The organism is Sphingobium aquiterrae (assembly GCF_037154135.1).
GTDB classification, from domain to species: domain Bacteria; phylum Pseudomonadota; class Alphaproteobacteria; order Sphingomonadales; family Sphingomonadaceae; genus Sphingobium; species Sphingobium aquiterrae.
In genome coordinates this window covers 1-44,424 of sequence record NZ_JBANFL010000031.1, presented here as the reverse complement: position 1 = coordinate 44,424, position 44,424 = coordinate 1, and the positions used below count along the sequence as shown (strand labels likewise).

Here is a 44,424-nt window from a genome sequence, read left to right as displayed (position 1 = left end):
AATCAGACCATGCCCAAGAGTCCAGAAAGACTCACCTTTCCCCGCCGCCCAGACTCCACTTCAAGGGAAAGCGACAGCCATGATCGTCGCGTTACTCAACCAGAAGGGCGGCGTCGGCAAGACGACGCTGGCGCTCCATCTCGCCGGCGAATGGGCTCGGCAGGGCGCGCGCGTAACGCTGGTCGATGCCGATCCGCAAGGCTCGGCGCTCGACTGGTCGCAGGTGCGTGAAGCGGAAGGCGCACCGCGTCTGTTCGGCGTACTGGGCCTTGCTCGCGACACACTTCACCGCGAGGTGCCCGAGCTGGCGCGCGCCGGTGACATGACCGTGATCGACGGGCCGCCGCGCATCGCCTCGCTCATGCGCTCGGCGTTGCTCGCGGCTGACGTGGTGCTGATCCCGGTGCAACCGTCGCCGCTCGACGGCTGGGCATCGGCCGAGATGCTGGCGCTGCTCACCGAGGCCCGCATCTATCGGCCGCAACTCGTGGCTCGCTTCATTCTCAATCGCTGCGCCGCGCGCACGATCATCGCGCGCGAGACCGGCGCGGCGCTGGCCGATCACGATCCGCCGCTGCTCGGGCCGCGCGTCGGCCAGCGCGTGATCTTTGCCGAAGCGGTGCAGCGTGGCCGGCTCGCGTTCGAGATCGACCCAGAATGTGCAGCCGCGCACGAGATCGCAGCGCTGGCCGCCGCGATCGGGATGATCGCGTGATGGCGGCCAATTCGCGCAAACCCGGTTTCGCGACCCGGCCCATCGGTGCCGAGCGGTGGATCAAGGCAAAACCCGCGTCACCCCCGGATATGCCGGATGCGTTCTCCGCCCGGCTGACGATCGACGTCACGCCCGCCATGCGGCGGCGGCTCAAACTCACCGCCGTGGCCCAGGGCACGAGCGTCGCCGACATGCTTCGCGCTCTTTTCGCGCGCGAATTTCCCGACCCATCAGGAGAAAACCCATGAACGACAACATGGCCGTAGGCGTGCCTGGCGGCGCTGTGCCGACCGCTCTGCGCGCTCCACTGACCGAGGTGGAAGTCACCTGGATCGAAAAGAAGATCGAACACTGGATACGCTTCGGCCGCGTCGCGCAGGACCGCATCGTGACACGGCGGACCCGCGTCATGAGCTTCCGACCGGGTACGGTCTTCGCGTTCATCCGCTGGGTTGCCAACGATTTCGGCACGATCGTCTCGCGCATCGACATCGTGCGTGCAGTGGCGCCGGGCGAACCTTACACCACGCTGCCGTTCGTCCGTCCCGGTGGCGAAATCCTTCTGCACATCGAGGGATGGCCGAAGGTCGAACAGGTGTTGCGCGCGATCGACGCGGTGGAAGCCACTGGCGTCGATCCGTGCGACGCCGCGCCCGATCACTGGCAGCATGTCCACAACCGCATCGCGGCCGGCCATCAGCCCCGCGACTACACGATCGAGCGTCATCAGGCGTGGCTTTTGCGTCGCGAGGTGCAGCCATGACGCGGTTCGGTTATGTGCTCGTGACGGTGCTCGCGGCCGAGTTGTTCGCGGGCCTGTTCATTGCCGTGGCGATCCTCGATCCGCTACCGCGCTTCATCTGGAACGCCAGCGCCAGCGCACCGATCGGCCTCTATACGCTGCACAGGACAGACGATCCTCCCATTGGCGCGCTCGTTGCCGTGGCCCCGCCAGCACCGCTTGCCGGCTGGTTGGCCGAACGCCACTATCTGCCGAAGAACGTGCCGCTCCTGAAGCATGTGGTGGCAACGGCGGGGCAACGGGTCTGCCGCACCAGCAGCATGATTACCGTTGCCGGCCAGATCGTGGGCAAGGCCCGCGAACGCGATAGCCGGGGCCGTGCGCTGCCGGTCTGGAAAGGGTGCCGGACGCTGCGCACCGGCGAGCTGTTCCTGATGAATCCCGCCGTGCCGGACAGTCTCGACGGCCGTTATTTTGGCCCGTTGCCCGCATCGACGCTGCTGGGCCGCGCGACACCGATGCTCACCCGCGATGTACCCGGCGCCTCGCTTCGCTGGCGAGGGTTCCAGCCATGACCATGCCCATTATCCGGCTGGTCGCGGGCATGGCGCTTGCCACCGTCGCGCAGCCGATCGGCGCGTCACCGACCGTCGCGCCACCGTCATCTGACGCCGCGGTTGTGCATCCGTTCGCTGCCCATGTCTCCGATGCGGCGCGGCGGTTCGGTATTCCCGAGGTATGGATATGGGCGGTGATGCGCGTCGAGAGTCGCGGCAATCCCCGTGCCGTCTCGCCGGCCGGTGCGATGGGTCTGATGCAGATCATGCCCGCGACCTGGGCGATCTTGCGCGCGCGTTACGATCTCGGCACCGACGCGTTCGATCCGCACGACAACATCGTGGCGGGCGCGGCTTTCCTGCGCCAGATGCACGATCGCTACGGCAACCCGACCGCAATGCTCGCTGCCTATAATGCGGGACCGGGCCGCTACGACGATTATATCGCGCGCGGCCGACCCTTGCCCGCCGAGACACGTGCCTATGTGGCACAGCTCGCCGACATCATCGGCGGGTCAAGCGAAACGCAGATTGCCGCCGAATCGCCGCCTGACCCGTTCGCCTGGCGCCGTGCGGCGCTGTTCATCCGCACGGCAGAAAGAAGCGTCGCCGGAACGTCCAGCGATGCGCCGCCGGATCGCCGGTCGAACGACAGTCCCGCTGCGGGACCGATAGCGACGGAGGTGCAACCGGACAGCCTGTTCGTCCGCCATGCCAGCACGGCTCGACCGCAGTGACCACAGTCATTTTCAGGGACCGAGATTCGCTGTGGAGGGCTGCGGAGAAGGAGAAAAATCAGGAGAAGAAGGGAGGGCAAGATACAAGCCGCACCCCATTTTCGCTGAAAACATCCTGTTTTCAACTACATGGCGCGGGGGCGTCGGTCGGCGAGCGTGCCGCTCGGAAGGAAAAGGCCAGCAATTTCAACGCTCCGAACGGCACCATTGCCCGTTTCGGCCGGAAAACGGCCCTGCGATGAGCCAGGACAACGAGTTTCGCGTCCGGCCGGGCAAGGCCCGGCGTAGCGGAGGCGCGGGCCGCAACGGGCGCGGCCTGATTGCCGAGGTGCTGCGCGTCGCCGCCAAGAGCGGCGCAGGCCGCGGTCATGGCTGGTCGGCATCGGCCCGGTGCGGGCAGTCGAACTTCGGCCGGGGCCGGACATCCTTCGCCCGCAACCGCCTTTTCAGCAGCCACCGGCGCGTGCTGGTCAAGATGCTGCCCGTCAACCAGCGGAGCGGCGGCCGGCGCATGGCGCCGCTCTCGGCGCACATCGCCTATCTCCAGCGCGAGGGCGTCACTCGCGACGGCTCGCCCACACAGATGTTCGATGCCGACGGCGACCGCGCCGACGCGCGCGGCTTCGCCGAGCGTTGCAAGGACGATCGCCATCATTTCCGCATCATCGTCTCACCGGAAGACGCCACCGAACTGTCGGACCTGCGCGAATATACCCGCGACCTCATGCGCGAGATGGAAACCAATCTCGGCACCAAACTGGATTGGGTCGCGGTCGATCACTGGAACACCGACAATCCCCATGTCCATCTGCTCGTGCGCGGGGTGGACGACCAGGGCAACGACCTCCTTATCTCGCGCGATTATATCAGCCACGGCCTGCGCTCCCGCGCCGAGGAACTGGCATCGGCCGAACTCGGGCCGAAGCCAGAACATGAAGTCGAACGCGCGCTAGAACGCGAGGTGACGGCCGAGCGTTGGACCAAGCTGGATCAGGAAATCAGGCGATCCGCCGACGAGCTGGGCGTGATCGACCTGCGGGCCGACCGGCCCGGCCCGGACGATGCCAAGGTGCGGCGGCTGATGGTTGGGCGGTTGCAGCATCTGGAGACGATGGGCCTCGCGGCGCAAGCCGAGCCGGGCCAATGGGTGATGGCCGAGGGCGCGGATACCAAGCTGCGCGAGCTGGGCACACGCGGCGACATCATCCGCACGATGGGCAAGGCGCTCGAAAGCCGAGGCCAGGACCGGCCGCTCGACAGCTATACGATCGTCACGACCGCACCGGAAAAACCGATTGTCGGCCGCCTGATCGACAAGGGGCTGCACGACGAGCTGGCCGGCACCGCTTATGCCGTGATCGACGGCACGGACGGGCGCGCGCATCATGTCCGCTTCCCCGGCATCGAGGCGCTGGAGCATAGCCCGGCAATCGGCGGCATCGTCGAGCTGCGCGCGATCGGCCGGCCGGACGAACCCAGGCGCACGCTGATCCTCGCCACGCGATCGGATCTCGACCTTGCCGCACAAGTGAAGGCGCCGGGTGCGACCTGGCTCGACCATCGGTTGATCGAACGCGGCGCGGGCCTCGCCGATGCCGGATTCGGCGCCGAGGCGCGGCGCGCGATGGATGACCGTGCCGACCATCTCGTCCGCGACGGGCTGGCAAGGCGGCATGGCGACCGGATCGTCTTCCAGCGCGGCCTGCTCGATACCCTCCGCCGCCGCGAGCTGGATGCGATGGGCGAGAAGATCGCCGGCCAGACCGGGCTTGCCTATCGGCCCGCAGCGGCCGGCGAGACCGTGGCGGGCATCTGCCGCCAGCGCCTCACACTCACCTCCGGCCGCTTCGCCATGATCGAGAGCATGGGCCGAGATGGGGGGCTGGGGTTCAGTCTCGTGCCCTGGTCGAACGGACTCGAACGCCAGCTCGGGCGACAGATCAGCGGCGTCGTGCGCGATGGCGGCGGCATCGACTGGTCGTTCGGCCGCAAGCGCGGCCTCGGCCTGTGATCCCATCCATCCCCCTGAAGGAGTGCCAATGCCATGTCCGCCACGAAGATATTATGGGGCCAGATCACCGTCGTTTTCCTGATCGTGCTCGCGGCCGTGTGGGGCGCGACCCAATGGACCGCCGCCGCTCTGGACTACCAGCCCGAGCTAGGCCCGCCCTGGTTCACGATCGCCGGCACGCCGATCTACCTGCCGCCCGCCTTCTTCTGGTGGTGGTTCAGCTATGATGCCTATGCGCCGGCGATCTTCCTGCGCGGCGCTTATATCGCCGCATCGGGTGGCATCGCCGCGAGCGCCGTCGCAATCGGCATGTCGGTCTGGCGCGCAAGGGAAGTGAAGAACGCCGAAACCTATGGTTCGGCACGATGGGCGAGCTTGCCGGAGGTGCAAGCGGCCGGGTTGCTGGGCGACGATGGCGTGGTGCTGGGCCGGTTCGGCATCCGCTATCTGCGTCATGACGGGCCGGAGCATGTGCTGTGCTTCGCGCCGACCCGGAGCGGCAAGGGCGTCGGTCTCGTGGTCCCCTCGCTGCTGACCTGGCCGGCATCCGCGATCGTCCATGACATCAAGGGGGAAAACTGGACGCTCACCGCCGGCTTTCGCGCGCGTCAGACCCAGGTGCTGCTGTTCGATCCGACCAATATGGCATCGGCCGCCTATAACCCATTGCTGGAGGTGCGGCGGGGGCAATGGGAAGTGCGCGACGTGCAGAATGTCGCGGACGTGCTGGTTGACCCGGAAGGGAGCCTGGAGAAGCGCAACCATTGGGAAAAGACCTCCCATGCGCTGCTGGTCGGCGCGATCCTCCATGTCCTCTACGCCGAGGCCGACAAGACGCTGGCCGGCGTCGCGGCATTTCTGTCCGATCCTTCGCGCACGATCGAACAGACGCTGGCCGCGATGATGACGACGCCGCATCTCGGCGAGGCCGGCGTCCATCCCGTCGTCGCCTCGGCCGCGCGCGAACTGCTCAACAAATCCGAGAACGAACGATCCGGCGTCCTCAGCACAGCCATGTCATTTCTCGGGCTTTACCGCGATCCGGTCGTGGCGGCGGTGACGTGCGCCTGTCACTGGCGCATCGCTGATCTTGTCGAGGGCGAGCGGCCCGTCACCCTCTACCTCGTCGTGCCGCCGTCCGACATTTCGCGCACCAAGCCGCTCATCCGCCTGATCCTCAACCAGATCGGCCGGCGCTTGACCGAGGAACTGACGCCGAACGGCAACCGCCATCGCCTGTTGCTCATGCTCGACGAATTTCCGGCTTTGGGGCGGCTGGATTTCTTCGAGAGCGCGCTGGCGTTCATGGCGGGCTACGGCCTCAAGGCTTTCCTGATCGCGCAAAGCCTCAACCAGATCGAACGGGCCTATGGCCCCAACAACGCGATCCTTGATAATTGTCACGTCAGGGTGAGCTTTGCGACCAATGACGAACGCACGGCCAAACGGATCAGCGATGCGCTCGGCACCGCCACCGAAATGCGAGCGATGAAGAACTATGCCGGGCATCGGCTGTCGCCGTGGCTGGGGCATTTGATGGTGTCGCGCTCCGAAACCGCGCGCCAGCTTATGACGCCCGGCGAGGTGATGCAGCTCCCGCCTGACGACGAAATCGTCATGATGTCGGGCGTCCATCCGGTGCGCGCCAAAAAGGCGCGCTACTATCAGGACCGCCGCTTTGCCGAGCGGGTGATGGCGCCGCCCGAACCCGTCGCCGGCACGGCGCGGCCCGATGACTGGACCGGCTCCATCGCCGCCGCCGATCCGCAGGCCGTCGCCGCAATCGTCCAGGCCGAGGAAGACGCCGCCAATGGCGGGCTGCGCCGCGAGCCTGAACTGCCCGATCATGTCGCCATCGTGAAGGAGACGACGTCGGCATCGCCCGCGCAGGAATTTGCGATCGTCGATGACGAACCCGAGGACGTCGCACGGCAGGCGGCGGCGCGACGGCAGCAAATGCGCGGGCTGGCGCGGCAGGCGTCGCTCGATCCCGGCGACGGCATCGAACTATAGGAGGCGACCATGCGTGTCCGGCTCAATGTCTATTTCCCGCCCGAACTGGCGAAACAGGTCGACGAACTGGCAATCCGGCGGCGCATTTCTCGGTCGGCGATCGTCGAGGCGGCCGTCGCCTCCTATCTGTCGCCGGACGGCGCCGACCGGCTGGAGGCGGCGTTCGCGCGCCGGCTCGATCGGCTGTCGCGTCAGGTCCAGCGCCTCGAACGCAATACCGGCCTGACCACCGAGGCGCTGGCGCTGTTCGTTCGCTTCTGGCTGTCGGTGACGCCACCATTGCCCGACGAGGATCAGGCCGCCGCTCAGGTGAAGGGGCGCAAGCGCTATGAGGGTTTTGTCCAGACGCTCGGGCGGCGCTACGCCAGCGGCAAGAGCTTGCTCGACGAGATACCCGAGGACGTCGGGGCAGATCCTGATTCTGGATAGTCGCATCGTCAAACTGACTGGCCACGGCTCAAGGTGAAATTGGCTCTCGATTGCTTGACATCGCTTTCAGATTTTAAGCGATGTCGGTCCCCGGCACCCGCTCTTTTGGAACCAATAACTTGAACTCACCTTGCGCCCTGGTTACGAGATCGACATCGCACTATAGGACCTGTTGGCGGCAGGGCCAATTCATCAGGAGCCGACGGGTTGCCCATCCGCGTTGTTCGCGCTCCTATATTGCTCGCAGTGGCGACGTTGGCGGTCGCAGATGCACAGGCAGCAAGCCCGCCGATTGACATTCCCTCCCAGCCCCTGATCTCGGCCATCGCCGCGCTGGCGCGACAGACCCGCGCTGAAATCCTGCTCCAGGCACCGGGGATGGAGGGGCGGCGTACGCACCGTGTTCGCGGGCAGATTTCCACGGGCGACGCGCTGACGCGGATGACCCGAGGTTTGAACCTGACAGTAAGGCGGCTGGGAGTGGGCATCTATGTCGTCCAACCAATGCCGCCACATCCCCGCGCGCCGGTCAAACCCGAGGGATTTCGCGGCGAGGTGGATATTCTCGTCACCGCCCGGCGGAGGCTGGAGAAGGAAGACGAGATACCACTGCTGGTGACACGGCAGGGGCTCGATATGCTGAACCGCCAGGCGGTGCGGACACTTGCCGATCTGGCGCGGGTCACGCCCGGCTTCATCGCGACCGGGCAGAGTTCCAGCTCGACACCGACGCTGGTCATGCGGGGACAAAGGCGACCGACGGGCGACGAGAACCGCCTGCCACTGGTCGTCTATCTGGACGAAGTGCCGTTGCCCAATCAGGCCGCGCTCTCGCCTCTGTTCGATATAGCCTCCGTCGAGATATTGCGCGGGCCGCAAGGCACCTTATTCGGGCGCAACACGACTGGCGGTGCCGTGCTCTTAAGCTCGGTCATACCGGGTTCGGGCACTCCCTCCTATGTGGAGAGCACGATTGGCAACTATGGATTCACGGCGCTGGAAGGTGCGCTGGATGTGCCCATCGCTCCGGGCGTATCGATCAGAGCTTCGGGGCAGCGAACCCGGCGCGACGGTTTTGTGCGGCTTGTGTCGCGCGGCGACGCAGACGACGCGCATAGCGACGCGGCTCGCTTGATCCTGCGGATAGAGCCGGCGCCGCTGATGCGTTCGACGACCAGCTTTGAACTGCTGAACGCCGACGAGAAGGGTTCAGCGCAGATTCTGGCTGGTGCTTATGCGGGCGGTAGCGCACGTACCGCCGTCAATGCTGCCTATTTCGACTGCGGCAATCCTGTCTGTGACGTCGATGCCATTTCCCTCGCACAGCAGGCCTTGGGTGGGAGGGTGTCGCAAGGTGGCGTCACGCCGCTCTTTCGGCGCCGCTTCAGGGGACTGTCCAACATCACCGAATATGGTGACGAGGATCTGAGCATCCGCAATATCCTTGGTTGGCGATCGACCCGGATGGAAACCGCCTATGATGGTGATGGCACGCCGTTGCAGCTCAATGATAGCTATAATCTGGTCAATTTGCGGCAGTGGACCGAGGAGTTGCAGGTCCAGGGAACGATCGGGCGCATGCGTTATATCGGTGGAGCCTTTTATCTGGACAGCGCGCCTGACGGGCCGATGCTGCAGCGCGCCGCACAATTCGTGCGGCCGGATAATCCCATTCTTGTAATCGCCAGTTATCAGCACTTCAAGAGCGCCGCACTGTTCGGACAGGCATCGCTGCCACTGGGCAGGGGACGAACGGCGGATCTCGGCCTGCGCTACACAATCGAAACACTCAAGGGCTGCTCGCTGCGATCTACCACGTCTGCGCCCTTGTCGACGGTTGCCTGCCTCGACAATGGTGGATCATCAGCACGCTCGCGCGCCAGCCGGCTGACATGGACTGCTGCGCTCAGCCAGCGGTTTGGTGACGCGACCGTCTATATCACCAGTCGCAGGGCTTTCCGGTCGGGCGGCTACAATATACCGGCGCTGGGTGTCGCGCTATCCACATTCCAGACCTTCAAGCCGGAAACCATTACTGACGTGGAAGGCGGAGCGAAAGGCAAATGGCAGTCGGGCGCCATAAGTGGCTATTTTGCGCTGGCGGGCTATGTAGGCCTGTATCGCAACATCCAGCGCGGGCTGTTCCCCCAGCCGGATTTTGACGGCGACAGCAATGACCTAAATGATCCCATCACCCTGTTTGTCAACATTGCCCGAGCGCGGATTGCCGGGATCGATGGCGACCTGTCCATCGATGTTGGTCCGCGTACGGGGTTGCGTCTTTCTGCCTCCTATGTCGATGCGCGCTATACCAAGGTCGATGCGCCGACGGAACTCGTTGGCCTGCTTGGCGACAGTCCCCTCGATAACCGTTTCTCTTACACACCCCGTTTCAGTGTGACTGCTTCGCTCACTCATGACGTGCTTTTGCCCTCGACGCTCGGCACGCTCGAACTGGGCGTGGACTACAGCCACAGCAGTTCGATCCGGTTTGCCGAGCGGATCAACGACCCTTTCGCGACGCAACCGGCCTATGGATTGCTGGGCGCCTCGATCAGTTGGCGCAGGGTTGGCGGATATCCGCTCGACGTCCAACTCTGGGGACGGAACCTGACCGATCGCTATTATGCCATCGGCGGTGGGACGCTCAATCCGACCTATACAACCGCAACCCTTATTCCTGGACCACCACGCACTTTTGGGCTGCGCGTCCGCTATGTCTTCGAATAGCGGTCAGGGAGCAATCAGTTCGACGCGTGAAACAGTTTCATTTTCCGTTCGTGCTATCCCGGCGACTTCAAGGCTCTGAAGGAAACCGCGGGTCATCCCGATCCGGAAGCTCCCGCTGACGGGAACCACTCTGATCGACGGACTGGCAATGACAATTTCTTGCCGACTGTAGCGATTGACCTCTGCCACGGCATCGGAAAGCGCCACGCGATCAAAATCGAGCATACCCTGCCGCCAGCTGAGGCTGCGTTCGGCATCGACCCGTGCTGTCGTTACTTTGCCTGCGCGATAGGTGAGTTCCATGCGAGGATTGAGCAGGACCGAACGCGCCGGGGCCTCGCTCGACGTCGGCACGTTCACCCGTACCTTGCCATGGACCAGAGTGACGCGCACCTCATCCCTGTCCCGCCGAACGGCGAAGGCTGTGCCGATGGCTGTCACAGCTACGCCGCCGACGCTCACCACAAAGGGCTTGCGATCGTTGCGCGCTACTTCGAAAAAGGCCTCGCCCTGCTTCAACCGAGCTTCCCGGCGGGTATCGCTTTCCGCCACGTTGATGGTGGTGCTGGTGTTGACCGTGATGTTGGATCCGTCGGCCATGCGGAAGTTGGCTTGCTGGCCGACATCGGTCGAGATCATCCTTGTATCAATGACGATTGCTGCGGGGCGGGCGAACGGCCTTAGGCCGGCCTGATAGGCGACGCCACCACCGACCAAGGCCACGAGCGCCGCCGCCGCCGGCCAGACCCAGGTCCGGCGGGGCCGGCGGTTGGCCACCGCCTGTTCGCGAATGGCGAGAATGCGGGCGTCCATCCGCGCTTCGCCCGCATTGTCCCACGCGCGCTCCACATTCGCCCAGGCGATACGATGGGCCTGGTCGCGGGTATGCCAATGCTCGAATGCGGCATAATCCTGAGCGGTTGCATAACGGGACCGGAAATGGCTAAAATAAGCCGCCGCCGTCGCTTCCGGCGAGTCAATTTTCTCCAGCGCGTACCCATCGAAAGCCTTGCTCATGGCAATTCCCTTTCCGCCAGGAACCGCACAGCCTTCATGATATGACGTCCAACCGCGCTTGGGGAAATTCCCATATGGTCGGCAATGGCATCATAAGACATCTCTTCAAACCGATGAAGTACGAAGACGTCACGGGTTGTCTCCGGCATGGTTTCCAGCGCATCGATCAGCCGACCGACGTCCTCCCGTCCCTTCAAGACGCGCTCAGGCGTCAATTCTTCGACCGGATGAAAATTTTCCGTCAGTTCGCAATGCGCGCCGCGATGACGCACCTGATCCCGCCGGGCGCGATCGGTCAGCACGCTGGAAGCGACCTGGAACAGATAGCCTTCGATATTGCCGATCGAATCGCCCGCACCGCGCACATGCATCCGCAACAACACGTCCTGCACCAGATCATCGACGTCTCCGGCTGGCGCTCGCTTGGCAATATAGCGTCTTAGCGCCGGCACAAAAGCCGACAGTGCGTCATCTTCCGGTCGCGATTTACGAAGTGAGAAAATGGCCATCATCTCCCGGCTCTGTGCGGCGCGTCCGCGAAATATCCAACATGGGACCTTTGATACCCGACGATGCTCAATGGATCATCCGAAAAAATTTGCGGCTACCGCGAAGGATTTTCGCTGGCCTGCGTCTTGCGACTACCGGGTTCGGAAAAGGGCGGAGCCGGAACGACAAAAAAGGGGTATAATCGCCAATGCTGCATCGCAAAACCACTAGATGGTTGCTCGCATCTTCGCTGGCCGCCGTCGCCGCTCCTGCGGCTTCCGCGCAGACCGCCGAGGCAACCGCTACTCTCCAGACCGACGAGCCGGGCGGAGAGATCGTCGTCACCGCACGACGACGCGAGGAAAGTGCGCAGACCGTGCCGGTCTCGATTACGGCGTTTAATGGAGCGATGCTCCGGGAAAAGGCGATCATCAGCACCGCCGACCTCACCTATGTCGCGCCTGGCATCAATGTGGCGCCGCAAGGGTCGCGCGACACGCCCAGCATTGTCATCCGTGGCCAGCGTCGCGCGACATCGGGCGCGGGCGCGCCTTCGGTTGTGACCTATTTTGCCGATGTTCCCTTGCCGAACGAAGGCAGCATCCTCCCCAGCTATGATGTTGGATCGATCCAGATTCTGAAGGGGCCGCAGGGCACGCTGTTCGGCCGTAACACCACGGGTGGCGCAGTGTTGCTCTATCCGCAAGCGCCCGACTATGACTTTGGCGGCTACGGCCAGGTGACGCTTGGCTCTTATAACGAACGCACTTTTGAGGGCGCGGTGAACCTGCCCGTGGTTGACAATCACGTGGCGTTGCGCCTGGCAGGACAGATTTCGCGGCGCGAAGGCTATACCAAGAATATTGGTATTGGCGGCGATCTGGATGACCGGCATACAGATTCTTTCCGTGGGTCGCTGTTGCTTGAACCGATTGACGGCCTCAAGAACACCACTGTCGTGGACTATTACCGGGCGGAAGAAAATGGCTCGGGACTCGTATTGGCGGGCGTTTTCCCCAATCCCGGCGTATCCAGCACGGGCAATGCGCGGACTGCCGCCAACCGCCCATATTATGACTGCGGCATGGCAGGCTGCGACATCGACATTGCCCTCTCCGCACAGAAGCTGCGTGGCGCTCGTTCAGTCGAAACGAGCCTTGATCCCTATTCCAACCGCACCATCTGGGGCATCGCCAACACCACCACGCTCGATGTTGGGGCGGTGACGTTCAAGAACATCTTCGGCTATCGAAAGGCCGAGTTACAATATACCCGCGACATGGATGGGTCCGCGCTGCGCCTTTATGAGATGGAAAGCGACACCAATCTCAAGCAGATTTCCAATGAGTTTCAGATTCTGGGCAAGCTGTTCAATGACCGCATGGACTGGATCGTGGGAGCCTTCTATCTCAAGCTCGATCCGACCGACGTCAATGGCAGCGTCACCTATAGCGCGGTGAAGCCGAACTCTGTGTTCACCTATAACGAGGTCTACAACGCCTCCAAGAGCAAAGCGTTGTTCGGCCAGGTCGGCTACGCCTTTGGCGGCTGGGCGGACGGTCTGCGCTTCAACGGCGGGTTCCGGTACACTTGGGATGAATCCTCGGGCTGCAGCATCGCGACAGGATCGACAATGGCTCACATCGGTCCGGACGCATGTGCAGCCAGTAGCGGCGCAACCGGTGGCGAAAAGTCCAAGGCGCCCACCTGGACCTTGGGTTTCGACTATAAGGTCAACGAGGATATTTTCCTCTACGTCACCAACCGTCGCGGCTACCGTTCCGCAGGCTTTAACCAGAGCGGCCTCTCTTCCTATTTTGACGGCTTTGAAGCCTTCAAGCCCGAGACGATCACAGACTATGAAGTCGGCCTCAAGAGCAGTTGGCGCCTGGGCGATGTGCGTGGGCGCTTCAATATTGCGGCCTATCACAGCAAGTACAGCAATATCCAGCGCTCGATCTTTCCCGGCGCCAATTTCGATGGCGACAACATTGCGTCGAACGATCCGTCCAGCCTGATCATCAACGCGGCTAAGGCGACGATCCAGGGGACGGAATTCGATTTCTCTATCACGCCGACACACGGCCTGACACTGACCGGTTTTGGCGCCTATACCGATGCTGGATATGATGAATATTTGGCGCCTTCTGCGTTCGTGCCGCTGCTTGGCGCTAATCCAGTCAACAACAAATTCTCCTACACGCCGAAATGGACGCTGGGCGGCGGCCTGCGCTATACACATTCGATCGTCGATGTGGGTGATCTGGTGTTCAACGCCAACTGGTTCCACAGTTCGAAGGTCTGGTATGTCGAACGTCCATTTGACATCAACGGCATCCAGAAAGATTATGACACGGTTAACCTGAAGCTGGATCTCAATGATATTGAGGGACGCGGCATCGACCTTGGCCTGTTCGTCCGCAACCTGTTCGACGTGACCTATGCTGCCGCTGGCGGTGTGGTGACGCCCTCGGTGACATCGACATCGCTGGTCTACAACGAGCCGCGCACCGTCGGCGTCCAACTGCGCATGGCCTTCGGCAAGCGTTGATTCCAGCCCCTGCCCGCGCAGACCGGGGCGATCAGCGCGCGCCTTTCTCATGCCCCCAGGATCGGGAAATATATCGATGAAACCTGCTGTCTCCTCCATGTTTGCCCTGTTGGCTGCAACCCTTCATACACCGGCGTTCGCCGGACCGCTTAGCGACGGGGAACGCGCCGCCATCATGGCCGATGTCGATCGCGGATCGACCGCTCTCGCGCGAAATGCGCTTCAAATCTGGAACTATGCCGAAGTGGGCTTCCAGGAGACCAAAAGCTCTGCACTCCTGCAAACGGAACTGAAGGCCGCCGGCTTCAAGGTTGAATCCGGTGTGGCAGGCATGCCTACCGCCTTCATTGCCAGTTTCAAGACGGGCGAGGGGCCTGTTATTGGGATTCTCGCCGAATTCGATGCGCTGCCGGGCCTCAGCCAGGCGGCTTTACCGGAACGCAAACCCCAGGCTGGTCTTGCCGCCGGCCATGGCTGCGGCCATAATCTGTTCGGCGCAGCATCGGTTGCCGCGGCGATTGCCACCAAGCACTGGATGACGGCGCATGATATCAAGGGAGAACTGCGCCTTTATGGAGCACCCGCCGAAGAAGGCGGTTCCGGCAAGGTCTTCCTGGTGCGTGCGGGATTGACCAGGGATGTGTCGGCCATGCTCCATTGGCATCCTGGCGATATCAACAGCGCTTTCCAGGGCCGCGCGCTCGCCAATATCAGCGGCAAGTTCCGATTTCATGGCATCGCAGCTCATGCAGCCGCCGCGCCCGAACGCGGCCGGTCGGCGCTCGACGCAGTCGAGGCGATGGACAACATGGTCAACATGATGCGCGAGCATGTGCCGCAGGAAACCCGCATTCACTATGTGATCACCGATGGCGGCAAGGCGCCCAACGTCGTTCCCGATACCGCCGAGGTCTATTATTATGTCCGCTATCCGGACCAGAAGATGGCTGCGGAAATCATGGACAGGGTGAAGAAGGCGGCCGATGGCGCAGCACTGGGTACTGGCACGACGGTCGAGTTCGATCAGGTCGGCGGCACCTTCGACCTGTTGCCCAATGACGCGCTGGGCCATGTCATGCATGACAATCTCGGACGTGTGGCGCTGCCGACCTATACGACCGAGGAGCAGGGTTTCATCAGCAAGATCCAATCGACCTTCCCGGCTGGTACGCGCATGCCAGGCCCAGGTGTCGAGCCCTATTCCAGCGGCAAGGTAACGCCTGGTTCGACCGATGTTGGCGACGTCAGCTACACGACTCCCACGGCGGGCATCATGGCCGCCACGTGGGTGCCAGGCACGGCTGCGCACAGCTGGCAGGCGGTGGCGGCGAGCGGCGCCAGTATCGGTACGAAGGGTGCCACTACTGCGGCCAAGACGCTGGCGCTGACCGCTGCCGAACTGTTCCAGAGCCCGGATGTCCTGGCTGCTGCGAAGGAAGAACTCGACAAACGCCGTGGCCCTGATTTCGTCTACCGTTCGCTCCTCGGGGACAAGGCGCCATCGCTCGACTACCGCAAGTCAAAATCTGTCGACTGACTTGGAGATCCGGCTCCGCCGTCAATCTGACGACGATGGAGCCGGACGATGCTTATTTGTTCTGAGACCGCCCGGAATATTGGACCTTAGCATGCGCAACCGACTGACGGCCTTCATCCTCGGGGGCATGGTCCTGGGTGTGATCGTCGGATTCGCGGCCAATGTCTGGACAGCCGGAGACGAAACCCAGGCGAAGGATGTAGCGGGTTATTTCCACCTGCTCCCCGACATCTTCCTCCACCTTATCAAGATGATCATCGCGCCGCTGGTCTTTTCCACGCTGGTCGTGGGCATCGCCCATATGGGGGATAGCGCCGCGCTGGGGCGAATCGGCGGACGCGCGCTCGCCTGGTTTATCATCGCCAGCCTGATCTCGCTGACGCTGGGCCTGTTCTTCGTCAATTTCTTCACACCGGGCGAAGGATTGAACCTGGTCCGCAGCGGCGTCGATTCGGGGGTAAGCACCGAAGCGCTCAATTTCCGCGACTTCATCCTGCACGTCTTTCCCACCTCCATGGTGGGCGCGATGGCGGAGAATTCGATCCTCCAGATCGTCGTCTTCTCGCTGTTCGTCGGCGTCGCGCTCACCGCCATCGGCGAAAAGGGCAAGCCGATCGTTACCGTGATCGAGGCGATGGTCGAGCTGATGCTGCAGGTGACGGGCTATGTCATGCGCGTCGCGCCCTTCGCGGTGTTCGGCGCGCTCGCGTCGGTAGTTACGACCGAGGGGTTGGGCGTGCTGAAGACCTTCGGTAAGCTGGTCGGCGAATTCTATCTCGCCCTCATGCTACTCTGGCTGGTGCTGTTCGCGGCAGGCTCCGTCTTCCTCGGCAAGCGGATGTTCAAGCTCGTCCGCTACGTCCGCGAGCCGATCCTGATCGCCTTTTCCACCGCCTCGTCGGAAGCCGCCTATCCCAAGATGCTGGAGCAGCTCGACCGGTTCGGCATCCCCCGCCGCATCTACAGCTTCGTGCTGCCGCTCGGCTACAGCTTCAACCTGGACGGGTCGATGATGTATTCGACCTTCGCGACGATCTTCATCGCCCAAGCCTATGGCATCCACCTGCCCATCGGCACGCAGATCACCATATTGCTGGTGCTGATGGTGACGAGCAAGGGCATCGCCGCCGTCCCCCGCGCATCGCTGGTCGTGGTCGCGGCGACGCTCGGCCAGTTCAACCTGCCGGTCGAGGGCGTCGCCTTCATCCTGGCGGTCGATCACTTCATGGACATGGGCAGGACCGCCACCAACGTCATCGGCAACGCCATCGCGACGTCGGTCATCACCAAATGGGAAGGGATGCTGGAGGTCGAGGAGCCCGACAGCGTGCCGCCGCTCAAATCCCCCGCCCATACCCCTTCGCAGGGCCGCGCAGGACTGGATCTGGCCTCCGATATGGTGGGGCACAGCGAAATCCGGTGATCATGCCAATCGCTGTGAAATTCACAATCAATCTCTCAAGCCAGGTTGCGCTGAAGATATGCGTTGAGGGCTTGTTTCCGAACAGCCGCTTTGCTCGCAGAGCGCAACCATCCACACCTCACAATTCTGAAGCGTTGGACTGCCAACTCCTGGAAATAGACTCGGAAAAAGCTGGTAAATCGACGACGCCGTTCAGGCGATCGGACAATTTGACTCAAGGCGGTGGCCGCGTCTGAACGGCACCGACAATTTCTTCGTGCAAAAATCGGTCAGCAAATTTGTTCGGGAACGGGATAGCGGCTCTTCGGCATAGTGCCGAAAGGGCATGAATGATCGACTTTGGCGGAGCGCGGAAAACCAAAGCTAGCCACAATCTGGTGGTGAAGCCAAAACCGCCGTGCGCAAGTATCTGCCGCCGTCGCTACTACCCCTGCACAGAGCTGTTGCGCCTGCCTATTTCCTGCGCCTCTTAATCGTCCCCGTTCGCCGGACCCGTTGTGTCCGGCGCCTGACAGGGGACGCCGATGACCGTTTTGCCGATCCGATCCGAAGCCGCGACACGCGGCGCGCGGATGCTGCGCACGGCGCTGGGATCGGCGGTCATCGCCTGGCTGGACGATCCCGCCGTCATCGAAGTGATGTTGAACCCGGACGGACGGTTGTGGGTCGACCGGCTGGGATTGGGCATCGCCGATACAGGCGCGGTCATGTCGGCAGGAGACGGAGAGCGCATCGTCCGCCTCGTCGCCCATCATGTCGGCGTCGAGGTTCATGCCCGCAGCCCCCGCGTTTCGGCCGAGCTGCCGACCGGCGAGCGGTTCGAGGGGCTGGTCCCGCCAGTCGTCATCGCGCCGGCCTTCGCAATCCGCAAGCCGGCGGTCGCGGTCTTCACGCTCGAAGACTATGCGGCATCGGGCATCATGTCGCGCTTGCAGGCCGCCGCGCTGCGCAAGGGCGTCGCCGAGCGCCGCAACATTCTGGTCGCGGGCGGCACCGGCACCGGCAAGACGACGCTCGCCAATGCGCTGCTCGCCGAGGTGGCGAAGACTACCGATCGCGTCGTGCTGATCGAAGACACGCGCGAGCTGCAATGCGCCGCGCCCAACCTCGTCGCGATGCGGACCAAGGATGGCGTTGCCTCGCTATCGGATCTCGTGCGGTCCTCGCTTCGCCTGCGCCCCGATCGCATCCCGATCGGCGAGGTGCGCGGGGCCGAGGCGCTTGATCTCATCAAGGCATGGGGCACCGGCCATCCGGGCGGAATCGGCACCATCCATGCCGGCGCGGCGCTGGGCGCGCTCCGCCGCATGGAACAGCTCATCCAGGAGGCGGTGGTCACGGTGCCACGCGCCCTCATCGCCGAAACGATCGACCTTATCGCGGTGCTCGTCCGCGACGGCCACGGCCGCCGCCTCTCCGAGCTGGCCCGCGTCGAGGGACTCGATGCCGCGGGCGAATACCGCCTAGCCTTCCTTCCATCCACCAACTCGGGAGACTTGTCATGACTGCCACGAAAATCAGGCTGCTCGCCGTAACCGCGCTCGATCGTTTCGGCATCCTGGGCATCGCCGTCGCTGGCCTGATCGTCACCGCGCCCGCGCGCGCGGCGGGATCGTCGATGCCCTGGGAAGCGCCGCTGCAATCCATTCTGGAGTCGATCGAAGGGCCGGTCGCCAAAATCGTCGCCGTCATCATCATCATTGTGACGGGTCTCACCCTGGCGTTCGGCGACACGTCGGGCGGCGGGCGTCGCCTGATCCAGATCGTGTTCGGCCTGAGCATCGCGTTCGCCGCGTCGAGCTTCTTTTTGTCCTTCTTCAGCTTTGGCGGCGGGGCGCTGGTCTGATGGCCTATGCCGTAGATGGGGCCGAACCGATCCCCGGCTACACGGCTCCGGTTCATCGAGCGTTGACTGAGCCGATCCTGCTCGGCGGCGCCCCGCGCGCGCTTGCCATCGTCAACGGGACGTTGGCGGGCGCGATCGGTCTCGGCCTGCGCCTCTGGATCGCCGGTCTCGTCATCTGGGCGATCGGCCACGCGCTGTCGGCATGGGCGGCGCGGCGCGATCCGCAGTTCGTCGACGTTGCGCGCCGGCATCTGCGCTATCCCATCTTCATGCGGGCGTGAGGGGGCGTAGATGTTATCCTTGCGCGAATATCGCGGGCACGCCGCTTGCCTCGCCGACTTCCTGCCCTGGGCGGCGCTGGTCGCGACAAGCGTCGTGCTCAACAAGGATGGATCGTTCCAGCGCACAGCGAGATTTCGCGGTCCTGACCTCGATTCCGCCACCCCCGCCGAGCTGGTCTCGGCAACCGCCCGGCTCAACAATGCGCTGCGCCGTCTCGGCTCGGGCTGGGCGATCTTCGTCGAGGCACAGCGGATTGCTGCGCAGCATTATCCTGCCGGCGACTTCCCCGATCCCGTCTCCGCGCTGGTCGACAGGGAGCGCCGCGAGCAATTCGCCGAGGAAGGTGCGCATTTTGAGAGCGGCTATTATCTGACATTGCTGTGGATGCCGCCGGCCGAGGACGCCGCGCGCGCCGAAAACTGGCTTTACGAGGGGCGCTCGCAAACCGGCGTCGATCCGGGCGAGCTGGTGGCGGGCTTCACCGATCGCAGCGACCGCGTGCTCCAGCTTGTCGAAGGTTTCGTGCCCGAAGTGCGCTGGCTCGATGACGGCGAGACGCTGACCTACCTCCACTCGACGATTTCGACCAAGGTCCAGCGCGTCCGCGTGCCGGAGACCCCGATGCACCTGGATGCCTTGCTTGCGGATGAGCCGCTGACCGGCGGCCTCGAACCGCGCCTTGGCGACCATCATCTCCGCACGCTGACGATCATCGGCTTTCCGAGCGTCACCTTTCCCGGCCTGCTCGACGACCTGAACCGGCTCGCCTTTCCCTATCGCTGGTCGACCCGCGCGATCATGCTCGACAAAACGGATGCGACCAAGGTGCTGACCCGCATCCGCCGCCAATGGTTCGCCAAGCGCAAGTCGGTCGCCGCGATCCTGAAGGAAATCATGACCAACGAGGCGTCGGCGCTGCTCGACAGCGACGCCTCCAACAAGGCGATGGACGCGGACATGGCCCTGCAGGAGCTGGGCACCGACATGATCGGCCAGGCTTACGTCACCGCGACCGTGACGGTGTGGGACGCCGATCCGGCCATCGCCGCCGACAAGCTGCGGCTGGTCGAGAAAGTGATTCAGAGCCAGGACTTCACCGTCATCGCCGAGAAGATGAACGCCATTGAAGCGTGGCTGGGTTCGCTGCCCGGTCATGTTTACGCAAATGTCCGGCAACCGCCGGTCTCCACTCTCAATCTCGCCCACCTGATCCCCCTGTCAGCAGTGTGGGCGGGGCCGGAACGGGATGAGCATTTCGGACAGCCCCCCTTGCTCTATGGCAAGACCGAAGGCTCCACCCCGTTCCGGTTTTCCCTTCATGTCGGCGATGTCGGCCATACGCTGATTGTCGGCCCGACCGGCGCGGGCAAGAGCGTGTTGCTCGCGCTGATGGCGATGCAGTTCCGCCGCTACGCCGGCGCGCAGGTATTCGCCTTCGACTATGGCGGCAGCATCCGCGCCGCTGCGCTGGCAACGGGCGGCGACTGGCATGACCTGGGCGGCGCACTCACCGACGACGCGATCGAGCCTGTGGCATTGCAGCCGCTCGCGCGTATCGACCATGCGGCGGATCGTGCCTGGGCGGCCGACTGGCTGGCGGCGATCCTCGCACGCGAGGGTGTCGTGGTCGATCCGGCAGCGAAGGAACATCTCTGGTCGGCGCTCGGATCGCTGGCCTCCGCGCCGCCGTCCGAGCGCACCCTGACGGGACTTGCTGTGCTGCTGCAATCACAGGCGTTGAAGCAGGCGCTGCAACCTTATTGCCTGGGCGGGCCTTATGGCCGGCTGCTCGATGCCGAGGCCGAACGGCTGGGCGAAGCCGACATCCAGGCATTTGAGACCGAAGGGCTGACTGCCAGCGGCGCGGCGCCGGCTGCGCTCACCTATCTGTTCCATCGCATCGGCCATCGGCTCGACGGCAGTCCGACGCTCATCATCATCGACGAAGGCTGGCTGGCGCTGGATACCCCGGCGTTCGCGAAGCAGCTCACCGAATGGCTGGTCACGCTGCGCAAGAAGAATGCGAGCGTGGTGTTCGCCACCCAATCGCTCGCGCAGATCGAGGCCAGCCCCGTCGCCCCGGCGATCGTCGAAAGCTGCCCTACGCGCATCTTCCTGCCCAATGACCGCGCCGTCGAACCGCAGATCACCGCCATTTATCGGCGGTTCGGCCTCAACGACCGGCAAATCGAAATCCTCAGCCGGGCGACGCCCAAACGGGACTATTATTGCCAGTCGCGGCGCGGCAATCGCCTGTTCGAGTTGGGGCTGGGCGACGTTGCGCTCGCCTTCGCCGCAGCCTCTTCCAAGACCGATCAGCTCCGCATCGCCGAGCTGGTGAACGCGCATGGCCGCGAGGGATTCGCCGCCGCCTGGCTGCGCGACCGCGGCGCCGAGTGGGCGGCCGAGCTTCTTCCGACCATCAACCAGGAGGTATCACTATGAGAAAACCGTCCATTCGCAGCCGGGCCGTTATCGGCATCGCGGCGCTCACCCTCATCGGCGCGGCCGTTCCCGCCCACGCGCAGTTCGGCGGGATCGTCTATGACCCGACCAATTACGCGCAGAATGTCCTGACCGCTGCGCGCTCGCTCCAGCAGATCAACAACCAGATTCAGCAAATTCAGAATCAGGCGACCTCGCTTATCAACCAGGCGAAGAACCTTGCCTCGCTGCCCTTTTCCTCGCTCGCCCAGCTTCAGGCGCAGGTCCAGCGGACCAAGCAGTTGCTGAACAGTGCGCAGCGGATCGCCTACGATGTCCAGTCGATCGACCAGACATTCAGCACCAAATATAAGGGCGTCAGCATGTCGGCGTCGGATCAGTCGCTGATCGACGACTCCAGGGACCGCTGGCAAAATTCGGTCGCGGCGTTCGAGGACGCGCTGAAAACGCAGGCGACCGTGGTCGGCAACATCGACGGCGCCCGCACGACGATGAACAGCCTCGTGTCATCGAGCCAGTCAGCGACCGGCGCGCTCCAGGCGGCGCAGGCCGGCAACCAGCTTCTCGCGCTTCAGGCGCAGCAGCTCGCCGACCTTACCGCGACCGTCGCCGCCCAAGGCCGGGCGCAGTCGCTGGAAGCGGCGCGTCAGGCCACCGCCGAGGCCGAGGGCCGCGAGCGGTTCCGCCGCTTCGTCGGCAACTGACGGCAATCCATGTCCAGGGGCGCGAAGATCGCGGGCGTCATGGCGCTCGCCGGCATGATGATGGCCGTGGCGATCGTCGCCGCAACGGGCGAACGGCAGACGCCGACGATCGAGGCGCCGGCTTCGCCGCGCTCCGGTCGCGATCCGCTTGCGGCCGAACTGGCGCGCTGCCGCACGCTCACCATGCCCGATGCGGGTTGCGAAGCCGCATGGGAAGCCCATCGGCGCCGCTTCTTTGGCGAAGACGAGCTGCCTTCTGCCGATCCGGTGAGCAAGCAGACCGCGCCAGTCACAAACGAAAACGCGCAGACGGAAAGCGGTAGCGGTCATGAATGATACCGGCGTCATCGACACATTTCTCAATGTCTTCACCAGCTACATCGACAGCGGGTTCGGCCTGCTCGGCGGCGAGGTCGGGTTTCTCTCGACGACGCTTATCGCCATCGACGTCACCATCGCCGGCCTGTTCTGGGCATGGGGCGCGGACGAGGATGTGTTGCAACGCCTTATCAAGAAGACACTCTATATCGGCTTCTTCGCGTTCCTGATCGGCAATTTCTCGACGCTCGCCAATGTTGTCTTCCAGTCCTTCGCCGGGCTTGGCCTGAAAGCCAGCGGCGGCACGCTTGCGCTCGCAGACTTCATGAAGCCCGGCACGATCGCGGCCACCGGCCTCCAGGCGGGCAAGCCGCTAATCGACGCGACCGGCGAGCTGATGGGTTTCGCCTCCTTTTTCTCGAACGTCGTCACCATCATCGTGCTGCTGCTGGCGTGGATCATCGTCGTCCTCGCCTTCTTCATCCTCAGCGTGCAGGTCTTCATCACGCTGATCGAGTTCAAGCTGGTGACGCTCGCCGGCTTCGTGCTGCTGCCGTTCGCCTTCTTCGGCCGCACCGCCTTCATGGCCGAAAAGGTGCTGGGGCATATCGTCTCCACCGGAATCAAGGTGCTGGTGCTCGGCGTCATCACCGGCATCGGCACGACGCTGTTCAGCCAGTTCACGTCGGCCGGCATCGGCGCGGCGCCGACGCTCGAACAATCCATGTCGATCGCGCTGGCGGCATTGTCGCTGCTGGGCTTGGGCATCTTCGGGCCAGGCATCGCCAACGGCATCGTCTCGGGCGGCCCGGCGCTGGGCGCGGGCGCTGCGGCCGGCACGGCGCTCGCGGCCGGCGGCGTGATTGCAGGCGGCGTCGCGGGCGCCCGGCTCGCGGCGGGAGCCGCTGCCAGCACCATCGCCGGAGCGGCGAAGGGTAGCGCGTTCGCTTCGGGAGCCACGGCGGGCGCTTACAGCGCCGGCGCTGCCGGCAAATCCGGCGCCGCTTCGGTCGCGGGCGGCGCGGCGGGGGTCGGCAAGGCTGCGGCCGGCGCTGCCATGTCGCCGCTGCGCAGGGCCGCCGCATCTCTCAAGCAGAGCTACAAGGCGGGCGGTGAGGCCGCCACCGGCTCGGCCGCCAGCGCCGCTTCGCCATCCCCCGATTCTCCGTCCGGCCCGCCCGCATGGGCCGCGGCCATGAAGCGTCGCCAGACCATGACCCACGGCGCCACCGTCGCCGCCCACACGCTGCGCGGCGGCGATGGTGGCGGTGGCGGTGCGTCGGTCGATGTCAGCCAGAAGGATTGATCCATGTTTCGACGACCCACCATCCGCTACGGCATCACGCCCGAACCCGAGACACCCTATCAGCGCGCCGCGCAGGCATGGGACGATCGTATCGGCTCGGCCCGCGTTCAAGCGAGGAACTGGCGGCTCGCCTTCTTCGGCACGCTGGCGCTGTCGGGTGGCCTTGCTGCCGGCCTGGTCTGGCAGGGCGCGCGCGGCAGCATCGTTCCCTGGGTGGTGCAGGTCGACAAGCTCGGCGAGGCGCAGGCCGTGGCGCCGGCCGACGCCGGCTATCGGCCGACCGATCCGCAAATCGCGTTCCACCTTGCGCGCTTCATCGAGGACGTGCGCGGCATCGCCGCTGATCCGATCGTCGTCCGCCAGAACTGGCTTCGTGCCTATGACTTCACCACCGACAAGGGCGCGCTGATGCTCAATGACTATGCGCGGACCAACGATCCGTTCGCGCAAATCGGCAAGGTTCAGGTCGCCGTGGACGTGTCCAGCGTGATCCGGGCATCAGCGTCGAGCTTCCGCGTCGCCTGGACCGAACGCCATTATCAGGATGGCAGTCTCGCCAGCACCGAGCGCTGGTCGGCGATCCTGACCGTCGTGATCCAGCAGCCCACGACGCCCGATGCCCTGCCCAAGAACCCGTTGGGGGTCTTCGTCAACGCCCTCAACTGGTCAAAGGAGCTGTCGCAATGACACACCCGGATTTCCGTATCTACGCCGTTCCGGCTTTGCTGATTTCCGCATCGGCGCTGTCCGGCTGCGCGGCATCGCAGGCGCGGCCGCCCGTCATCAGCTATGACGACGCCGCGCCGGCCGTGCCCACGCCCGCACCGACTCCCTCCGGGCCGGTCGAGGTGGTGGCGGTCCCGACGCCGCTGCCGTTGCCCGGCCAGTTGAAACCCTTTGCCCCATCGGTTGCGCGACCGGAGCCGGCCGATCCAAGGGAGCGCGTCGGCGCCGCCAATGCCGCCGCCCGCGTGCAGCCGTCCCGCGACGGTTATCTCAACGCGATCCAGCAGTATCCGTGGACGGACGGCGCGCTCTACCAAGTTTACACTGCGCCCGGCCAGGTGACGGACATCGCGTTGCAGGAAGGCGAGCAGCTTGTCGGGGCTGGCCCCGTCGCGGCCGGCGATACCGTCCGGTGGATTATCGGCGATACCGAGAGCGGATCGGGGCCGACAAAGCGCGTCCATATCCTCACGAAGCCCACCCGATCGGATCTCGTCACGAACCTCGTCATCAACACCGACCGGCGCACCTACCATCTGGAGCTTCGCGCCACGCCATCGACCTATATGGCGTCGGTGTCCTGGACCTATCCGCAGGACAGGTTGATCGCGCTGCGCGGCGCGAACGCCGCGGCGGCCAGCGCCGCGCCGATCGCGAGCGGCATCGACATCGCCGCGCTCAATTTCCGCTACCGGCTGGAGGGCGACGGCCCGCCCTGGAAACCGCTCCGCGCGTTCGACGATGGCGCCCAGGTGTTCATCGAGTTTCCGGCCGGGATCGCGCAGGGTGAAATGCCGCCCTTGTTCGTGGTCGGCCCGGCCGGCGCCGGCGAGCTGGTCAACTACCGGGTGCAGGGCCGCTATATGGTGGTCGACCGGCTGTTCGCGGCGGCCGAACTGCGCATGGGCGACAAGAAATCCGAACAGCGGGTGCGGATCGTCCGCGACGATGGCCGCAAGCGGGGGCGGCCATGAGCGAGGCCGTGGAACCCGCCGCAGCATCCAGCTTCCGGCTTCGCGGCGACCAGCCGCGCGTCATGCGTCTCTCTCGCAAGGCATTGGCCGTCGTCGGCGTCGCCGCTGGTCTCGGCATCGGCGGATCGCTGATCTATGCGCTCCAGCCTCATAAACAGGGCGCGGCAAAGGAGCTATTCAGCACCGACAGCCGCACCACCGCCGACACGATCGCATCCGCACCCAAGGACTATACGCAGGCGCCCAGGCTCGGCCCGCCGCTGCCCGGCGATCTTGGCAGGCCGATCCTGTCCGCCCAGCAGCGCGGTGCCGACGTCCCCCCTCCGCCGATCGGCGCACCAGCGCCCCCGGCCGGGCCGCAGGCCAACGCCGCCGAAGCCGCGCGCCAGCGCGCCGCACAGGAACGCGACGCTGCCCGCACCAGCCGGCTGTTCCTCGGCGGCTCCGTCGCTGCCTCTGACACAGCCCCGGCGATTCCGCCTTCGGCCGCCAAGCCCGGAGTTTCGGACACCGCCATCGCCCCCCAATCCGGCGACGCCGCACCGGGCGACCAGGCTGGAAAGCGGGCGTTCCTCGCTCGCCAATCCAATAGCCAAACGGTCAGCGCCGAGCGACTGTCCGCGCCGGTCTCACCCTATGTCCTGCAAGCCGGCAGCATCATTCCGGCCGCGCTCATCACCGGCATCCGATCCGATCTACCGGGCCAGATCACCGCGCAGGTGACGCAGAACGTCTACGACAGCCCCACCGGCCGCGTTTTGCTCATACCGCAAGGCTCCCGGCTGATCGGCGAATATGACAGCCAGGTCTCGTTCGGACAGAATCGCGTGCTGCTTGCCTGGGATCGACTGATTCTGCCGGGCGGCCGCTCGATCGTTCTCGAGCGCCAGCCCGGCGCCGATACTGCCGGCATGGCCGGGCTGCAGGACGGCACGAACTATCATTGGGGCCAGATCGCCAAGGCCGCGCTGATCTCCACGCTGCTCGGGGTCGGGACCGAACTGGGGAACGGCTCCGACGACGAGCTGACCCGCGCGCTGCGCCGGGGCACGCAAGACACGCTCAACCAGACCGGTCAGCAGATCGTGCGGCAGCAACTCGACATCCAGCCGACCCTGACCATCCGGCCGGGCTATCCGTTGCGCGTGATCGTCACGCGCGATTTGATACTGGAGACAGTCGGAGGCGGACGATGACAAAGCTGAAGCTGGGACCGCTCACCGACGAAAAGCCGGTGAAGCTGATGGTGGAAATGCCTGCCACGCTTCACGCCGACCTTGCGCTCTATGGCAAACTGCTCGCCGACGGGACCGACGCGATCGAACCCGCTCGTCTCATCGTGCCGATGCTCCAGCGCTTTATCGCCACCGATCGCGGTTTCGCCAAGGCGCGGCGCTCGCCCCGGCTCTGAGCGGATTTACCAGAGTGAAACTTCCCACTGGTTGCCGACGCGCGCGAAACCGATCGTCCGGTTCTGCTGTGCAGAGCCCGGACGGAGGATGACTTGCGCCATGCACGACACGCCCAGCCCCGATGCGGAACATTCGCCGAGCTTCAGCGTGGCGTCGGTATAGGCGTCGAAGCCAACCTTGTGACGTCTCACCGCAGCGGTCGCTTCTTCCTCTGTCGGCTGTGTGATGGGCGCGGAAGTGACACCGGCAACCGGCGACTTGCCGGATGGTGAAATCACGGGGCGCAGCAAGAAGCCCGCCGCGACGATAATAATCAGAGCAATAATGGCGATAGGCAGCGCTTTCATCATTGCCTCCTTACTTGAATATTGGCTTTCTACTTTAGGGTCTTTATAGAGAACAATCAATTAGTTCATATAGTTGTCTATATTATATTGAAGTTAAGTGAGTATCGTCGCCGGACGAACGCCAGGAAACGGCGCAGCGCCGGATTTTCGTTTCCCGGTCGCCAATAGGCTGAATAGGCGACCAGCGTCGGCCCATCCCGATCGTGAATCTCTCGATAGGCAACGCCCGGATAGAGCGCCCCTGCGCCGGCCGCGCTCAGGACGGTGATCTCCGGTCCTCGGCCGATCATGGCCAGCATCGACTCCCGGCTGGTCTCGAGCATCCTGATATGCGTCGGAGAACCGAGCGCCGACAACCGACCGAGCACCATGTCCCGAATGTCCGGCCCCGGCTCGCCTGAGGTCAACAAGAAGGCCTCCTCCCGCAAGTCGGCCCACTCGATCGTTGCACGCTCTTGCAAGCGATGCGTGTCAGACATGGCGACAAGCACGTTCTCGCTCCACAGGGAGGTATGGTGGACGCCCGCATAACTGACCTGACCGGACAGAACGGCAATATCGACGTCGCCGCGCACGATGCCGGCGATCAGCGTCTCACGCGGCGCCTCGATCCGGTCCATCTCGACGTGGGGATTGGCGTCGCACCATGCTGAGAGGGTAGCGTGAAGATTGCCGGCCGAGATCGGGCTGTTATGGCCAAGGGTCAACCCGCCCGCGCGGCCTTGCCCGACTTCGCGCATCGCGACGACGAGAGAATCGGCGCGTCGGACGATTTCGCGGCCTTCTTTCACGAACGCGGCACCCGCAATAGTCGGGACGACCCCCGCTCGCGAACGGGTGAACAGTTTTACGTTGAGCAGTCGTTCCAAGGTGGCGATCCGCCGTGCAAAATTCGTTTGATCGACTTCCAGCGCCGAGGCAGCGCGCGAGAAACTACCATGGTCTGCGGCGGCAATCGCATAGCGGATATGGCGAAGCTCTATCACTGAAGGGCAACCGGCTACTGCCGCGAGCCTTCGAGGTGATCCTCGATCATCCGCAATATTCGCTCAAGTTCGGCTGCTTTCGCGTCGTGGCCACCCCGGATCGCAGCCTGCATTTGGTCGACGATACGCTGTGGGGCTTTCCGGCCGTGTTTCGCAACAAAAAACGATGCACTTTGCCGATGGCCCTCATCTTCCGATTTTGAATCTCTCATTTGCGTTTCTGGCGAGCCTTCCATCATGGAGCGCCCCTCCGCTGCTCCATGACTGTATGACGGCCGGAGAAGCATCAGGGACACCAGGCGTGACGCAAATTTGTTCCCCCAACACCTACTCGTCTTCTCCTACCGTGAAAGATTTTCGCATTTCCGGTGTCCCTCCGGGCCGCGCATGCGTCATACTGTCACGATATTGTCATAGATATGGAAGGGATCAGGTCGATGCGCGGAAGGGTCCGGTCGGGTGCCTCAAAACGAGTCAAGCAGAATGAGGAATCTCAACAAGCGATGGCGGGCCGCGTTGATGGCCTTCTTTATGCGGCGCGTTAAAGACCGGGAGGTGGCGGAAGATTTGACGCAGGAGGTCTTCGTTCGGATGCTCAGGCGGGATGGCACGGAGGGCGTTGCCGACTCCTATGTCTTCGCAATCGCTGCCAACCTGCTCTCCGATCGTGCGCGTCGGCAGCAGGTCCGGCATGCCAATCAAAATGTAATTGAACATATGTTTTCGTCGGACGGGGATATGCGCGACCCCCACCGGATTGCCGTAGGACGCGCTGATTTGGCAGCCATCGTAGCAGCTCTGAGCGAACTGCCGGAACGTCAAAGGACGATTTTCACGCTCTATCGCCTTGAGAATATGAGCCAAGAACTGATTGGAGAAGCATTTGGAATTTCGGCAAGCGCCGTCAAGAAGCAGGTCGCAAAGACCATGACACACCTGATCGCTCGTTTGGAGGGAGAGGAATGATCGTGGCGCGGGAACAAAGGGAGCGTCGTCGTGAGGAAGCCTCCGAGTGGTGTATGTTGCACGCCGAGGGGCTGCTCGCGGAGAATGAACGGCACCGTTTCGACCAATGGATCGCAGATCCGGAGAATGCTGCGGCGTTTGAACAAGCGACCAGAATTTGGCAGGCAATGGATCTCGCCGCTGAATGGCCAGAGATGATCCATATCCGAACCACGGCTCTGCAAAGCTACGGAGAAGCGAACGGCGCGCGCTGGAGGTCTTCCACCGCACGACGGTGGGCGTGGCTCGGCGGCACAGTCGCGGTGCTGTTGCTGGCATTTGTCTGGTCATATGCATTCTTGACGGGGCCGGAAATCTTCAAGACCGGCGTTGGCGAACGCACGGTTGCGATGCTCGCGGACGGAACAAGGCTTTCGTTGGATGCGGATACGCAGGTCGATGTGGTCTTGAGCAGCAAAATGCGCGAGCTAACGCTGGTAAAAGGGAGAGCGAGGTTCGATGTCGCAAAAGATCGCTCGCGCCCGTTCCTCGTTTTCGCGGGGAAACGCGCCGTTCTTGCCACAGGCACGCAATTCACCGTTGAACTCATCGATCAAAAGGTGCGCGTCGTGCTGATTGAAGGTCATGTCGAGGTATTGGAGAAATTCAAAGCCAAGGAAGAGGCCGAGGCTCTCCGCGTGAACCCTCGCGGAATCTCTGTAAAACAGTTCCTTCAACCCGGTGTCGAACTTGTCGAGGCGGCGGATAACACCTCGCCGGGCCGCCAGATCGCGCCAACCGATATAGGCCGGGCACTCTCGTGGGAAGGTGGCAAACTTGTCTTCGAGGACACCGACCTGCGCGCAGCAGTCGAACGGGTGAATCGCTATTCGGCAACGAAGGTCCGTTTAGGCAATGCCGGTGCCGGCAATGTCCGGTTGAGCGGTGTTTTCGCGCAGGGGGACGTGGCAGCTTTTGTCGAGGCCGCGACGGAGCTTGGTGGTCTTCAGGCGCGAAATGGCGACGGTGCCATCACCCTGTATGCGCCGGCGGAGAAACGCTAACAGAAAAAGTTCCCGCTCCCGCTGCCCCTGCGCGCTCGATGCGCGTCCTACAGGTAGAGTTGAAGCAACAGGGGAATTTATCGACATGCGGCACAGGACAATTCTGTCGGGGATGGCGGCTGCGGTTATGGCCGTTACAGTGGCCAATGCCGCGTCCGCGCAACAGCTGCAGCATCGCTTCGATGTCGAAGCAGGAGTATTGGCAGCGTCCCTTCGTGCGATCGCGCAAGCCTCGAACGGGCAGGTCGCATTCAATGAAAGCGATGTGCGAGGCAAGGTCGCACCAGCACTGCATGGGAATTTCACGGTCGAAGCTGCACTGGCGGAATTGCTCGCCGGTTCTGGCCTCTCCGCGAAACTGGGAAGGTCAGGCATCTATCTCGTCGAGCCGGACGTTACTTCGTCCTCCGTGCAAGGCAACAGTCAGCCTACGGAAAGTGCCGACCAAGGCGCCGACATCGTCGTTACCGCGCAGCGGCGCAAGGAAAGGTTGAGAGATGTTCCCGTCGCGGTCACGGCACTATCAAGTAAGGTGCTGGACGATCAACGCATCCAGTCACTTGAGGATGTGGCGAGGGTGACGCCCGGCCTGACGGTTGCCTCGTTCAACTACAGTAATCCCACGATTTCTGTTCGCGGCGCGGCCAATACCTTTAGTCAGATCGGCGTGGACAAGCCCGTCGCCGTGGTCATCGACGATGTTTTCATCACGCGTGTGTCGGCATTCTCATTCAACCTCTTTGATCTCGATTCAGTGGAGGTGCTGCGTGGCCCGCAAGGAACTCTATTCGGCCGCAACGTCACGGGCGGTGCAGTGGTGCTCAGAACCGCCAAGCCCCGCTTCGATGGCAATTCCTTTGCCGCGTCAGCCACCTACGGCAACTATAATGACGTCGAGCTGAATGGTCTCGTCAGCGGACCGGTCAACGATCAGATCGCGGTTAAGGCCGTTGTCTCCTATCTTCGTCATGACGGGTTCGGTTATGATCGGCTTACGGGGCAGAGTCTGGACAACCCGGAGAGCGTGAATGCCCGTGGGCAGTTGCGATACCGGCCGACCGGTTCGATCGACAACATTCTTAGCTTCGACTATTCCTATGACACCAACGGCGGCCGCGCGCTGTCCTCCAAGGCTGTAGGTTCCGACGACGGCAACCGCCGCACTGCGGAGTTGGGATTGCCGCAGTCGTTCGAGCGGCGGATTTGGGGTATATCCAACCACCTTGATTGGGACATTCTCGGCGGGACGCTGACTTCGGTTACAGCCTATCGAAAGTCGCGTGCGCAGGAAACCTACTCCTCCACTGGCGCATACTATGGCCTGCTGACCGCTGGTACACAAGGATATGTAACAGATGGCGATGATGTCGGGACATTCACTCAGGAAGTTCGCTACGCCAGCCCCAAATGGTCTTTGGGCGACTTCGTTCTTGGCGCATTCTATCTGGATCAAAGCGCCTCCCGCCAACTCTATACCAAGGCTTTGGCCGCAAGAACCGGAGTGCTGACAGCCTCGACGCTTGCGGATCAGCATGTCGATACTACGAGCTATTCGGCATTTCTGGATGGCGGGATCAACCTGCCGTTTAATTTCCGGCTGACTGCTGGCGGACGGTATACACGTGACCGCAAGAGTGGCCACTTGATCCGCACCAACTTGCTCGGCTCGACTGGCGGCTTTGCAACCGGCCCTTTCGCTGCGACGTTCGAGAAGTTCACGCCACGCGTCGTGCTGTCATGGAAACCGACCGAAAATTATCTGCTCTATGGGAGTTGGACTCGCGGATTCACATCTGGCGGCTTTAACTCAGAAGCGACGACTCTCGCATCTGCGACCACCCCGTTCAAGCCGGAGAATGTGACCAATTACGAAATCGGCGCTAAAGCGGGTTGGCTCGATAATCGAGTCAGCTTGGCAGTCGCTGCCTATGATCAGCGCTATACCGACAAGCAGGAATTTGTCTTCAACACCATCACCCGCATCGGGACGATCCTCAATGCATCAAAGGCACGTGTCAAAGGCGTTGAAGTCGAGTTGGGATTGCGCCCAGCGCGGGGACTTAGCTTAACCGGAAGCTATGCGCATCTCGACACGCGGTATAGCGAATTTGTCGTTCCCGGTGTGCTGAACAATACGGGCAACCCGCTCCCACTTTCCCCTCTGAACAAAGCATCGGCAGCTCTGTCCTACGAGACGACGATCTCGGATACACTCAAATTCCTTCTGAACGGTAGCTATACCTACACGGAGAGCTTCTACACCGGCGCCACCAAGGATCCGAATCTCTTTATCAAGGGATACAGCCTGGTGAATGCGAATATCGGCCTTGAAACAACGCACGGACTTCGCATGTCGATCTGGGGCAAGAACCTGTTCAACAAGGACTATCTCCTTACTCCTTCGACGTCCGGCGTACTCTCTGAATATCTGGGGGCACCCCGAACCTACGGCGTGACTATCAGCGCTCGATACTAAAGGAGCGGCGCGATGCGTTTTTCGCGGAGGGTGGTAATCGGTGGCCTGCTCGGCAGTTCTCTGATGTCGACAATCACGAAGGCCGGAACTGCCGTCGAGGGCGCGGCCGTGGGCCGCCCCTTGCCAGCACGGGTTCCTGGCGAACTGGACATCCATCATATCGACACGGGACGCGGCAATTGCACGTTGATTATCGGTCCGGACGGAACGTCGGTGATGATCGACGCGGGCGCATCCGGAGACCAATCACCTGCGGCAAATGCGCCAATGCCCGACGGATCTATGCGCCCAGGACAGCGGCAGGCACGCTATGCCCGGCGATATCTGGTGTCCGGCGCAATCGACTATTTCATCGCGACCCACGTTCACCCGGATCACATTGGCGACATCCTCGTGGACTCGCCTGCGGGGCCAGATGGAGCCTTCCGACTCACCGGCGTGAGCGACGTGGACACGCTGCTCCCGATTGGCACCGTCATCGACCGCGGTTTCCCCGATTACGGCCGTCTGTCGCCGCCCGATGCGCCTTTCGCCAGGAATTATCTCGCTTATCTCGAATGGAGGCAGCGCACCGGCAGGAGCGTCGAACGGGCGGCGGTTGGATCGGCCAATCAGATTCACCTATCCCGAGGCGCGAGTCTGCGCATTCTGGGATCAAGCGGTATGCTGTGGACTGGGAAAGGGGAGAGCACGCGATCGCTCTTTCCGAAGCAAGCCTTTCAGATGCAAGGTGGCCTGCCAAACGAAAACCTCCTCTCGACGTCCCTGCGGCTCACATACGGCGCCTTCAGCTATTTTACGGGCGGCGATCTCGCGAACGATGATCAGGACGGGCGCTATCCGTGGCTCGATGTCGAAACCCCCGTTGTCGAGTTGGCCGGACCCACCGAGGTCGTGTCTGCCGACCATCATGGCTATTTTGACGCCTGTGGCCCGAATTTTGTCCGATCGCTCGATGCGCAGGTCTATGTCATCCCGTCCTGGCATATGAGCCACCCCGGTCAGGCCCAACTCCAACGCATGTTAGGCGCATGGAACGGCAGCCAGCCGCTTCGTGACGTCTTTGCGACCAACATCCATCCCGAAAACGCGACGCTCAACTCCAGGTTCATCCGGGCGCTGAAGAGCACTCGCGGTCACGTCGTGGTCCGCGTTGCTGCGGGCGGCGCCTCCTTCCGGGTGTTCGTGCTTGAGAGCAGCGCCGAGCAGCCGAGGATGTTGAGCGTGAGCGGTCCATATCGCTGCCGAGAATCCGAAACAAACTCCGCAAAAGTGAACTTGTCTTTGGATGGTGCAAAGCTTAGGCCTCAAAATACCGGTGAGGAATCGCGATGATTCATTTACAATCTAGGCATAACATTAACCATTTACGTCAGATTTAGCCGCGCTAATGTAATAACGACTCTATTATACTCCATAAATACTGAATCTTTTGTGAATTGTATTATAGATATGACTAGCACCGATATCATCCATATCTCGCCCGCGGACAGAATACCCCGTTGTCCCGCCAAGCGGTCGCCGGCGAGTTTCCCCGAAGGAGGATATCGCCATGCATGGGAGAGGTTTTCGCGAAGCCATTGCGCCAAAAGGATTGGTGATCGACAAAGTCGAGTTTGCCGCCGGGCAGATACTGATCACCGGGCGATCGCGATCGCGGGTTTCGATCTGCCCGAACTGTTTCCGCCCATCTGCGCGTGTCCATAGTCGATATCACCGTACACTCGCCGATTTGCCATCTCATGGTCGGCCTGTTCGGATCACTCTCGTCGCCCGGCGGTTTCGCTGCGCCACATCTCGCTGCGCCACGCGTATTTTCGTTGAACGTTTTCCCCAGGAAGTGGCTGCCGCTTTCGCCCGGCGTACGACCCGCCTGGATTCTATCGTGCATCACCTTGGGCTGGCGCTGGGTGGACGCCCGGCGGCCAGTCTGGCGCACCGACTTCTGATGCCTGTCAGCAAGGATACGTTGCTTCGAACGGTGCGGCGACGTTTCGGTAGCGCTCAGGTGAAGCCGACGATCATCGGCATCGACGACTGGGCATGGAAGCGAGGGCAGCGATATGGCACGATCGTCTGCGATTTGGAGCGCCGTTGTATCATCGACCTGCTCCCCGATCGGGGCGTCGCCACCGTGGAAGCATGGCTCAAAGCCCGGCCTGAGATCAGTATCATCTCGCGTGATCGCGGTGGCGGGTACCGTCATGCGGCCGCGCGCGCCTTACCAGGCGCACTGCAGATTGCGGATCGCTGGCATTTGATGGAGAATGCAAGCCAGGCGTTCCTCGACGCTGTCCGTAAATCTATGCGCGACATTCGCCAAGCACTCCAGGCCGCTGCACCCGATCCCGAACTCCTCACATGCGTCGAGCGGCTTCAGTACGAAGGATTCAAGCGGCGTCAGGATGCCGATGAGACTATCCGTGCGTTGCTTAGCAAGGGATCGTCCATAAAGGCGGTTGTTCGCGAAACCGGCTATGCTCGCAAGACCGTACGGCAAGTTGCTCGTGGCGGACGATCCGACGTGTTCCGCACTCGGCTTAGCTCTCTCGACCCGTGGCTGGCAACGCTCGACGCCGAATGGCATTCTGGTTGCCAAAACGGTGCCGAACTCTGGCGGCGGCTCAAAATCATGGGCTTTAACGGAAGCCTGCGTGTCGTCGCTGAATGGGCGACGCGGCGTAGGCGCAACGAGGCCGCTCCCGGCAACGTGTCGCGCGTAACTCCATCAGCTCGTGTGATTGCCCGGCTCATGACGATGGCACGCGATCAACTTTCGAGATCAGAAGCCACGCTTGTCGCGACCATTGAAGCTGGAGTCCCTGCGCTTGTCGTCGTTCGAAATCTTGCCGACCGTTTCCATCGGATAATCAGGCAGCAAAAAGGCGCCGAGCTCGCCACATGGATCGAGGAGGCTCGGCAAACACCGCTTCGTTCCTTCGCCAATGGCTTGAACGACGACTGGAATGCGGTGAAGGCCGCCATCATCGAGCCTTGGTCCAACGGACAAACGGAGGGACAGATCACGAAGTTAAAGCTCGTCAAACGCCAGATGTATGGGCGGGCCAAGCTCGATTTGCTGCGGGCGAGGCTGATGCCACCTCGCGATCAACCCTCTTTATTGCACCAAAAGTGAGTCAGAGCCCCTCTTCGACGCCGATAGGGGGTTCCGTTTGGGCTCTGACTCACTTTTGGTGCAAACGCGTTGATAGTGGCGAGTTTCCCCGAAGGAGGATATCGCCATGCATGGGAGAGGTTTTCGCGAAGCCATTGCGCCAAAAGGATTGGTGATCGACAAAGTCGAGTTTGCCGCCGGGCAGATACTGATCACCGGGCGATCGCGATCGCGGGTTTCGATCTGCCCGAACTGTTTCCGCCCATCTGCGCGTGTCCATAGTCGATATCACCGTACACTCGCCGATTTGCCATCTCATGGTCGGCCTGTTCGGATCACTCTCGTCGCCCGGCGGTTTCGCTGCGCCACATCTCGCTGCGCCACGCGTATTTTCGTTGAACGTTTTCCCCAGGAAGTGGCTGCCGCTTTCGCCCGGCGTACGACCCGCCTGGATTCTATCGTGCATCACCTTGGGCTGGCGCTGGGTGGACGCCCGGCGGCCAGTCTGGCGCACCGACTTCTGATGCCTGTCAGCAAGGATACGTTGCTTCGAACGGTGCGGCGACGTTTCGGTAGCGCTCAGGTGAAGCCGACGATCATCGGCATCGACGACTGGGCATGGAAGCGAGGGCAGCGATATGGCACGATCGTCTGCGATTTGGAGCGCCGTTGTATCATCGACCTGCTCCCCGATCGGGGCGTCGCCACCGTGGAAGCATGGCTCAAAGCCCGGCCTGAGATCAGTATCATCTCGCGTGATCGCGGTGGCGGGTACCGTCATGCGGCCGCGCGCGCCTTACCAGGCGCACTGCAGATTGCGGATCGCTGGCATTTGATGGAGAATGCAAGCCAGGCGTTCCTCGACGCTGTCCGTAAATCTATGCGCGACATTCGCCAAGCACTCCAGGCCGCTGCACCCGATCCCGAACTCCTCACATGCGTCGAGCGGCTTCAGTACGAAGGATTCAAGCGGCGTCAGGATGCCGATGAGACTATCCGTGCGTTGCTTAGCAAGGGATCGTCCATAAAGGCGGTTGTTCGCGAAACCGGCTATGCTCGCAAGACCGTACGGCAAGTTGCTCGTGGCGGACGATCCGACGTGTTCCGCACTCGGCTTAGCTCTCTCGACCCGTGGCTGGCAACGCTCGACGCCGAATGGCATTCTGGTTGCCAAAACGGTGCCGAACTCTGGCGGCGGCTCAAAATCATGGGCTTTAACGGAAGCCTGCGTGTCGTCGCTGAATGGGCGACGCGGCGTAGGCGCAACGAGGCCGCTCCCGGCAACGTGTCGCGCGTAACTCCATCAGCTCGTGTGATTGCCCGGCTCATGACGATGGCACGCGATCAACTTTCGAGATCAGAAGCCACGCTTGTCGCGACCATTGAAGCTGGAGTCCCTGCGCTTGTCGTCGTTCGAAATCTTGCCGACCGTTTCCATCGGATAATCAGGCAGCAAAAAGGCGCCGAGCTCGCCACATGGATCGAGGAGGCTCGGCAAACACCGCTTCGTTCCTTCGCCAATGGCTTGAACGACGACTGGAATGCGGTGAAGGCCGCCATCATCGAGCCTTGGTCCAACGGACAAACGGAGGGACAGATCACGAAGTTAAAGCTCGTCAAACGCCAGATGTATGGGCGGGCCAAGCTCGATTTGCTGCGGGCGAGGCTGATGCCACCTCGCGATCAACCCTCTTTATTGCACCAAAAGTGAGTCAGAGCCCCGTTTGCGCGCCGTTTGACAGACAGTATATGCAGGCGGCATACGGCGGACGAATGCGGCGCCAGGCGGCTCTAGCGTAGTAGACAGTGCGTCACATAGTTATCGGTTTTATCCAGCGCGGTGCACCAAGACCGCCGTGTCTACTACGCCAGACTACGCTAAAACCGCTTCACGCCGTCTTGGACTGCCGCGGGAGAGAGAAACCCAGGTATCGGGCGCAGTTGATGGGACGATGGTCGGCGGCAAAATGTTCGAATCTCTCCGAGTGGATTCGGCCGCTCTGCGCGGTCCAAGCTATGTGGTTCGTGAGCTGACTCTTTCCGGACCTGCTGTTCGTTCATGTCGACAGTCCAATAAACATATGAACGACACACGCATGATCAGTTCCTGGCGACATCGATATAGATCGGGTTGCCGACCAGCAGCAGTCGGCCATCGGCGTTGCGGATATCGGCCCTGATCCAGTGGCGGCGGCCATCGGCGGTCCAGCGGAAGGGCAATTGGGCGTCGTGACCGGCCGGCCCGGCGATGTCGCGCCCAAGGGCTGGTTCCTCCCGACCGTCGATGATGACGACCAGGCGCCCCTGTTCGATCCCTTTCACCGTCACCGCGAAATCGGCAGCGTCGCCCTTGCCCAGCGGCAAGGCGCCGCCCATCGCCACCTCATGGCGGCCGGCGCGGGCGGTCATGTCAAGCAGGCGGGTGCGCGTGCCGTCCACGTCGATGAACACACGCCCCGCGCGCAGGCCATCGAGCAAGCCCTTCACCGACAGTTCGGCCATGTGGATCACGGTCGTCGGCGACCCAATCGCTCCCACCTGGTCGAGGGCTCGGCCAGCATCATGATTGTCGCTGCCGCCGATCGCGGTCAGCCGTTCGCCTGTATTCAGCCGCGCCTGCCAGAAGGCGAAGCCCTGGAGTGTTCCTTCGGCCGATCCGGTTTCGGCCATGGTGCTGCCATTCACGACCTCGATCGCCTGCACCGCGCCAGGCGCCAGCCCGTCGATCCGCCAGCCACAACCCATGCAGATCTCGCCGGAGGGCGCCGCGGGATGGTTGATCGAAACGACGCCTCCCGCCGCGCGCGCCGCGTCGAGCCATCCAGCCGCCGCCGCGTCGCCGGTCGCGGTCCGGAAATCGAGGAAGTTGGTCAGGCCGAAGACATTGGCATGGCCCCAGAAGGTCGTGATCTCCCGTCCCGGCACCAGCAGCAACTGGTCATAGGCCGGTTGCAGCGCGCGCAGCGCGGCGAAATGCGCGGTGGTGTTGTGGTCGGTGACGGCGATGAAATCGAGGCCGCGCGCCGCCGCCGCCGCCAATGTGCGGTCAACCGGGCAGGGTACGCGCACGCCGCTCTGGTTTGCGCAACGGCCATCGCTGTTACCGGTGTGGCTGTGAAGATCGCCGCGATACCAGCCCGGCGCGGCCCTGAGCGGCGCATCGGCGAACTCCACAGGGGCGGCGGGCGCCCGCTCGACGGCGATCCGCGCCTCATAGTGCGCCGTTGCGCCGGAGCGGAGGTTGGGGACGCCCAGCAACAGCCGCCAGCGCCCGGCGGGCAATGGCCCCGGAAGGAAGCCGGGCGAAGCGTCCTCCACCGCCAGGGTGAAGTCGGGATGGCTGCCGCCGCCCCAGCCCCGGAACCGCTGCGGGTCCAGCATCCCCAGGTCGATCACCGACTTCTGCGCCTTGCCGTCATAGGTGAAGCGGATGCTGATCCGGGTTGCCCCCTCCGGCACGTCGAACGGCACTTCGCGATACTGTTCCTGGTCGGCATGGGTGAGCGTGCCGGTGAAAACCCTTTCGTCCGTGGCCGCCGCGCCGCCCGTCCCACCCGGAGCGAGGGGACGGGCGGCGACCGGAACGGCGGCCAGCGCCAGGGAAAGAAGGATGGCGCTCAGCCGCCGCACGACCATGCCGTATCTCCGCCCCTTAGAAGCGATACATGATCGACGCGCGATAGGTGCGGCCGAGCAAGGGGCGGGCGATGAAGGTGTTGGCGCCCGCATCCGCATTCTGCAATTCGCCCGCGCGCGGATTGCCTTCGGTCAGGCCCAGCGAGTTGGTGACGTTGTCGACATAGCCGAACAGCGACAATTGCTCGTTGATCTGGAGCCGCCCGCTGAGGTTGAGCGATTCATAGGCGGGCAGCCGCACCGAGTTGGCGGTGTCGACATAGCGTTTGCCCTGATGCTCGAACGCCGCCTGTAGGCGCAGCCTGCCGTCGAACAGGTTGACGCCGGGCACGAGGCGCAGGCTGAGCTTGGGAACGCGGATCAGCTGATTGCCGTCATAATCGTTCACCTTGCCCGACGCGTCGGTGTAGGTCAGGCCCTTATATTTGGGTTCCTGATAGGTGAGCGTGCCGGCAAGGTCGAACCAGGAAGTCGGACGGATCAGGGTTTCAAGCTCCAGGCCGAACGTCTGGGTGTCGGCATAGCGCGCTTCGGACGTGGACACGCCCGTCCCCAGATCGAAGCGATAATTGGTGAAGCTGACATTATTATATTTCGTCCAGAAGCCGGTGGCGTAGACGTCGATCAGCGGGCTGCTGAACTTCACGCCCACCTCGCCCAGGTCCATCGTCTGCGTGAAGGGCTTGGCCGCCGCATTGGTGATGTAGTTGCCCAGGCTGGGCATACGGCTGGCGGCGGTGTAGCGGCCGAAAGCGCCGATCCGGTCGTTGAACTGGTAGTTGATGCCGACCGTCCAGCCCAGCTTGTCGAATGAATCGTCATAATGGGCGAAGATCCCGGTGCCCGTCTGGATCTGCGAGGTTGCGAGCGTGCCCAGATTGACGGTTTTCTTGGTTTCGACCCGGCCCTTGGCGGTCATCTTCTCCCAGCGCAGGCCGGCGTCGATCCGCAGGGCATCGGTGATCTGCCATTCATCCGCCAGATAGAACGCGTGGGTGGTCTGCTCGCCCGAGGCGTTCTCCCACTCATAGCCGTAGCGCCAGATGCCGTTATCGGTCAGCGTCGAGACGAGATTGCCGGCCGCATCCACAGCAACGAGGTTCAGCAGCCGCGAATTGGTCTGCACGTCGAGCAGAGCGGTCGAGGAATAGCGGCTGAAATCTTCGTCAACATGCGCGAAATAATAGCCCAGGGTGATGTCATGGGTGGTCGATCCCATATTGAACTGATGCGAAACCTGGGTGTCGCTGATGAACTCCTTCACCGGCATGGTGATGCCGCGCAGGCCACCGACGATGACCAGGCCGTTGCCGTTCTGGTTGGCCGTGTCGTAGACACCAGTGGGCGCGTTGACATAGCGCAGTTGCAGCGCGGTCGCGCCCGGTACGGAGGCCAGCAACCCGGCCGACTGCTGGAGGAAGCCGGTCGCGCTCAGCAGCGTGTTGGGGAAGACGCCGTTCCGCTGGGTCTTCGTATCGTTGTAGCGCGAACTGTTGACGATCTTCCAGCCATCCGCCGGCTCGAAGGTGAAGCGGCCGCTGATCTGGGTGCGCTTGACCTCCGTGCCGCGCGTGTTGTCGAACTGATAATGGCCGCCGTCGCCGGTGATCATGTTGACGAGCGCGGTCTCGGGACCGGCGACGCTGCCATGATGCCCGTCAAAGCCGGGCACCGCGCGGATCTCGCCATCCTCATAGGTTCGCATCGGGATGCCGGCGTAGAAGCCCACCGTGTCGTCCATGCGCTTGACGTCGAGCTCGATCGAGCCGCGCTCGAATTCGCGCGAGACCGTGGCCCGGATCTGGCCGCCCTTGTTGGCGGTGAAGCCCATGTCGCGGGCGCCCTCATAGCTGCGATAGAAGCCGCCCAGCGCCAGCTTCCATTCACCGACGGGGGCGCCGACCCAGAAGTCCATGCGATACTGGTCGCCGTCACCGACCGTCGCCTTGACGAGTCCTTCGGCCCGGTCGCCAACCTTGCGCGGGATGAAGTTGATCGCGCCGGCGGGGGCGTTCGAATAGAAGACCGACGATGGACCACCGCGCACGACTTGGATCTGGTCGATGGTTTCGTCCAGGCGGAACACCTGGTCGCCGTTCAGATAGCCGAGCGCCGGATCATGCTGGATCGGGATGCCGTCTTCCAGCAGTTGGACCGACCCGAAGCCGTCGACGGGCACGCCGCGTGCGCGCACATTGCCGCTGGCTTCGCCGCCCGACGCTTCCACCCAGAAGCCGGGAACCGATTTCAGCGCCTCGGTGACGCTGGTCGGCGCCTGCATACGCAGCGCCTGTTCGTCGATCCGGGTCACCGAATAGCTCGTCTCCGCCTTGGTGCGGACCCCGGTGCCCACGCGGCCGGTAACGATGATCTCGTCGAGGCTCGACGGTTCGGTCGCGCGAGCGACATCCTGCGCGAGGGCGGACGACGCGCCTGCGAGGCTGCCAGCGATCATGCTGGAGCAGAGCAGGATTTTGGTGTTCTTGTTCATCTTTTCCCTTTCAGTATCAGGCAAGCAGGGACGCGGTCCGTTCAGCCGGACGGGCCGTCTGAATGGACGCCCTGCTCGTGGCGTTGGATTGTCTTGTGCGGAAATCTGGCCGGCATTCGCCGCCGGGGCGCGCTTGCGGCGAATGGTGGCGGCCTGCGAAGTCATGTCGGCGATCTCAAGAGGACTGCCACCCAAAAGCAGACGCAGCGCCTCCCGCCGGGTCATGCGCCCCCGAACTCGCGGACTGTGCAGCGATGCGGCGGCGTCATAAGGCAAAAGGATCTGCCGGCCGGCCTGACGCGCATATTGGTCGAGCGCGGCGGACAGCGGCTGGCTGGGAATATCGAACAGGACGGTGTCGGTCGCCGTCTGCGCGGCAGCGACGACCGGCAGGGCGACGGGCGTCACCAACGTCATACCGACAGACCATGCAGCGAAAGCAGGCGTCCTCATCATTCCCCCAAGCAGGCTCCGGGCGCAGACGGGACTTGATGGGGATTCCGCCATTGCGGCGGAAAATATTTATCGGGATCGGGAAAGTTTGATCTTGCCCCGGTGCGGCGAGCTACGCGGCGAGCAGGATGATGGATTGCGGCCCGACATTGGCCTCGATGTCGAAACCCTGTTGCAGCGAGCGCAGAAAGCTCGCCGGATCGTCGACGAAGAAGCGGCCACCCAGTCGGATCATGCCGATCGCCGGATCGCCAACCACCAGCTTCTTGTCGAGATAGCGGTTGAATTCGGCCACCGCCTGATCGAGCGGCATCCCGTTGAAGATGATCTCGCCCCGCCGCCAGGCTGAAACGGTGTCGGCGTCGTTGGGGGAGACCTTGGCCGTCTGGATGCTGCCTTCGCGGCCGGACAGGACATGCATGGGCGCGAGCGCCAGCCGGCTGGCGTCCGGACGACGGATTTCGCCGCCGCCCGACAGCGCGATCAGTTCCGGCCCATCGTCATACAGGCGAAGATTGTAGCGCCCCTGGGTCAGCCGCGCCTCGACGTCGCCGCCATGCAGGATGAAGGGCAGAATCGCATTGGCGGCCACGGCGATCGCCGCCTCGCCCCGTTCCAGCCAGACCGATCGGCTCTTGTCGAACCGCCAGGACAGCAGACTGTCGGTGTTGAGTTCCGCCAAACTGCCGTCGGGCAGCCGGATCGTCCGTCGCTCGCCCACGGCGGTCTGCACCCGTTCACGCCGCTGGCGCAACAGCAGCGTCGTGCCGCCCGTCGCAGCCAGCAGACCGCAGAGACCCGCACCGGCCAGCAGGCGGCGCCGGCTGAAGGTCGGCGCTACCGCTTCCTCGCTTGCCTGACCGTGATCCCGCGTCTCGACCGGCGGCATGTCCGGGCGCATGGCGGACAGGCGCAGGGCGCCCGTGCGCTCCCAGGTTGCGGCCATTTGCGCGAAGGCGGCGGCATGACGCGGGTCGGCGGAACGCCAGGCTTCGAAGGATTGCGGGTCGGCGCGGCCGGCATCGAGGGCGATCAGCCACTCGGTAGCCGTGGCGATCAGTTCTCCTCCCGCTTTATCGGATCCCATGCTTCGCCAGACCTCGTGCCGTCGTCATCATCCGCTGATTTCAGCGCCTCGTGCAATAATCGCAATCCCTTGACGAGATGTTTTTCTACGGTGGAGACGGCGATACCCATATTTTCCGCCACTCGCCCCGGCGGCAGGCCATCGATGCGCCGCAAATGCAGTGCTTCGCGGCATCGTTGCGGCAGCATTTCCATCGCGCGCGCGACACGACGCAACTCCTCCCGATCGATGGCAATCTGGTCCGGCAAGGGGCGGTCGTCAGCCGCATCCAGTTCGTGGAGCACGACCGCCCGGTCGATCCGCACCACGTCGGCCCGGCGAAACCGGTCGATCGCGAGATGGCGGATCATCCGCATGGCAAAGGCATGGGGGTCGGCGATCCGCTGCCAATCTCCCAGCGCCATCAGGCGGGCATAGACTTCCTGGACGACTTCCTCGGCATCCTCCTCGTTACGCAGCAGATGACAGGCGAATTTCCGATGCGACAGGTGATGCACATGCACCCGATCTATGAACCATCGGTCTATCTTCCGAAGCCACGTCATGATCGCCCTTTGCATGCCAGAAACGCGGCACGCTTAGTCGATGCAGATGACAATCAGTTGACGTACGCGGCCCATACCCTGACGCGACGCGCGCACCTGAAATGATCAACATGATAAATTTCAAGAAATAAAAGCGGCAGAACGTCTTCGCGTGTTTGACAGCTTTCATTCGTCATGCAGGCCCAAACCGCGCGCTGTGTCACCCAGAGGCGACAAGACTAGAGTTGGATGACATTAGGGAAACTCTGAACAAGTTGGGCTTGCAGGGCGAGCGCTGATCTGATTCTGTTTCTGGGAGGGGAATGGAATGAGACA

At 63.1% G+C, this 44,424-nt stretch carries 39 protein-coding genes; 30 read left to right on the top strand and 9 right to left on the bottom strand.

Translation table 11 applies throughout. The annotated features are described in order from the left end of the window. Positions 1–79 precede the first annotated feature (79 nt). From parA to WFP78_RS22040, 10 genes are all read left to right on the top strand, one after another. A complete protein-coding gene (gene parA, locus WFP78_RS22085; RefSeq protein ID WP_336966609.1) occupies positions 80–715 on the top strand; it encodes a ParA family partition ATPase in 636 nt (211 codons plus the stop codon). Next, positions 715–963 (top strand): hypothetical protein, encoded by a 249-nt coding sequence (locus WFP78_RS22080; protein WP_336966608.1) that lies wholly within the window; start codon positions 715–717, stop codon positions 961–963. The genes parA and WFP78_RS22080 overlap by 1 nt, the downstream gene beginning before the upstream one ends. After that, positions 960–1,478 (top strand): DUF2840 domain-containing protein, encoded by a 519-nt coding sequence (locus WFP78_RS22075; protein ID WP_419723019.1) that lies wholly within the window; start codon positions 960–962, stop codon positions 1,476–1,478. The genes WFP78_RS22080 and WFP78_RS22075 overlap by 4 nt, the downstream gene beginning before the upstream one ends. Beyond that, a complete protein-coding gene (locus WFP78_RS22070; protein WP_336966606.1) occupies positions 1,475–2,032 on the top strand; it encodes a S26 family signal peptidase in 558 nt (185 codons plus the stop codon). The genes WFP78_RS22075 and WFP78_RS22070 overlap by 4 nt, the downstream gene beginning before the upstream one ends. Further along, positions 2,029–2,751, top strand: coding sequence for a lytic transglycosylase domain-containing protein (locus tag WFP78_RS22065; protein WP_336966604.1), 723 nt, complete (start codon positions 2,029–2,031; stop codon positions 2,749–2,751). Before WFP78_RS22070 ends, WFP78_RS22065 begins: the two co-directional genes overlap by 4 nt. Beyond that, positions 2,748–2,993 (top strand): hypothetical protein, encoded by a 246-nt coding sequence (locus WFP78_RS22060; protein WP_336966602.1) that lies wholly within the window; start codon positions 2,748–2,750, stop codon positions 2,991–2,993. Before WFP78_RS22065 ends, WFP78_RS22060 begins: the two co-directional genes overlap by 4 nt. Further along, complete coding sequence (locus WFP78_RS22055; protein WP_336966600.1) at positions 2,990–4,762, top strand: relaxase/mobilization nuclease domain-containing protein; 1,773 nt, start codon at positions 2,990–2,992, stop codon at positions 4,760–4,762. Before WFP78_RS22060 ends, WFP78_RS22055 begins: the two co-directional genes overlap by 4 nt. A gap of 33 nt (positions 4,763–4,795) precedes the next feature. Next, entirely contained in the window at positions 4,796–6,775 is a 1,980-nt protein-coding gene (locus tag WFP78_RS22050; RefSeq protein WP_336966598.1) for a conjugal transfer protein TraG, read from the top strand. A 9-nt stretch (positions 6,776–6,784) separates the two neighbouring features. Beyond that, positions 6,785–7,204: a ribbon-helix-helix domain-containing protein gene (locus WFP78_RS22045; protein ID WP_336966596.1), complete on the top strand. Its 420-nt coding sequence runs from the start codon at positions 6,785–6,787 to the stop codon at positions 7,202–7,204. A gap of 207 nt (positions 7,205–7,411) precedes the next feature. Beyond that, a complete protein-coding gene (locus WFP78_RS22040; protein WP_336966594.1) occupies positions 7,412–9,934 on the top strand; it encodes a TonB-dependent receptor in 2,523 nt (840 codons plus the stop codon). 3 nt (positions 9,935–9,937) lie between these two features. Here WFP78_RS22040 and WFP78_RS22035 read toward each other — a convergent pair whose 3' ends face one another. Continuing rightward, a complete protein-coding gene (locus tag WFP78_RS22035; protein WP_336966592.1) occupies positions 9,938–10,951 on the bottom strand; it encodes a FecR family protein in 1,014 nt (337 codons plus the stop codon). After that, entirely contained in the window at positions 10,948–11,463 is a 516-nt protein-coding gene (locus WFP78_RS22030; protein WP_336966591.1) for an RNA polymerase sigma factor, read from the bottom strand. Before WFP78_RS22030 ends, WFP78_RS22035 begins: the two co-directional genes overlap by 4 nt. A 185-nt stretch (positions 11,464–11,648) precedes the next feature. Here WFP78_RS22030 and WFP78_RS22025 point away from each other — a divergent pair, with 185 nt between their 5' ends. The 14 genes from WFP78_RS22025 to WFP78_RS21960 all read left to right on the top strand — a co-directional run bounded on the left by WFP78_RS22025 (position 11,649) and on the right by WFP78_RS21960 (position 26,963). Beyond that, positions 11,649–13,991 (top strand): TonB-dependent receptor, encoded by a 2,343-nt coding sequence (locus WFP78_RS22025; protein ID WP_336966589.1) that lies wholly within the window; start codon positions 11,649–11,651, stop codon positions 13,989–13,991. A gap of 76 nt (positions 13,992–14,067) precedes the next feature. After that, the gene (locus WFP78_RS22020) at positions 14,068–15,528 is read left to right on the top strand and encodes an amidohydrolase (protein WP_336966588.1); all 1,461 of its coding nucleotides are present in this window, start codon (positions 14,068–14,070) and stop codon (positions 15,526–15,528) included. 91 nt (positions 15,529–15,619) lie between these two features. Beyond that, on the top strand, positions 15,620–16,951 hold the full coding sequence (locus WFP78_RS22015; protein ID WP_336966587.1) for a dicarboxylate/amino acid:cation symporter: 1,332 nt from the start codon (positions 15,620–15,622) through the stop codon (positions 16,949–16,951). A gap of 524 nt (positions 16,952–17,475) precedes the next feature. Continuing rightward, a complete protein-coding gene (gene trbB / locus WFP78_RS22010; protein ID WP_336966586.1) occupies positions 17,476–18,456 on the top strand; it encodes a P-type conjugative transfer ATPase TrbB in 981 nt (326 codons plus the stop codon). Continuing rightward, positions 18,453–18,797 (top strand): TrbC/VirB2 family type IV secretion system protein, encoded by a 345-nt coding sequence (locus tag WFP78_RS22005; protein WP_336966585.1) that lies wholly within the window; start codon positions 18,453–18,455, stop codon positions 18,795–18,797. The genes trbB and WFP78_RS22005 overlap by 4 nt, the downstream gene beginning before the upstream one ends. Next, positions 18,797–19,078, top strand: coding sequence for a VirB3 family type IV secretion system protein (locus WFP78_RS22000; protein ID WP_336966584.1), 282 nt, complete (start codon positions 18,797–18,799; stop codon positions 19,076–19,078). The genes WFP78_RS22005 and WFP78_RS22000 overlap by 1 nt, the downstream gene beginning before the upstream one ends. Before the next feature lie 10 nt (positions 19,079–19,088). After that, positions 19,089–21,524 (top strand): conjugal transfer protein TrbE, encoded by a 2,436-nt coding sequence (trbE, locus tag WFP78_RS21995; RefSeq protein WP_336966583.1) that lies wholly within the window; start codon positions 19,089–19,091, stop codon positions 21,522–21,524. Beyond that, the gene (trbJ, locus tag WFP78_RS21990) at positions 21,521–22,228 is read left to right on the top strand and encodes a P-type conjugative transfer protein TrbJ (protein ID WP_336966582.1); all 708 of its coding nucleotides are present in this window, start codon (positions 21,521–21,523) and stop codon (positions 22,226–22,228) included. Before trbE ends, trbJ begins: the two co-directional genes overlap by 4 nt. Positions 22,229–22,237: 9 nt before the next feature. Next, entirely contained in the window at positions 22,238–22,564 is a 327-nt protein-coding gene (gene trbK-alt / locus WFP78_RS21985; RefSeq protein WP_336966579.1) for a putative entry exclusion protein TrbK-alt, read from the top strand. Continuing rightward, positions 22,557–23,852, top strand: coding sequence for a P-type conjugative transfer protein TrbL (gene trbL, locus WFP78_RS21980; RefSeq protein ID WP_336966578.1), 1,296 nt, complete (start codon positions 22,557–22,559; stop codon positions 23,850–23,852). Before trbK-alt ends, trbL begins: the two co-directional genes overlap by 8 nt. 3 nt (positions 23,853–23,855) lie before the next feature. Next, positions 23,856–24,539, top strand: a complete 684-nt coding sequence (trbF, locus tag WFP78_RS21975) for a conjugal transfer protein TrbF (protein ID WP_336966577.1) — start codon at positions 23,856–23,858, stop codon at positions 24,537–24,539. Beyond that, on the top strand, positions 24,536–25,552 hold the full coding sequence (gene trbG / locus WFP78_RS21970) for a P-type conjugative transfer protein TrbG (protein WP_336966575.1): 1,017 nt from the start codon (positions 24,536–24,538) through the stop codon (positions 25,550–25,552). Before trbF ends, trbG begins: the two co-directional genes overlap by 4 nt. After that, a complete protein-coding gene (locus WFP78_RS21965) occupies positions 25,549–26,748 on the top strand; it encodes a TraB/TrbI/VirB10 family type IV secretion system protein (protein WP_336966573.1) in 1,200 nt (399 codons plus the stop codon). The genes trbG and WFP78_RS21965 overlap by 4 nt, the downstream gene beginning before the upstream one ends. Beyond that, positions 26,745–26,963, top strand: a complete 219-nt coding sequence (locus tag WFP78_RS21960) for a DUF2274 domain-containing protein (protein ID WP_336966572.1) — start codon at positions 26,745–26,747, stop codon at positions 26,961–26,963. The genes WFP78_RS21965 and WFP78_RS21960 overlap by 4 nt, the downstream gene beginning before the upstream one ends. Before the next feature lie 6 nt (positions 26,964–26,969). On the opposite strand, the gene WFP78_RS21955 is transcribed toward WFP78_RS21960, so the two are convergent. The 3 genes from WFP78_RS21955 to WFP78_RS21945 all read right to left on the bottom strand — a co-directional run bounded on the left by WFP78_RS21955 (position 26,970) and on the right by WFP78_RS21945 (position 28,536). Continuing rightward, entirely contained in the window at positions 26,970–27,314 is a 345-nt protein-coding gene (locus WFP78_RS21955) for a hypothetical protein (protein ID WP_336966571.1), read from the bottom strand. A gap of 74 nt (positions 27,315–27,388) precedes the next feature. Then, entirely contained in the window at positions 27,389–28,297 is a 909-nt protein-coding gene (locus tag WFP78_RS21950; RefSeq protein WP_336966569.1) for a LysR family transcriptional regulator, read from the bottom strand. A gap of 14 nt (positions 28,298–28,311) precedes the next feature. After that, complete coding sequence (locus tag WFP78_RS21945; RefSeq protein WP_336966567.1) at positions 28,312–28,536, bottom strand: hypothetical protein; 225 nt, start codon at positions 28,534–28,536, stop codon at positions 28,312–28,314. A gap of 244 nt (positions 28,537–28,780) precedes the next feature. Here WFP78_RS21945 and WFP78_RS21940 point away from each other — a divergent pair, with 244 nt between their 5' ends. From WFP78_RS21940 to WFP78_RS21915, 6 genes are all read left to right on the top strand, one after another. Continuing rightward, the gene (locus WFP78_RS21940) at positions 28,781–29,263 is read left to right on the top strand and encodes an RNA polymerase sigma factor (protein WP_336966566.1); all 483 of its coding nucleotides are present in this window, start codon (positions 28,781–28,783) and stop codon (positions 29,261–29,263) included. After that, positions 29,260–30,306, top strand: a complete 1,047-nt coding sequence (locus WFP78_RS21935) for a FecR family protein (RefSeq protein WP_336966564.1) — start codon at positions 29,260–29,262, stop codon at positions 30,304–30,306. The genes WFP78_RS21940 and WFP78_RS21935 overlap by 4 nt, the downstream gene beginning before the upstream one ends. A 127-nt stretch (positions 30,307–30,433) precedes the next feature. Then, positions 30,434–32,782, top strand: coding sequence for a TonB-dependent receptor (locus WFP78_RS21930; protein WP_336966563.1), 2,349 nt, complete (start codon positions 30,434–30,436; stop codon positions 32,780–32,782). A 12-nt stretch (positions 32,783–32,794) separates the two neighbouring features. Further along, positions 32,795–34,117 (top strand): ComEC/Rec2 family competence protein, encoded by a 1,323-nt coding sequence (locus tag WFP78_RS21925; protein ID WP_336966561.1) that lies wholly within the window; start codon positions 32,795–32,797, stop codon positions 34,115–34,117. A gap of 217 nt (positions 34,118–34,334) precedes the next feature. Then, positions 34,335–35,918 (top strand): ISL3 family transposase, encoded by a 1,584-nt coding sequence (locus tag WFP78_RS21920; RefSeq protein WP_336966559.1) that lies wholly within the window; start codon positions 34,335–34,337, stop codon positions 35,916–35,918. Between the two features lie 106 nt (positions 35,919–36,024). After that, the gene (locus WFP78_RS21915; protein WP_336966559.1) at positions 36,025–37,608 is read left to right on the top strand and encodes an ISL3 family transposase; all 1,584 of its coding nucleotides are present in this window, start codon (positions 36,025–36,027) and stop codon (positions 37,606–37,608) included. A 389-nt stretch (positions 37,609–37,997) separates the two neighbouring features. Here the strand turns inward: WFP78_RS21915 and WFP78_RS21910 are convergent, their stop codons facing one another. The 4 genes from WFP78_RS21910 to WFP78_RS21895 form a co-directional block, all read right to left on the bottom strand. Then, complete coding sequence (locus tag WFP78_RS21910) at positions 37,998–39,533, bottom strand: CehA/McbA family metallohydrolase (RefSeq protein WP_336966557.1); 1,536 nt, start codon at positions 39,531–39,533, stop codon at positions 37,998–38,000. A gap of 16 nt (positions 39,534–39,549) precedes the next feature. Then, positions 39,550–42,441, bottom strand: coding sequence for a TonB-dependent receptor (locus tag WFP78_RS21905; protein ID WP_336966555.1), 2,892 nt, complete (start codon positions 42,439–42,441; stop codon positions 39,550–39,552). A gap of 148 nt (positions 42,442–42,589) precedes the next feature. Continuing rightward, positions 42,590–43,564: a FecR family protein gene (locus WFP78_RS21900; RefSeq protein WP_336966553.1), complete on the bottom strand. Its 975-nt coding sequence runs from the start codon at positions 43,562–43,564 to the stop codon at positions 42,590–42,592. After that, entirely contained in the window at positions 43,534–44,061 is a 528-nt protein-coding gene (locus tag WFP78_RS21895) for an RNA polymerase sigma factor (protein ID WP_336966552.1), read from the bottom strand. Before WFP78_RS21895 ends, WFP78_RS21900 begins: the two co-directional genes overlap by 31 nt. Positions 44,062–44,424: the final 363 nt, after the last annotated feature.

Bases quoted from the DNA above. Each gene is read 5' to 3' on its own strand.
- parA (WP_336966609.1), top strand. From the start codon at position 80: ATGATCGTCGCGTTACTCAACCAGAAGGGCGGCGTCGGCAAGACGACG.
- WFP78_RS22080 (WP_336966608.1), top strand. From the start codon at position 715: ATGGCGGCCAATTCGCGCAAACCCGGTTTCGCGACCCGGCCCATCGGT.
- WFP78_RS22075 (WP_419723019.1), top strand. From the start codon at position 960: ATGAACGACAACATGGCCGTAGGCGTGCCTGGCGGCGCTGTGCCGACC.
- WFP78_RS22070 (WP_336966606.1), top strand. From the start codon at position 1,475: ATGACGCGGTTCGGTTATGTGCTCGTGACGGTGCTCGCGGCCGAGTTG.
- WFP78_RS22065 (WP_336966604.1), top strand. From the start codon at position 2,029: ATGACCATGCCCATTATCCGGCTGGTCGCGGGCATGGCGCTTGCCACC.
- WFP78_RS22055 (WP_336966600.1), top strand. From the start codon at position 2,990: ATGAGCCAGGACAACGAGTTTCGCGTCCGGCCGGGCAAGGCCCGGCGT.
- WFP78_RS22050 (WP_336966598.1), top strand. From the start codon at position 4,796: ATGTCCGCCACGAAGATATTATGGGGCCAGATCACCGTCGTTTTCCTG.
- WFP78_RS22045 (WP_336966596.1), top strand. From the start codon at position 6,785: ATGCGTGTCCGGCTCAATGTCTATTTCCCGCCCGAACTGGCGAAACAG.
- WFP78_RS22035 (WP_336966592.1), bottom strand. From the start codon at position 10,951: ATGAGCAAGGCTTTCGATGGGTACGCGCTGGAGAAAATTGACTCGCCG.
- WFP78_RS22030 (WP_336966591.1), bottom strand. From the start codon at position 11,463: ATGATGGCCATTTTCTCACTTCGTAAATCGCGACCGGAAGATGACGCA.
- WFP78_RS22025 (WP_336966589.1), top strand. From the start codon at position 11,649: ATGCTGCATCGCAAAACCACTAGATGGTTGCTCGCATCTTCGCTGGCC.
- WFP78_RS22020 (WP_336966588.1), top strand. From the start codon at position 14,068: ATGAAACCTGCTGTCTCCTCCATGTTTGCCCTGTTGGCTGCAACCCTT.
- WFP78_RS22015 (WP_336966587.1), top strand. From the start codon at position 15,620: ATGCGCAACCGACTGACGGCCTTCATCCTCGGGGGCATGGTCCTGGGT.
- trbB (WP_336966586.1), top strand. From the start codon at position 17,476: ATGACCGTTTTGCCGATCCGATCCGAAGCCGCGACACGCGGCGCGCGG.
- WFP78_RS22005 (WP_336966585.1), top strand. From the start codon at position 18,453: ATGACTGCCACGAAAATCAGGCTGCTCGCCGTAACCGCGCTCGATCGT.
- WFP78_RS22000 (WP_336966584.1), top strand. From the start codon at position 18,797: ATGGCCTATGCCGTAGATGGGGCCGAACCGATCCCCGGCTACACGGCT.
- trbE (WP_336966583.1), top strand. From the start codon at position 19,089: ATGTTATCCTTGCGCGAATATCGCGGGCACGCCGCTTGCCTCGCCGAC.
- trbJ (WP_336966582.1), top strand. From the start codon at position 21,521: ATGAGAAAACCGTCCATTCGCAGCCGGGCCGTTATCGGCATCGCGGCG.
- trbK-alt (WP_336966579.1), top strand. From the start codon at position 22,238: ATGTCCAGGGGCGCGAAGATCGCGGGCGTCATGGCGCTCGCCGGCATG.
- trbL (WP_336966578.1), top strand. From the start codon at position 22,557: ATGAATGATACCGGCGTCATCGACACATTTCTCAATGTCTTCACCAGC.
- trbF (WP_336966577.1), top strand. From the start codon at position 23,856: ATGTTTCGACGACCCACCATCCGCTACGGCATCACGCCCGAACCCGAG.
- trbG (WP_336966575.1), top strand. From the start codon at position 24,536: ATGACACACCCGGATTTCCGTATCTACGCCGTTCCGGCTTTGCTGATT.
- WFP78_RS21965 (WP_336966573.1), top strand. From the start codon at position 25,549: ATGAGCGAGGCCGTGGAACCCGCCGCAGCATCCAGCTTCCGGCTTCGC.
- WFP78_RS21960 (WP_336966572.1), top strand. From the start codon at position 26,745: ATGACAAAGCTGAAGCTGGGACCGCTCACCGACGAAAAGCCGGTGAAG.
- WFP78_RS21955 (WP_336966571.1), bottom strand. From the start codon at position 27,314: ATGATGAAAGCGCTGCCTATCGCCATTATTGCTCTGATTATTATCGTC.
- WFP78_RS21945 (WP_336966567.1), bottom strand. From the start codon at position 28,536: ATGATGGAAGGCTCGCCAGAAACGCAAATGAGAGATTCAAAATCGGAA.
- WFP78_RS21940 (WP_336966566.1), top strand. From the start codon at position 28,781: ATGAGGAATCTCAACAAGCGATGGCGGGCCGCGTTGATGGCCTTCTTT.
- WFP78_RS21935 (WP_336966564.1), top strand. From the start codon at position 29,260: ATGATCGTGGCGCGGGAACAAAGGGAGCGTCGTCGTGAGGAAGCCTCC.
- WFP78_RS21930 (WP_336966563.1), top strand. From the start codon at position 30,434: ATGGCCGTTACAGTGGCCAATGCCGCGTCCGCGCAACAGCTGCAGCAT.
- WFP78_RS21925 (WP_336966561.1), top strand. From the start codon at position 32,795: ATGCGTTTTTCGCGGAGGGTGGTAATCGGTGGCCTGCTCGGCAGTTCT.
- WFP78_RS21920 (WP_336966559.1), top strand. From the start codon at position 34,335: ATGCATGGGAGAGGTTTTCGCGAAGCCATTGCGCCAAAAGGATTGGTG.
- WFP78_RS21915 (WP_336966559.1), top strand. From the start codon at position 36,025: ATGCATGGGAGAGGTTTTCGCGAAGCCATTGCGCCAAAAGGATTGGTG.
- WFP78_RS21910 (WP_336966557.1), bottom strand. From the start codon at position 39,533: ATGGTCGTGCGGCGGCTGAGCGCCATCCTTCTTTCCCTGGCGCTGGCC.
- WFP78_RS21905 (WP_336966555.1), bottom strand. From the start codon at position 42,441: ATGACGTTGGTGACGCCCGTCGCCCTGCCGGTCGTCGCTGCCGCGCAG.
- WFP78_RS21900 (WP_336966553.1), bottom strand. From the start codon at position 43,564: ATGGGATCCGATAAAGCGGGAGGAGAACTGATCGCCACGGCTACCGAG.